Origin of the sequence: Devosia sp. LC5 (assembly GCF_000735585.1) — a bacterium.
In the GTDB taxonomy this organism is placed as follows: Bacteria; Pseudomonadota; Alphaproteobacteria; order Rhizobiales; family Devosiaceae; genus Devosia.
The window spans coordinates 1-57,350 of record NZ_JNNO01000003.1; the positions used below are offsets into that span (position 1 = coordinate 1).

Here is a 57,350-nt window from a genome sequence, read left to right on the forward strand (position 1 = left end):
CCTGGCCGGGGCGGCCGTGGCCGACGGGGCAGGCGAATCTCTTGGTGGGCGGTTGGAGGGGGGGAGGTTCGCGGCGGGAGGCCCCCGATCCATCCCCCTCCCCCTGGAGGGGGGGGCTAGGGTGGGGGTGCTGCGGCTACCTCCCGTTCGATATCTGCGGAGGCTTCAGCACCCCCACCCTCAATCCCTCCCCTCAAGGGGGAGGGAGGCGGATCGTGGCTCTCCGTTCTCAAAACAAATAATGGATATGCAGCTTGCCGCTATGCGGCGAGGTTTCGATGTGACAGCGGATGCCGAAAACCTCACGCAGCAGGTCTTGGGTCAGCACCTCTTCGGGCGTGCCGAGGGCGACGAGCTTGCCCTTGTTCATCACCGCCAGCCGGTCGCAGAACATGGCGGCGTGGTTGAGATCGTGCAGGGCCACGATGCTGGTGACGGGCAGGCCCGCAACGAGTTTGAGGATTTCGATCTGGTGCTGGATATCGAGGTGATTGGTCGGCTCGTCGAGGATGATCTCGGTGGGCGCCTGGGCCAGGGCACGGGCGATATGCACGCGCTGGCGCTCGCCGCCCGATAGCGTCTGCCAGAACTGGCCGCGTCGCTCGGTGAGACCGACACGGCCCAAGGCGGTCTCGACCGCCGTGTCATCGGCCATGGTCCAGGGCGACAGCGCCGAGCGATGCGGTGTGCGGCCCAGCCGGACCACATCGAGCACGGTGACATTGGCGTCGGTATTGGCATGCTGCTCGACCAGGGCAACGCGGCGGGCCAGCGTGCGCCTTCCGATCCGGCCCAAATCCATGCCGTCCAGCGTGACTTGCCCGCCATGGGCGCGCCGCAGCCCGGCCAAAAGCCGCAGCAGCGAGGATTTTCCCGAGCCGTTCGGGCCAAGCAGGCCCAGCATCTTGCCGGGCTCCGCGGCCAGCGAGACATCGTCCACGATAATGGTCTTGCCCGCCTTCCAGCTGAGATTTTCTGCCCTGATCGTCATACTGCCCGCCGTGCCCGATAGAGAATGACCGAAAAGAACGGCACCCCGATCAGCGCCGTGACCACCCCGATGGGCAGAATCTGCTGGGGCAGGATGACCCGCGAGACGATGTCGGCCAGGACCATGAAAATGGCCCCGGCGGCGACACAGGCTGGTAAGAGCCGCAAATGCAACGGCCCGACAATGAAGCGCGCGGCATGGGGCACGACGAGGCCCACAAAGCCGATGGAGCCCACCATGCTGACAATGGTGGCGGTCATCATGGCGGTGACGGCGAACATGATGACCCGCACCCGGCCCACCGAAATGCCGAGCGAGGAGGCTGCATCATCGCCGAAGGCGAAGGCGTCGAGCGCGCGGGCATAATACATGCAGACGCCAAAGCCGATCAGCACCACGACCAGCACGAGCTGGAATTCGGGCCAGCGCACGCCGCCGAAACTGCCCAATAGCCAGAACATCACATCGCGCGCCTGCTGCGCATTGGCCGAGGTGCTGACAATGTAGGAGGTGAGCGCGTTGAACAATTGCGAGGCGGCCACGCCGGCCAGGATGGTGCGATCGGCCCCGCCGCGCGAACCGCTGGCCAGTAGCACCACGAAGAGAAAGGCGGCGAGCGAGCCGGCAAAGGCTCCTGCCGAGATGCTGACCGTGCCAGCGCCAAAGCCCAGTACGATGATCGCGACCGCGCCGGTGGAGGCACCAGCCGACACGCCCAGCACATAGGGTTCGGCCAGCGGATTGCGCAGCAGCGATTGGAGGATCGCGCCGCACAGCGCCAGCCCGGCGCCGCAGCAGGCCGCGACCAGGGCGCGGCTCAGCCGATAATCCCAGATCACGCTTTCATGGATGCGATCGAGCGGCACCGCGGTCCAGCCCAGGCGATTGGTGATGGCCAGATAGGTGGTATTGAGCGGGATCGGCAATTCGCCAATGCCCACGCCCGCGCCAATGGCCAGGGCCAGCAGCACCAGGGCGAGCAGAGCGAGCAGGCCCAGACCGGCCTGCCCGCCAAAATTGCGGCTGATAAAGCTCACTTGATCAGACCAAAGGCCTCAAGCTGACCGGCCAGCTCCTCGGCGCCGTAAATGGTGCGGATGGTCGGGTTCATGGCCGCGCCGTTCATCACCGCGATACGGCCCTCGCGCACGGCTTGCAGCTGGCTGACCACCGGGTCGGTGGTGACGAAGGCGCGCTTGGTCTCGGCATTGTCGAGTTCCCAGCGGTTGCGATCAAGGCTGGCTATGACCAGCACGGTGGGATTGGCCGCCATGATGCCTTCCCAGCTCACCGTCGGCCATTCGGCCTCGGTGGTGATGGCATTGTGGCCACCCAAAAGGTCCGCGATATAGCCCGAAGCGCCATTCTTGCCGCCCAGATAAGCATCGTCGGACGGGGAGGGGCTGGAGAACCAGAACACGAAGGACGGGTCGGCATCGCCGCCGGCGACGCGGGCGCGCAGGGCCGCTTCGCGGGCCTTGAACTGGGCAATCACCGCCTGGCCGCGATCGGCGACGTCGAAGATCTGGGAAAGCTCGTCGATCTCCTGATAGAGCAGATCCATGTTCCACAGCGCGTCGCGGCTGCCATAGGCGTCGCCGGTATCCTGGCGGGTATTGCAGATGCCGGGGGCCAGGTAATTGCCGATGCCCAGATTGTTCAGGTCGTCGCGCTTGGCGACCTTGCTGTCGGGGCCGAGCAGGATGGGCAATTGCGCGGCCACGAAATCGGGCTGTTCGGCCAGGATCGCTTCAAGGCTGGGCGATTCCACGGTCAGCAGCTTGACCTTTTCATTGGCCTCGGCCAGTTCGGGCAGCACCTTGGTCGGCCAGAAGGCGGTGCCAACCATGCGGTCTTCCAGACCCAGCATCAGCATGATCTCGGCGCTGTTCTGCCCCAGGGCCACAGCCCGCTCCGGCGCCTTGTCGAAGGTGACCTCGACCCCGCAATTCTCCAACGTCAGCGGATAGCTGGTCGGCGCGGCAAAGGCCGGGGCCGATAGAGCAAGCGAGAGCAGAATGCTGGAGGCGAGGTAGTTTCGCGCCTGGCCGGCGAACATGGAAGCAAGCATGAAAGATCCTATTGGCAGCAAGCCGCGCGCAGGAGGCAGCCGGCTCGCGCGCCATGTATCAAGTCATGCGGGAGAAAAACAAGAGTGTGATGATCATAATTTTTGGGTGTTGCGTGCGTCCACACAACGCGCCCACGGTGGAGGGGACGGTGCCGGCTGGATATTTCCAGATCGGCGCTAGCCTTGGCGCGCGAGCATGTTCTTGAAGGCGTAATAGGTGTCTTTCGGCAGGCGGTCGCGCGTCACCGGGTCCATGCCGACAATGCCGAATTTGGGATTATACCCTTCGGCCCATTCGAAATTGTCGATCAGGGTCCAGGCGATGTAGCCGCGCAGGTCGACGCCTTGTTTTTGGGCCTCGATCATGGCGGCGAAGTGCTTGTCGAAGAAGGCGGTGCGCCTGGTTTCGTCAGTTTCCGAAATGCCGTTTTCGGTGACATAGATGGGCAGGCCCGGATAACGCTTTGACGCGCGGACGAGGAATTCGGTCAGCGCCTCGGGGATGATTTCCCAGCCCAGATCGGATTTTTCCAGCGGCCCGCGCGATTGGGTGAAGGGGAAGACCGGCACGCTCGGATCGGCCTTGTAGAGCGAGCGCGTATAGTAATTGATGCCGATCCAGTCGAGTTTCTGGTTGAGGGTCGTCATGTCATCCCGCCAGTTTTTCGGCAGATGCGGCTCAAGGATATTGGTGACCTTTTCGGGATAGCTGCCCTTGAGTACGCCATCGAGGAAGAACTGGTTGAAGATGGCGTCGCCCAATGCGGCCGCTTCGATGTCCTCGGGTGTATCGCTGGCCGGATCGCATTTTTCCATGTTCACCACGATGCCCAGCTTGTCCTTGAAGCCGGCCTCGCGCATCGCCTTGATGCCCATGCCATGGGCCAGCAGCACATGATGCATGGCGCGGGCGGCGGCGCGCACATCGCGATAACCGGGCGCATGAATGCCCAGGAAATGGCTGAGCACGGTGATGCACCACGGCTCGTTGAAGGTGGCAATGCTGGTCAGCCGGTCGCCAAATTTCTGCGCTGCGATGGCTGCGTAATCGGCGAAGGCCTTGGCGGTGTCGCGGTTCATCCAGCCGCCGCGATCCTGCAAGGCGCTGGGCAGATCCCAGTGATAAAGGGTGGCGAGCGGCTTGATGCCGCGCTCCAGCATGCCATCGATCAGCCGGTCGTAGAAGTCGAAGCCCGCCGGATTGAGCGCGCCCGTCCCCTCGGGGATCAGCCGAGGCCAGGAAAAGGAAAAGCGATAGGCGCCAAAGCCGCCGTCGCGGATCAGGTCGAGGTCTTCCGGCCAGCGATTGTAATGATCGCAGGCGATCATGCCGTTATCGGCATTTTTGATATTGCCCGGGGTGGCGGCAAAGGTGTCCCAGATGGAGGGGCCGCGGCCATCCTGCTGCCCGCCCTCGATCTGGTGGGCGGCCATGGCGACGCCGAACAGGAAATCGGGGCCGAAATCGGCGCGCTTGTGTGAAAACATGGTCTTTTCGTCCTTATCCGGCCGGCGGCTTTCAAGGTGATCTGCCCGCTGCAGCAGGGATCACATCTAGAAGTATGACATACTATGAATTTACGATCTGTCCAGCGATCTCAACGCTTGAGGCGGCGATAACGCTTCTGGCTGCCGAGCAAATGATCCCGCATCGCAGCGCGCGCCGCTTCGGGTTCCTGGTCGGCGATGGCCTCAAGGATTCGCTCATGCTCGGCCAAAACACCCTGCAGATAGCTCTCGTCATTGGCGCTGGGCAGGGTGGGGAATTGCCCGCGCGGAATCGCGCGCTTGCCGAAGCGGGTGAGCGTATCGGCGAAGTAGAAATTATTGGTGGCCTGGGCAATGGCCAGATGAAAGGCGAAGTCGGCGTCGATCGTGTCGCTGCCGGCCTCGATCTGGTTGGCCATGTCCTGATTGGCGGTGCGGATGGCTTCTTCCTGTTGCGCGGAGCGGCGATGGGCGGCAATGGCCGCCGCTTCGGTCTCGACGGCAATGCGAAACTCCAGCATTTCCAGCGTTTGCGGGATGCTCTGGATTTCGCGCGGGGTCAGCACAATGGCCGGGGTCTGGGAACTGTCGGTGACGAACATGCCCTTGCCCTGAATGGGCGTGACGAGCCCCGCCGCCCGCAATTCGGTGATCGCCTCGCGCACCACAGTGCGGCTCACCGAGAATTGCGCTTCCAATTGCGGCTCGGTGGGTAATTGTGCGCCCACGGGCAATGCCCCCGCCTCGATCTGCTGGCGCAGTGTATCGACCAGCGTCTGCGCCATGCGTGGCCGCCGCCTTGTTGCCGTTCTGTCCATCTCGACCCTCCCCGTCGCTCGGAGGACCTTTTAGCACAGCACTCTTGCCATTTCCTGCAAAAGCCGTAATCATAATACGAGATACAACCGACATATTATGTTGGTGTGGTATTCACGGAGGAAATCAATGAAGCATTTTTGTTCCCGCCTGGCGGCGGGCGTGGCGCTTGCCGCCATGATCGCCACGGCGCCGGCGGCCTTCGCCGCGACGCCCAATGACCAATTGGTCATCGGCACCTCGCTGGCCCAGGTCCTGTCGCTCGACCCCCAGCAAGGCACCGAGGTCAAGACCCAGGAAATCCTGGCCAATACCTATGACCGGCTGGTGTTTTCCGACCAGGCCGACGGCAACACCATCAAACCGCAGCTGGCCGAAAGCTGGGATATCGACGAGACCGGCATCACCTTCCATCTGCGCGAGGCCAAATTCGCCTCGGGCAATCCGGTGACCGCCAATGACGTGGTATTCTCGCTGGTGCGGCTGATGAAGCTGGACCAATCCTCGGCCACCAATTTCAAGACGGCTGGTTATTCCGCCGACAACATCGAGTCCATGGTTTCGGCCATAGACGAGAAGACCTTCCGCATCGAATTCACCGATCAGGTCATCCCCGAGGCGCTGCTGTACCGGCTGGCCATGGGCGTTTCCAGCGTCGTCGACAGCGTCGAAGTGCAAAAGCACGTCAGCAATGACGATTATGGCAATGAATGGCTGCGCACCAATACGGCCGGTTCGGGCCCCTATGTGCTGCGCCGCTGGACGCCCAATGACATCGTCATGCTGGAAGCCAATGAGCAATTCTGGGGCGAAGCGCCGGCCATCCGCCGCGTGCTGATGCGCCACGTGCCCGAAAGCCAGGCCGCCCGCCTGATGCTCGAGCGCGGCGATATCGATATCGCCAATGCCCTGACCGCTTCGGATGTGCGTACCTTTGAAAACCAGGACGGCTTCGTCATCGATCAGGTCAAGACCGGCGGCTATTACGTGCTGGCGATGAATGCCGGCAAAGAGCCGCTGAGCAATCCGCTGGTGCGCGAAGCCATTGCCTATGGCATCGACTACAAGGGCATTGCCGACACCATTCTGGGTTCCTATGGCCGCGTACGCAACGTGCCGGTGCCGGAAGACTGGCTGGGTGCTATCCCAAACCCCGATTGGTCGCTGCAACCCGAAAAGGCCAAGGCATTGCTGGCCGAGGCTGGCTATCCCAATGGTTTCGAGCTGACGCTCAAGACCATTGCGCAGACGCCGCGCGTGGATATGGCCACCGCCATCCAGGCCAGCCTTGCCGAAATCGGCATCACCGTGAGCATCCAGCAGGGCAATGGCGCCGATATCGTTGCTTCGCACCGGGCGCGTGATTTCGACCTGCTGATCCCCCAGACCGGCTCGTTCATGCCGACGGCTCTGGGTTCGCTGGACAATTTTGCCTCCAACCCGGACAATTCGCTGGAAGCCAATAATGCCGGCAATTTCGTGTGGCGCTCGGCCTGGGACATTCCCGAGCTCAACGCCCTGCGGGTGGAAGCCAATAGCGAACGCGACGACGACAAGCGCCTCGCCTTGATCCAGCAGATCCAGGAATTGTTCATCGAGCAGAAGCCGGCCGTGCTGCCTATGTTCGAGCGCTTCGAGCCCATCGTGGTCAATGCCCGTGTGGAGGGCTATGTCGGCCATCCCTGGTCGCTGACCCGCGTCGAAGGCGTCAGCAAGACCGACGCGCAGTAAGCCGGACGGGCCGCCCCAAGAGAGGCGGCCCATTTGGCCCAGAGCGCTGGCCGGTGCTCCCGACCGGCCGGCGCCAGTTCCCCGATCTACCGCCCGACCTGGCCCACGGAATTGCGCACGATCAACTCGCTGCGCAGCAGCACCTGTTTGCGCTCGACGCTTTTGCCCTGCAGCAGCGCCAGCAGCAGGTCCATGGCTTCCTCGCCGATCTTGAGGCGGGGTTGCTTCATCGTGGTCAGCGAAGGGGAGACGAAGCTGGCAAAGGTGATGTCGTCAAAGCCCATCACCGAAAACTGGCGCGGCAGTTCATAGCGCCGGGCGGTCAGTGCGATGATGACGCCCAGCGCAGTGACGTCATTGACGCATAAAAACGCGGTGGGCAGCACGTCGCGCACGAACATATGCTCGGTGGCGGCGCGGCCGCTTTCGGTGGTGCCGTCGCCATCGAGGATCAGCCGAGGATCGATGGCGATGCCATGGCCCTCGAGTGCGGCGCGGTAGCCCTTTTCACGCAGGATATTGACCGCCTTGCTCGTCGATCGCCCGATAAAGGCGATGCGGCGATGGCCCTGGGAAATCAGATGCTCGGCGGCGATGCGCGAACCCTCGAAATTGTCGACGCCGACAAAGGGCACGTCGCTATTGGAGACCGGCTCATTGACCGCCACCATGGGCGGCAGGCGGGATTCCCCGGCATCATTGCCATAGCCATAGGGCAGGTGGCCGGTGAACAGGATCAGCCCATCGGCCTGGTTGGAGCTGATGAAACGCAGGTAATCGGCCTCGCGCGCCGGATCGTTCTGGGTATTGCCGATCAGCACGCCATAACCGCGCTTGCTGGCCTCGGTTTCGAGCCCCACCAGGATATTGGAGAAGTTCGGGTCGCCCACATCGGGCGCCAGAATCAGGATCATGTTGGAGCGGCGCATGCGCAACGAGCGCGCCATGGCATTGGTGGTGTAGCCGGTCTGGGCGATGGCCTCGGTGACGCGGCGGCGCGTTTCGTCGGCCACCTTGGTGGGCTCGTTGATGGCGCGGCTGACCGTGGCGATCGACACGCCGGCAATCGCCGCAACGTCTTCTATCGTGGCCAGCTTCTGGTGCTGCAATTGGCGCTCCGCCCCGCGCGATCCGGCTTGGGCGTCCCGCTTTGCTGCCTTTAGCAGAAGGCGCGGGTTCCGCCATATCCGTCGGCAAGGCTTATACACTTTTCTGCCTGTGTAAACCTTTACATCAATCATGAAAACCTTTACATCACTGTTCACGGAACGAAGAGCGGGGGCAACCTGCCGCGTTTTCATGGGGGAGATGCCACGATGAACAGTGCCGCAGGCACGCCAATGCAGGCCATTCTGTCAGCGCACAGGATTTCCAAGTCGTTCGGCGAAATCCCGGTGCTGTTCAGTGTCGATTTCGACATCAAGCCGGGCGAAGTGCACGCCATTATCGGCGAGAACGGCGCGGGCAAATCCACCCTGATCAAGATTTTGTCGGGCATCGAACAGCCCACCTCCGGCACGATCAGCTATGACGGCCAGACCGTGACGCTGCCGCCCAATGGCGAGGCTGAGGCGCTGGGCATCGTGCTGATCCACCAGGAACTCAATCTGGCCGAGCACCTGACCGTGGCGGATTCGATCTTTCTCGGCCGCGAACTGAAGAAATTCGGCTTTCTCGACCTGGGCGAAATGCGCAAGCGCGCCGTCGCCGTGATGGAGCGGCTGCATGTGCATGTCGATCCCGATGCGCGCATCAATACGCTGTCGGTGGCCGACAAGCAGATGGTTGAAATCGCCAAGGCCATCAGCCGCGATGCGCGCGTGCTGATCATGGACGAGCCGACCGCCGTGCTGTCGGTGGGGGAAACAGAGACCCTGTTCGAGCAAATCCGGCGGCTGACAGCGCGCGGCGTGGCGGTGATTTTCATCTCGCACAAGCTCGACGAGATCATGGAGCTGGCCCAGCGCGTCACCGTGCTGCGCGACGGGCAATTGATCGCAACGGTCGGCACCGAAGCGCTGACGCCCGATTCCATTGCCCAGATGATGGTGGGGCGCGAATTGTCCAACCTGTTCCCGCCCAAGCACGAGCCCGATGTCGATGCGCCGGTGGTGCTGTCGGTGCGCGGGCTCAAGGCGCCGGGCGTCAAGGACATTTCCTTCGATCTGCGCAAGGGCGAAATCCTGGGCTTTGCCGGGCTGATCGGCTCGGGCCGCACCGCGGTGGCCGAGGCCATTGTCGGGCTGACGCATAAAAGCGAGGGCGAGGTTTCCGTTGCCGGCAAAGGCGCCAATTTCGCCCATGTGGGGCAATCGGTCGGCGCGGGGCTCGCCTATATGACCAAGGACCGCAAGGGCCGGGGGCTGTTGCTCAATGTGGGCCTGCAGCCGAACCTGACGCTGCTGACGCTCAAAAAGCACCTCAAAGGCATATTCCTCGACAGCAATAGCGAGGCCAAGGCGCTGGAGCGCGCCGTGCGCCGCTTCGATATTCGGGCCCGCGACGCCTCGGTGCGGGTGGGTCAGCTGTCGGGCGGCAATCAGCAGAAGCTGATGCTGGGCAAGATGATGGAAAGCGAGCCGGACATCATCATCATGGATGAGCCGACCCGCGGCATCGATGTGGGCACCAAGCAGCAAATCTATCACATCATCGCGGCACTGGCCGCCGAGGGCAAATCCATCATCGTTATCTCTTCGGAGATGCAGGAGGTGATCGGGCTGAGCCATCGCGTGCTGGTGATGCGGGAGGGGCGCCTGGCGGGCAGGCTCGAAGGCGCCGAAATCGTGGAAGCAGAAATCATGCGGTACGCCGCAGGCATCAAGCAGGGTGGGGATGATGAGCGTATCAACGCATGAGGCAGCCAAGCCGGTCAAAGGCTTGCGCATCGACTTCAAGACATTGGGGCCGCTGCTGGCGCTCGTCCTGCTGGTGATCCTGGGCTATTCGCTCAATCCCGCCTTTCTCAACGAAGGCAATGTCACCAATATCCTGACCCGCTCGGCCTTTATCGGCATTATCGCGGTGGGGGCCACTTTCGTCATCACCGCCGGCGGCATCGATCTGTCGGTGGGCTCGATGGCGGCGTTCATCGCCGGCGTCATGATCATCGTCATGAACTGGGCCGTGGGCTCGATGGGCGCCTCGATCTGGACCGTGCTGATCGGCGTCGGCTGTTCGCTGATCCTGGGCGTGGGGGCGGGGTTCATCAATGGCTTTTTGACCACCAAGGCCAAGATCGAGGCCTTTATCGTGACGCTGGGCACCATGGGCATCTACCGCTCTCTGGTGACCTATTTCGCCGATGGCGGCACGCTGTCGCTGGCCTCGGGCGCCCGCGATATCTATCGCCCGGTCTATTATGACAGCTTCCTGCGCATCCCCATTCCGGTCTGGGTGTTCATCTTCGTGGCTATTATCGGCTGGGTGCTGATGAATCGCACTGCCTTTGGCCGCTATTGCATGGCTATCGGCTCCAACGAGCATGTGGCGCGCTATTCGGCCATCAAGGTCGATCGCGTCCGCACCGCGACTTTCGTGCTGCAGGGGCTGTGCGTGTCGCTGGCCACCATCATCTATGTGCCGCGTCTGGGCTCGGCTTCGTCGGCGACGGGCGTGCTGTGGGAACTGGAGGCCATTGCCGCGGTGATCATCGGCGGCACCATGCTCAAGGGCGGCTTCGGGCGTATCGGGGGCACCGTCATCGGCGCGCTGATCCTCACCGCCATCGGCAATATTCTCAATCTCACCGAGATCATCTCCAACTACCTCAATGGGGCAGTGCAGGGCGTGATCATCGTGGCGGCGGTCTATCTGCAGCGCGGCTCGCTCCGCACCAGGCGGAAGAAGGCTGAATAAGCAATTCACGCCTTTGCAAGGGGCGGGATCACCGGCGCCATTTTGCGGCGCCAAACATTGGTAGGGAGGACTTTTAGATATGTCTTTGAAGGCAATCGCACTGGGCTTATTGGCCACCAGCGCGCTGGTCGGAGCGGCCGTCGCGCAGGACCAGATCAAGATCGGCGTTTCCATTCCAGCTGCCACCCATGGCTTCATGGGCGGGCTGAACTGGCACGCCGCCGAAGCGGAAAAGCGCCTTGAGGCCGCTAATCCCAATATCGACATCATCATCGTGACGGCCGACGGCCCGGCCGATCAGGCCAGCGACCTGGAAGACCTGGTTTCGGTGCACCAGATCCAGGCGCTGGTGGTGTTGCCGTTTGAATCCGAACCGCTGACCGAGCCGGTCCGCGCTGTCGCCGATACCGGTGCCTTCATCACCGTGGTCGACCGTGGCCTGACCGACCCGTCCATCCAGGACGTCTATGTTTCGGGCAACAACACCGAAATGGGCGTGAACTCCGCCGAATACATGAAGACCCGTCTGGGTGAGGGCGACAACATCGTCATCCTGCGCGGTATTCCCACCGTGCTCGACACCGAACGCTTCGACGCTTTCATGGGCGCCATCGAAGGTTCGGGCATCAACGTGCTCGACAACAAGTTCGCCAACTGGAACCGCGACGACGGCTTCGAAGTGATGCAGGACTTCCTGGCTCGCTTCCCCGATATCGACGGCGTCTGGGCACAGGATGACGACATCACCCTGGGCGTGGTCGAGGCCATCAAGCAGGCCGGGCGCGAAAGCGAAATGTTCGTGGTCGGCGGCGCCGGCATGAAGGAAATCGTCAAGGGCGTGATGGATGGCGACGCATTGGTCCCCGTCGATGTGCTCTATCCGCCGGCCCAGATCGCCACGGCCATGGACGTGACGGTCAACCACTTCATCTCCAATGGCCCGGTCACTGGCAGCTATATCCTGGGTTCGCCACTGATCACCCAGGAAAACGCCGAGCAGTTCTACTTCCCGGACAGCCCGTTCTAAGTTTTTTGCAATACGCAAAGGGGCGCTCAGGCGCCCCTTTTTTGTGCCTATGGCAGGGTGGGCGAAGAGCCCTTGTTTTTCGTGGTGGTCGCCGGGCGCGTCGCAACCACGGTTCTCCCTCGGGCTTGACCCGAGGGCCTTTTTCAACCCGGCGCGAACGGCGAGTGGCCCTCGGGTCAGGCCCGAGGGAGATGCGGTGGTTGGGAGGCGTTGGTGCCTCGATCTGCTGGCGATAATCAGATGTGGTGGTTAGGAGGGCTGTGCCTTACTCCGGCAAGTACGCGTTGCTGTAGTACGGCCCAAAATCGGGCCGTTCCGCCACGACAGCGCCATCGGCGTCGCGCAGGATCCCGGCCTTGAACAGATAGTCCCCGGTGGCTTCCATTTTGGCCGGGTCGATCGTGCCGATTACCCCATCGGCGGTTTGCAGGTAATGGCCGTCAATCAGCGCCTGCAACGACGCGCGGATCAGGGGGCGGTCGAGCATGCCTTCATTGGCCGCCAGCAGGATGTCGGTTGCTTCATCGGGATGCTCGACGGCAAAGGCGAAGCCGCGCTGGGTCGCCGCCATGAAAGCCGCGGCGGTTTGGGGATTGGCGTCGAGATAGGCCTGGCTCGAGCCGATAAAGGTGGTGTGCTGGTCCGGCACGCCGAAGTCGGCATAGCGGAAGGCGCGTTGTGCCACGTTTTCGAGCTCAGCCTTGACCCCTTCCCAGGTATAGACTTCGAGCGTGAAATCGACCGCGCCATTGGCCAGCGCCTCATAGGCCGAAGTGCCCAAGGTCACGGTTTCGAACTCGCCCTTGCCGCCATCGTGGCGGATGATGTTGCCGATCAGCGCATTTTCCCAGTCGCTGCCAAAGCCGCCATAGGTGAGGCCGTCTAGGTCTTTGGGGGTCTGGATATCGGTGCGATCATCATAGAACACCAGCCGGCCGGTCTCGGTTTGCACCACAGCATAAGTGGCCACCAGATCGGCGCCCGCAGTGCGCTGCGTCATCAGCGATATGGTGCCGAAAATACCGAAATCGGCGACGTGATTGGCCACCAGCGCACCGGCCGAGGTGTCGCTATAGGGCAGGATATCCACGTCCAGCCCGGCCTCGGCGTAGAAGCCCTTGGCTTGAGCCACATAGAGGCCGATGTGATTGGTATTGGGCGTCCAGTCGAGCGCCATGGTGACCTTTCGCGTCTGGGCCAAAGCGGGTGTGGCGATCAGGCTTGTTGCAAGCATGGCGGCGAAAAAACTGCGGCGGGAAAGCATGGTCACGTCTCCGATGGGGGATTGAGCAGGGTTTCTAGAATGTCGGCCTCGATGGCGCTGGCCTCGGGCGAGGCCAGGTCGCGGCGCGGGCGGGAGAGGGGCACGATGATTTCGCGCAGCACCCGGGCCGGGCGCTCGGTCAGCACATAGATGCGATCGGACAGGAAAACCGCCTCGCGCACATCATGGGTGATCAGCAGGGCGGTCCAATTGTGGTGCTCCCACATGGTTTCCAGCCACCGCTGCATGCCACTGCGGGTGAGAGCATCGAGCGCGCCGAACGGCTCGTCGAGCAGCAGCATGGCGCGATCCTGTACCACGGTGCGCAGCAAGGCCGCGCGCTGGCGCATGCCGCCGGACAATTGCGCCGGATAATGCTGCTCGAAGCCATCCAGTCCGAATTCGGCGAACAGGGGCGCAACGCGTTGGCGGGCAGAATCGCGGGCCATGCCCTGCACTTCAAGACCCAGCGTCGTATTGTCGATGATCCGCCGCCAGGGCATCAGCGCATCGCGCTGCGGCATGAAGGCGAAGGGCTGCGTCTCCTCGGCCAAGGCCGTTCCGTCGAAGAGGATCTCGCCGCCATCGGGCCGCAATCCGCCGGTCAGCAGCTTGAAAATGGTAGATTTTCCGGCGCCGGAAGGGCCGAGAATGGAGACGAATTCACCGGGCCGCACTGACAGCGAAATATCGGCCAGCACGTCGAGATCGCCAAAGCGCTTGTGCAGATTGCGCAATTCCAGCTTTGCCGCGCTCATGGCTTGCGCTCCGCGGCCAGCTTGTCCCAGGGCATGGCCAGCCGCTGGATCAGGATTGTGATGCCGAACAACACCAGCGTCAGCGTGGCGCTGATCAGCACGGCGGCCAGCACCAGATCGGGGCGGAAATTGTTCTTGGCGTTGAGGATGTAGATGCCCAGCCCCTTCGCCGCCCCGGCATATTCGGCAAAGATCGCGCCGACCACCGCATAGGTGATGGAAATGCGCAGGCCCGCGAAGAAATAGGGCAGGGACGATGGTAGCCGCGCAAGGAGAAATATGCGCATCGGGGAGGCGCCCATCGAGGCCAGCAAGGACTCGATATCCTCCTCGGTCGCCGCATAACCCTGCACCAGCGCCACCAGCATGGGAAAGAAGGTGACCAAAGCCACCAGCATGATCTTGGGCGCCAGCCCGAAGCCGAACCACAGCACGATCAGCGGGGCGATGGCGACCAGCGGCAGCGTCTGGCTGATGATGAAAACCGGAAACAGCGCCCGCCGCAGCGGTTTGAAAAAGTCGATCAGCACCGAGAAGATGAAGGCCGCAGCCAGTGAGCAGGCAAAGCCCAACAGGGTGGCGCTGATGGTGGGCAGCGTGTTCTCGAGCAGCGCGGGCCAGTTTTGTACGGCCTGAGCGATAACGCGAGATGGGGCGGGCAGGGTGGTCGGGGAAATGCCGGAGAGGCGGGCATAGGCTTCCCAGGCGAGGATCAGCGTACCGACCGAGAGCAGGGCCGGGGCGATTCTGCCGAGGCTGGACGCGATTGCGCGCGATGTGGACATGGGGGGATTTTCCGGGTGGGCGCGATATCCCAACAGACCTCATCCTGAGCTTGTCGAAGGACGAGGCCGTGGCACCATGGCGGGCACGACCTCGTGGTTCGACAGGCTCACCATGAGGTCTGCTGGGCGTGAGCTAGCGCGGGGTCGGGCTGTTGGCGGAGACCGTCAGGTCGATGGTGACGTGTCCCTCGGGCGGGCCAAACCGGCAGAGCGCTGCCTGCACCGTGGCGAAGACCGCGCCGGCGTCACCGCCCAGCTTGGTGCAGAAATTCTTGGCCCGATCGAAGGTGCCGGACTGCTTGAGGAAGTCGATGCAACCGTAGATTTCGTCCATGTGATCATTGGTATCCATCACGTAGAGCGAAAATTGCGCCGCGCTCGGCATGTCGGTCACCGGGGCTGATTGCACGGAATCCAGCGCCATTTGCTTGCGCTGCTCGAGCGGCAGCACGGGCCCGCCATATTCGGTTGTGTAGCAGACCGCATCGTCGGGCTCGCCCGGGCAGCCACGCGAAATCGTGGCATGCAGCACGCAATGCTTGCCACTTTTCGCCGCCGCGACGAACAGGTCGCGCATGGCCGGAAACAGCACTTCGGGCGCCCCGACCAACAGGGTGGAAATATCGTCGGTCTGCACCTGCAGCCGATCGCGATAGGGATCGAGCGCGCTCAGCGCGCCCAGGATGACGCCGACGAAATCGTCGGCCATAGGATAGATGGAAATTTGTGCGCCAGAATACATAGCCCCGCCTCGCTCCGCTGGTATTACCCAGATCAGCTACTAGGGTTTGAAGGCTTGCCGCCCGCGTCTCAGCCCCGGCTATACGGAGCACCCCTGTGGATGGGCGCAATCAATCAGCTTGCGGCGGCAATGGCAAGCCGGTTTGTGACGGAATTTTTCTAGCCAATAAAATGCCGCAACAGCCCCGTGGCGGCGACGGCAACCATCACCGTTGGCAGCATGGACAGGCGCGTAGCCGCCAGCAGGGTGATGGCAATGGCGACCAGATCGGCAGGATTGTTGGCGACGAAATGCGGCGCGATCACCGAAATCAGCACGCAGCCGGGCGCGGCTTCCATCAGAGCCGTGGCACGCGGGCTGAGCGTGCGATTGCGCAGCACCAGATAGCCGATGATCCTTGTGCAATAGGTGGCAGAGGCCATCAGCACGATGGTGAGGACGGTCAGGGGATCGATCATGCATCGTCTCCTGCCAGCACATAGGCTGCGATCAGGCCGGACACGGCGCCTGCCGCCACATACCAGGCGCCAGGTACGAAGAGATAGGTGAGCGCCGCGACCACCAGGCTCACCAGCCACGGCCGGGCGGCAGCAAAGCCCTTCCACATGCCGGCCATCAGCACGAGGAACACGGCCGGAAATGCCATGTCGAAGCCATAGGCTTCCACATCGCCCAGCACCGGGCCTAAAGCCGCGCCCAGCGTGGTGAAGCCGACCCAGGCGACATAGAAGACCAGCGCGGTGCCCAGGTAATAGGGCAGGCTGAATGCCGGCTGCATCCCCTGCTCGGTGCGGGCCTTGGCATCGCTGAGGCCCAGCGCCCAGCTTTCGTCGGTCATGGCGAATAGCGCCGGCAATGCCTTGCGCTTGGGCAGGTGCCGCAGGAAGGGCGCAATGGCCGCGCCCATCAGCAGATGCCGGCTATTGACCAGGAAGGTAATGGCCACGATCAGCATGATATGCGGGGGCGAAGTCCAGAGCTGGATGGCGGCAAATTCCGAGCCGCCGGCAAAGTTCAGCCCCGTCATCAACGGCACTTCGATGACGCTCAGACCCTTCTGCGCAGCCTGCGCGCCCAGCACCAGAGCATAGGGAACAATGCCGAGCAGGACCGGAATGCAGCCCTTGATGCCGCGCCAGAGTTCGGACTGAATGGGGGCTTGCTGCATGCTCGCCTCGCCTTCCATCGCGCTCATGATAGTCTCCTGCCCGGCCGGGCGGTTGCCCCAAAGGCGGCTCTTGTAATGCAGTTCGGGCGATTGGGGTGTGAAAAACGAAAAAATCGGAGCCGAAGCCCCGATTTTCCGTGTCGTGCCGATGGAGGTCAATGCACGAGGAGCGGCCGCAATGCAGCGCGGCCGTTATTTTAGAAGCGGTAGTTCACGCCGAGAGTGAAGGCATGGTTGGTCAGATCGTCGGTGCGGCCCACGCCGGCGACGGTGCTGTCCACGTCGAAATAGCGGGTCTGCAGATATTCGGCGCGCACGCTGATATTGTTGCCCAGATCCTGCTCGACGCCTGCGCCGAACACGGCGCCGGCATAGGTGTCGGTGCCCGAAGTGGTGGTGCCCGAGGGCTCCAGCTCAGCCAGCGAAACGCCGGCGGTGCCGTAGATCAGGGTGCTGCCCAGCGCCACACCGGCGCGGCCCTTGGCGGCCAGCGACCAGTTCTGCGTCAGGCCGGCATCGGGGGTGAGTTCGTAGCGCAGCTCATCGCTGAGCGTGCCGGACACTTCGCCGCCGACCACGAACTGGTCGAACTGCTGCAGATAGCCGGCCTGCACGCCGCCCGAGAAGCTGCTGTTGTCGAACTCATCGGCGCTGATCATACCGGCATGGGCACCAGCATAAAAGCCGGTCCAGGTGTCGGTTGCAACGGCCAGGCCCGCATCGGGATAGGCGATCTGGGCGGGCGCCGGGGTATAGAGATCGGCAGCCTGGGTGGCGGAAACCGATGCGACGACGGCAGTGCCGCTCAGCAGGGCGGCGAGGGTAAGGGTGCGAAGGGACACTTGGGTCATACTCCTGAGAAATCGCTGCGCAGCGGCGGTTTGGTTCGCCTCGGCATGAGGCGCTTGTCCGCTGTGCTGATGCCAGATTGACCGCCCAAGATTGCGTGGGCCTTACAGTGCCGGCTCCAATTCCTTTTTTGTTGCAGCGGCTCGCAACAGTGGCAGCGTGACGATGACGCTGGCCCCGCCGGAGGGCGCGTCGGCAATGGTGATATAGCCGTGATGGCGCCGCACAATGGCCTCCACCAGGTTGAGGCCCAATCCCGCGCCGTGTGACGATGGCTTGACGCGATAGAAGGGCTCGAACACCCGGTCGCGCTCGCTGGCGGGAATGCCGGGGCCCTCGTCGCTGACCGCAACCGTGCCGTCGCGCCCGACCTCGACAACGATCTCGCCGTGCTTGCCGCCATAAGCGATGGCGTTCTGGATAATATTGGTCAATGCCCGGCTCAGGCTGCTGCTGTCGCCATGCACCATCACCGGATCGTCAGGCGCATTGAGCGAGAGTTCGTAGCCCGCCGCAATGGCCAGCGGGGCCAGATCGCCCACTACATTGGTCGCCAGATCGCCCAGGTCCATATCCTCGAAATTGGTGCTGCCCAGATCCATGCGCTGCAGATCGAGCAATTGCCCGGCCATGCTGGCCAGCCGCGCCGCATCGACCAGCAATTGACCCTTTTCAGGGAAGGGCTCGGCCATTTCGATGCGCGTCTGCAGGATGGCGATGGGGGTGCGCAATTCATGGGCGGAATCGGCGAGGAAGCGTTCGCGCTTGGCATAGGAATCATCGAGCCGCGCCAGCCCGTCATTGACCGCCTTGACCAGCGGCTGCACTTCGTCGGGCAGGCTTTCGGTGGAAAGCCTGGTGCCCCTTGCATCGATGTCGATCAGCTCGGCCTGGTCGGCGGCGCCCTTGAGGCCGCGCATTTCGCGCCGGACGATGATGGGAATGGTGATGGCGCTGGCCAGGCCCAGCAGAGCCACCATGGCAATCGCCAGCAGTCCCGAAATCCGCTTGATGATACCGGCAACGCCCAGGGTCGGGCCGCCTCCGGTCATGACGCGGACCGTCCCGACCGGGGATTGCTCGGTTCGCACCAGGAGCGAACCATAGCTGGGATCCGTGGTGCGCACCTCGACCGATTCCAGCAGCCAGAGCTGGTCTTCGATGTCCTGGTACATTTGGGGGACGTCCCCGACAGCGGCCCAGGCGCCGGACTGGTTGCGCACGTAAAACCACAGATTGGGATAGTCCCTGCGCAGGGACTCGAGATCGGGCGAGGCCACGTAATTGATCTGGTCGCCCTCCACATCCACCAGGCTATGGGCAAAGGCCATGGTCGCCCGGGGATCGAGGGGCTGTGCATCGCCCAGATAATCGACGACGGGGGCAATGACCGTGGGAAATACCCCCAGACCAAAAAACAGCACAAGCGTCAGCAACTGCACCCGGATCATCTGCTGGGTGAGTTTGCGGGCAAGCGAATTGGGGCTCAGTCGTTTCACGTCAGTTTCAACAAATAGCCGACCCCGCGCACGGGATGGATGATGACCGAGGCACCGGCATCCGCCAGCTTGCGGCGCAGCCGCGAGATGTGAGCCTCGAGGGAATTGGACTGGATTTCATCGTCCGAGCCATAGACTTCTTCTTCGAGCAGGTTGCGCCGCACGGTCCGTCCGGCCCGGCGCATCAGGCTCTCGAGCACCAGATATTCGCGCCGCGGCAGGTCGAGCCGTTCACCAGCAACAAACACCTCGCCCTGGTTCAGGTCAAATGCCAGGTTGCCCAGGCTCAGCGGCTTGGAGGTCACCTGGCTGGGCCGGCGCAGCACGGCGCGCAAACGCGCCACCAACTCGCTGACCACGAAGGGCTTGGGCAGATAATCGTCGGCGCCCAGATTGAGCCCTTCCACCCGGTCATTGGCGGAGCCGCGGGCGGAGAGGATCACGATGGGCACATTGGGGCGTCTCTTGCGCAGATAGGCGATCAGCGAGGCGCCGTCGCCATCACCCAATTGGCGATCCAGCACCACCAGGTCATGGCTGATGGTTTCGATCGCCTCAATGGCGACTTCGATCGAGGGCGCGATATCGGTTACGAAGTCATGTTTTTCCAGCGCGCTGCGCAGTAGAGCCGCCATATCGGGCTCATCTTCCACCAGCAATAGTCGCATGCAGACCTGCCTCCCCGGGCATTATTACTCTGAATTGTCCGCGATAAGCCTTGCCGCAACCTTACAGCGCCAGGCTGCACATTTTGCCGTCCGCTCATGCATTTCACGCTTCCATGGGCCGCGCAATGTTGACGCAAGATTGCCGGCCCACAACCGGCACGTTGCTGTGCCTTGCCACCGGTTTGTGCCGGACATGTTCTGCGTGGGCGGGCCAGCGACACCCTATTTCTTTTGTCCTCGCCAGCCAGTTCGGCAGTTGCCTGCAGCCCATCCCCATCCGCAGGCGCGCCACCGGCCGCCTGCCGGATTCGATTGTGGCAGCAATGTGCAAAGGCTTGCGGGGCGCATTCATTACAATGCGTTCATGCTAGAAATAGCATTTTATAATCAATAACTTGGTGCCGGTGAAAAGATTTCACTTTGCCGCTGGCCGCAAGGTTCGGGCAATCTTGCGGTCCTAGCTTGGCGTCACCTTCGAGAAAGGAAGACCCCAAATGAAAACCATTACTTTTGCCATTCTTGCTACCGCCGCTGCCGCCTTCGCCCTGCCGGGCATGGCCAATGCCGCCAGCCTCACCACCAGTGATGACCTGTTCGGCCATTCCAAGTTCAACATCGAGCGCACCCTTGCCGAACGCGGCATCGAAGCGACCGAGCTTGAAGCCTGGGGCCAGGCGATCCGCGCCACCGTCACTGCCGCCGATGGCACCACGACGACGCAGTTCTTCGACAAGGACACCTTCCAGCCGGTTCGTCCGAACGGCCAGTCGCTGAACAATGGCACCGGCACCGGCGAATCCTATGGCCGCGGCGAATTCGGCACCCCCGAAACGCTGTCGAGCAGCAGCTAAGCCTTGAGGCACTGGGGGCGGCCCGGCGATTGCGCCATCTGCCCCCGAGCCCTCTGCTAGATCGAGCGGATCATTCCGCCATCGATCCTGATGCGTGAGCCGGTTATATAACCGGCCCGCTCGCTGACCAGAAAAACCACCGCATCGGCCAGTTCCTCCGGGCGTCCATAACGGCCCGCTGGAATGGTCGCGATGGAAGCCCGGCGCACCGCGTCGATCTCCATATTCTGCCGTTTTGCCGCAGCCGCGTCGAGTTCATCGACGCGGTCGGTATGGATGCGGCCCTGTACCACCACATTGACAGTGATCCCGGACGCAGCGACCTCGCTCGCCAGCGTCTTGGACCACCCCACCAATGCCTGCCGCAAGGCATTGGAAATCGCCAGCCGGGCGATGGGCGCTTCGACGCCCGACGATGTGAGGGTCACGATGCGCCCCCAGCCGCGCGCGGCCATGGCCGGCAGCAGCGCCTGATTGAGCGCGATGATATTGGCCACCATGGATTCGAACCCGGCATTCCAGGCCGAAAGCGGCACATTGGCGGCTTCGCCCGGCGCCGGTCCGCCCGAATTGTTGATGATGATATCGACGCCGCCCTCGGCGGCCAGCGCCTCGCTGAGCGCTGAAACCGATTGCCCGTCCGCCAGATCGAGCTTGCGGCCGGTGATCGAGCCATTGAGGCTCTTGTCGACCTGACCGTCCAGCGCTGTGACCAGATCCACGCTGCGCGCGGCGCCGATCACCTGCGCGCCTTCATTGGCCAGGCCCAGCGCAATCGCCGCGCCCAGCCCCTTGCTGGCGCCCAATACCAGCGCGCGTTTGCCTTCCAGTCCAAGTTTCATCAGTCAAATCTCCTCGCGGTCAGCGACCGAAAAACAGCGACAAGGGCGTATCGACGAAGACCTGCCGCCGCACTTGCGGGCCAGGGAGCCATGTTTCGTACGCCGAAAGCAAATCGCCGTCCTCGGGCATCTTGTCCCACAATTCAGTATGCGGCCAATCGCTGCCCCAGAGCAGGCGATGGGGATGCGATGCCGCCAATGCGGTGATGGCCGCGCCCGCATCGGCATAATCGGCGCTGGCCGTCAGCCGGTAGGGCGCCGAAATCTTGGTGTAGATATTGGGCCGGTCGAGCAGGCGCCGCAGCGCGTCCAGCCGTGCGCCGGTATCGGATTCGCCAAAGCGGATAAAGGCCAGATGGTCCAGCACCAGCGGCGTCTCGCCATGCTCCAGCGCGGCCACATCGGCCAATTGCTCGGCCCGCAGCTGAAACTGCACCGACCAGCCCAGCGGGGCGACCTTGCCGAGCAACTGGCCCACTGCGTCCAGCGCCACTCCCGCCTTGTTGCGGGTATTGATGCGGATGCCGCGCACGCCGCCCGCATCCAGCTCGTGCAAGGCCCGGGTGGAAATATCCGGTGCCACCACCGCAATGCCGCGCAGGCGCTGCGGATCGCTGGCAATCGCGCGCAGCATGACGCTATTGTCGAACCCATAGACGCTGGGCTGCACCAGCACGCCGCGCGCAATGCCCGCCGCCTCGGCATAGAACTGCCAATCGGCAATGGTCAGAATCTGCGGCGTGTAGCTGCGCGGGAACGCCAGCGGCGCGCCGGCATCGAATACGTGGAAGTGGCTATCGCAGGCGCCCTCGGGCAGGCGGGGCAGGGCACCGAGCGGCCTGGGCGGCAGGCAGAGCGGCGCTTCGGTCTGGCTCACCGCTTGGCCTGCAGGAAATCGAAATCGGCGCCCTCATCGGCCTGCATCACATGCTCATGATAAAGCCGGTCATAGCCGCGCCGTGCCGTCTCCGCCGGTGGCGGTAGCGCCGCCAAGCGCCGCTCGAATTCGGCGGCCGGGATATCGAGATTGAGTGTGCGTGCGGGCACGTCCAGCGTGATGCGGTCCCCGGTCTGCACGATGGCCAGCGGCCCGCCGGCGGCAGCTTCGGGGGAAATATGCAGGATCACCGTGCCAAAGGCCGTGCCGCTCATCCGGGCGTCGGAAATCCGCACCATGTCCTTAACGCCCTGACGCGCCAGCTTGCGCGGAATGGGCAGATAGCCCGCCTCCGGCATGCCCGGCGCCCCTTTGGGCCCGGCATTGCGCAGCACCAGCACATCGTCGGCCGCCACATCGAGGTCGTCGCTGTCGATCCGATTGGACAGGTCCTCGACGCTCTCGAACACCACGGCGCGGCCGGTATGCTGCATCAGTGCCTTGGAGGCGGCCGATTGCTTGATGATCGCCCCGCGCGGCGCCAGATTGCCCTTGAGCACGGCCAGCGTGCCGATCGGCTTGAGCGGGGCGGCGACACTGCGGATAATGGTCTGGCCCGGCTCATCCACCACGGCATCGATCATCTCGCCAATGCTGGCGCCATGGATGGTCGGCGCGCTCAGGTCGAGCTCGCCCCGGATTTCCTTGAGCAGGGCGGGCACGCCACCGGCCTTGTGGAATTGCTCCATATAATGCTGGCCGGAAGGCTGCAAATCGACCAGCAGCGGCACGCGGTGGCCCAATTCGTCCAGCAGCGCGATATCCAGCGGAATGCCCAGCCGGCCGCAAATGGCGGCCAGATGCACCACTGCATTGGTCGAGCCACCCATGGCCTGCAAAGCCACCAGCCCATTGCGGATCGCTGCTGGTGTCAGAAGGTCCTTGACGGTCGGCCCGCCCTCGGTGGCGAGCTTGGCGGCAAGGCTGCCGGTGGCTTCCGACAGGCGCACGCGTTCTGCCTCGGTCGCCGGGGCAGAGCCGGCGCGCGGCAGGCACAGACCCATCACCTCGGTCAGATTGGCCATGGTACTGGCCGTGCCCATCACCGTGCAGGTGCCCACCGAACTCACCAGCCGATTATTGACCTCGCTGATTTCGGCCTCGTCGATCTCCCCGGCCCGGAATCGCCCCCAGAAGCGGCGGCAATCGGTGCAGGCGCCCAGCCGTTCGCCCTTGTGGTGGCCGGTCGCCATCGGGCCGGTCGGCAGGAACACGGCGGGAATTTCGCTGCTGGCGGCAGCCATGATCTGCGCGGGCAGGGTCTTGTCGCAACCCCCGATCAGGATGACGCTATCCATGGGCTGGGCGCGGATCATCTCCTCGGTTTCCATCGCCATCAGATTGCGCAGATACATCGAGGTGGGCGAGGCAAAGCTCTCGTGGATGGAAATGGTGGGAAAGACCATGGGCAGCGCCCCGCCCAGCATGACCCCGCGCTTGGCTGCCTCGATCAATTGCGGCACATTGCCGTGGCACGGATTATAGTCGGAATAGGTATTGGCAATGCCCACAATGGGGCGGTCCAGCGCGTCATCGGAATAGCCCATGGCCTTGATGAAGGCCTTGCGCAGGAACAGGGAAAAGCCCTGGTCGCCATAGCTGGTCAATTTCCGACGAAGGCCGTTTGACACGCGATACTCCCGTTCCGGCTACTGGTTCGCCGCATGCCCGGTAAGCTAGTGGCTCCACGAGGATTGTCAATAAAGAAGCGCTGCGCTAAAACGACAATCACGCTAGATAGCCGAAATTTCTCGCTTCCTTCCGCGGATGCCTTTCATTATTATTGATAAATCAGTATGAGGGTGCAGGTATATGCAGAAGCGACGAGTGGGCGTGATCGGTGCGGGATGGGTCAGCGCCTATCACCTGCCAGCCTGGCAGAAACGCAGCGCGCAGGTCGAAATTGTCGCCATAGCCGATCCGTTCGGAGTTGCTGCACAGGCGCGCGCCGAGGCTTTTGGTATCCCCGCCATCTATGGCGACGCCGCCACCATGCTGGCGCAGGAAGATCTCGACATTGTCGATATCTGTGCGCCGCGCGAGACTCATGCCGAACTGGTGCGCCTTGCTGCGCGGGCGAAGGTGGCCATCATCTGCCAGAAGCCGCTGGCCACCGACTTCGCCTCGGCCAAGGCGCTGGTTGCCGATGTTATCGGCACGACGCTGATGGTGCACGAAAATTGGCGCTTCCGTGCGTGGTATCGCCGCCTGCGGGAATGGCTCGATGCCGGCGTGATCGGTGACATCCGTCAGGCCAGCCTCGAATTCTTGTCCAGCGGCATGATCGCCGGGCCGGATGGCCAGCGGCCGGCACTGGTGCGCCAGCCCTTCTTTCGCACTCAACAGCGGCTGCTGGTCATGGAAGTGCTGATCCATCACCTGGATACGCTGCGTTTCCTGCTCGGCGAAATGGACGTCGTCGCCGCCCGGCTCGAGCGCAGCAATGCCGATATCGTGGCCGAGGATGTCGCCGCGATCACCCTGCGCCGCCGTAGCGATGGTGTGCTGGTTCACATTACCGGAAACCTGGCCGTCCACGGCGCGCCGCCTGCACCGCGCGATCACCTGCGTATTTTCGGCGCAAGCGGCACGATCGAACTTGACGGCAATCAGCTTGCCGCCCGTGGCGCGCAGCCGCAGGTTGAACAGTTCGACGCCGACATGGTCTATCAGGGCTCCTATGACGCTGCGATCGGCCATTTTCTCGATTGCCTCGATAGCGGAAAACCGTTCGAAACTGCCCCGGCCGACAATATGGAAACCCTGCGCCTGGTCGAAGCCATTTATGCGCTGGCACAATTCGACCCGGAGCAAGAACCGCGATAGACTGGTGCCGTAATCCAGGAGCAGCCTTTGGATAGCTTGACCGAAACCGCCACCACCGAGCACGACGACCTCTCCATCGCCCGGGCACTGGAGGAAGACATCATCTTCGGTCGCCTCGCGCCCGGCACGCGGCTCACCGAGGATATGCTGCTGGCGCGTTTCGCCGTCACCCGCCATTTCGCCCGCCAGGCGCTGGTGCAGCTGGAATCCATGGGCATCGTGGTGCGCGAGCGCAACCGCGGCGCTACGGTCCGCTCGCTGACCGCCGGGCAGGTCAAGGAAATCTACGCCGTCCGCGAATTGCTGCAGCGCCAGGCCGCGCTGTGGATTCCCCTGCCGGCCCCCGACAGCCTCATCGCCGAACTCAACGCCATTCACGAAGAACACGGCCGCCATATCGAAGCCGGCTTCCTGCGTGGCGTGCACGAAACCAATGACCGTTTCCACCTGACGCTGTTTGGCGCTTGCGGCAATAGCCATCTGGTGCAATCCATCGAACTCTACATGCGCCTCAGCCTGCCGGTACGGGCCAATTCCATGGCCAATACGGCGTCGCTGCGGGTGTCGCATGAGCATCACCGGTTGATGATCGACATGCTCAAGGGGACGGATAATTGGGTGCTGGCGCAATTGTGCGTGGATCACCTGCAGCCGAGCAAGGCGCGGTATCTGGATCGGGTGGGGTAGGGGGTACTCCGATCCCCGTCTCACCCCCAAAACAAAACGAGCGCGCCCGGGAGGAAGGGCGCGCTCTTTGCCGCATTACCAGTCGAGGCGAAGCAGGGAGACGCCTTGCCGGGGGAGGGTAGTGCGGAGTTCGATTTTGCCGTTCTCGACGGCAACGCTGGCCTGGTCCTCGATCTGGGCCAGCTTGCCGGCCGCTTCGAGCCTGGCGTAATCGGCGCCTTGCGGATTTTCGGGCTTGCCCATCGCCTTCCATACGCCGAAGGCGTTGGAATGGGTCTCGTCCATCCGGAAGTGCTTGAGGCTGGCGGGCTTGCCGCCCCAGCCTTCGATGGCAATCGATACCTCGGCATCCGGCCCGGCCGTATCGTCATCATGATAATGCCAGACCAGCACGCTCACGCCCTTGTCGTCGCGGGTGGCGACGATATTGACGTCGGGCTCGTCGCGCACGCCATGCTGCATGATCTCGGCGATGTCACGGCGGTGCGTGCTGGCGGTTTCCAGCCATTCGCCGCCGAGCATGCCCAGCATGCGGAAGCCGTTGAGCACCGCCTTGTCTACGCCATTGGTGGCCAGGTCCCGGAAGCCGTCGAACCAGGGCTGGTCATCGAACATGAAGGCCCAGGTCACCGCGCCCTCGATCTCGATATTGGCGCGCCGGCTGAGCTCATAGGTGCGCAGCATGCTTTCGACGACATAGACGCCATAGAGCGGGCCATTGCGATAGCCGTTCTGCGGATGCACCCGGGCCGAACAGGCAGCGCATCCTTCGGGATCGGATTCCCCGATGATCACCGGCAAATGCGTCAGCGAAGGGAATTCGTTGATGATGGCCAGGTTCGCTTCGATATCGCGCAGATGCTTGTGCAGCCCCATCCGCACATGATCCTGCCAGATCACGGGATTGCCCTTGGCGTGGAAGGCGATGAAGTCGATGGGGGAATTATTGTCCACCACATGCTTGAGGAAGGCCCGCAAAAAGGTCTGCGCCTTGGGATTGGAAAATGCCCCGCATGTATGCGGTCCACCGACCCGCGCATCGGGCAGCACCTTCTTCACCGCCCGTGCGCTCACATCATACATGGCGCAGAATTCGGGGATGGTGCCGGTCCAGTAATGCCCGTCCGGTTCGTTCCAGACTTCCCACGGCCAGGTGCTGACTTTCTCCTTGCCATAGCGATCGGCCAGATGCTGCGCCCAGGCCTCGATCAGCGCGCCCCATTTTTTCAGATCATTCGGCGGCGCGGCCCAGCCGGTGAGAATGGTGGCATATTTGTTCGCCGGCTCCCAGCTGTGCTGATAGGGGCCGGTATCGTCCGACAGTGCCTCGGGGGTGAACCCGATCTGCACCAGCGGGGTATTGCCCGCCTCGGCATAGGCGTCGAAAATCTGGTCCATGATGGTCCAGTCATAGACCGGGTTGCCATTGGCATCTTCGGTATAGGCATTGGTCGAGCCCCATTTGAGCGCCGGCACGCCATCGCCCGAGGTCAGCAGATTATGCGTGCGGATATGGGGAGAGACCGGGCTGAGCTCGGTCAGCTCGGCCAGCAGCTTCTTGCCGTGCTTGCTATAGGTGTAATTGGGTTCGTCATAGCCGAACCAGGCCCATAGCGGCTTGTATACCCCCGTCGGGCGGTCGGCGCGAACACTCGTCGTGACATCGATATTCTGGCTCATCGGTCTTCCTCAGGAGGCGGGCGCGCAGGGCTGCGCTGGGGGCAGGTTATGGTGCAGGCAAACTAAGTCAGCCAGCCGCTTTGTCAATAATAAGATGCGCGGATTATCGTTAGTCCAGATGCGATCGCGCAAAAATCCGCGCAAAATATCGAATTATTGAAACTAGCGGTTGTGGTGTGCACAAAAATTGTCGATAAAGATGCCGCAACGACGAAATCCGCGAGGAGAGGTTCAGTGTCTTTCGGGGCGCGGCGCGGACGGACGGAGCGATGAGGCTGGGTGCCTCGACGATCACGGGAATTCATCGCGTCAAACGCGCTTAGGGAGGATACCTATGAGCTTGTTCAAGAAAATCGCCATTGCGGCGGTCGCGTCCATGCTGGCGCTGCCGGCATTGGCGCAGGATTTCATTGCCGGCATTCCCCGCAACGAGGCGCTGATCATACAGGGGCCGACGGCGCAGAATGCGGATTGGTTCAATATCTGGGCGCCCGGCGGCGGCTCCAACACCAATGGCCTGCAGCAACTGACCACCGACACTTTGTGGTTCATCAATCCCGAAGGCGGGCCGGACGCCTGGCAGAATGCGCTGGCCGCCGAGCCGCCCATCTATAATGACGACTTCACTGAAATGACGGTGAAGCTGCGCGAGGGCATTTTCTGGAGCGACGGCGTCGAATTCACCGCCGATGACCTGGTCTACACGGTCCAGACCCAGATCGATCATCCCGGCATGGGCTGGAGCGCGCCATTCTCCATCAATGTGGCCAGTATGGAGCAGCCCGACCGCAATACGGTGATCTTCAAGCTCAAGGCGCCGAACTCGCGCTTCCACACGCTCTTTACCGTGCGCTGGAATGCCGCCTGGATCATGCCCAAGCATGTCTTCGAAAAGGTTGAGGACCCGCTGGCCTTCAACAACAATCCACCGATCTCGCTCAGCGCCTATGTGCTGCACAATTACGACAAGGCCGGCAATTGGGCGATCTGGAAACTGCGTGACGACTGGCAACGCACCTCGATCGGCATGGACTGGGGCCAGCCCGAGGTCAAATATGTGGTCTACGCCGCTTCGGGCAATCCCGAAGCCCGTGTGATCGCCCAGCGCAATCACAATCTCGATGTCATCAACGACATCGCCCCCGAAGGCATGTTCTCGATCATGCGCGATGCCCCGAGCACGGCCGCCTGGCTGCCCGGTTTCCCCTTTGCCCACCCCGATCCGACCCTGCCCTCGGTGCTGTTCAACCTGCAGAAGGAGCCCTTCAACAACAAGGACGTGCGCTGGGCGCTGACTCTGCTCATCGACATCCGGGCGGTAGCGCTCGGCTCCTATCGTGGCGCGGCTAATCTTTCGGCGCTCGCCGTGCCGCCGACCGGCTCGGCTCCTGACGACTATTTCGTGCCCATGCAGGATTGGCTGGCCAATTTCGAGCTCGACACCGGCGCGCGTACCATCAAGCCCTATGATCCGGGCCTGGCCGGCCAGCTGGCCAATATGGTGCGCGGCCAATGGCCCGATATTCCGACTGACGAAGCCCAGTTGCAGCGCATGTTCGGCTTCGGCTGGTGGAAGCAGGACGTGCAGGCGGCAACCGAATTGCTGCAGAAGGCCGGCTTTACCAAAAACGGCAACCAATGGCTCAAGCCCGACGGCACCCCGTTCGAAATTCGCGTCCAGGTCGAGGGCGACGCCATCCCCACGCTGGCGCGTGCCGGCACGGTGATTGCCCAGCAATGGAGCCAGGCCGGCATCAAGGCCACGGTCGATGTCGCCGGCCCCACCCATGGCCAGCGCATGGGCACCGGAGACTTTGAAACCGCCATCTTCTGGACAGTCGAAACCTGGGGCGGTCACCCCGATCTCAGCTTCTTCCTCGACAGCTACCGGTCCGATTTCATCAAGCCGCTGGGCGAAATCCAGCCGCCGCGCAATCTGCAGCGCTGGGAGGATCCGCGCCTCGACGAGATCATCGACAAGAACCGTTCGCTGGCCTTCGACTCGCAGGAAGTAACCGCCCTTGGCATCGATTTCCTCAAGCTCGCCGTCGAGGAAATGCCGATGATCCCGCTGATGGCCTACAACAAGTTTGCCCCGTTCGACACGACCTATTGGACCAACTACCCCTCCGCCGCAAATCCCTATGCGGCCTCGGGCCCGTTCTGGTCGAACCTGCGCTACATGGTGGTCAGCCTCAAGGCCAATCCGGATGCGCCCAAGTAAGGGCGGGGGCGGCCATACTTCGAGAGCCCCGATCTGCCTCCCTCCCCCTTGAGGGGAGGGATTGAGGTGGGGGTGCTGAACCCTCCAACGGCATCGAGCATGTTGGGACCGCAGCACCCCACCCTAGCCCTTCCCTCAAGGGGGAGGGGACTGCATCGCGTTTTTGGCGCGCTGGGTGGCAAGCCACAAGGCGCAAGACGATGGAGTACCGCATGTCGAACACTATTGGGCGCAAACGGATATGAACGGCTATCTCACTTACGTCGCCAAGCGTTTCGGACAGTTCATCTTTGTCGTCGTCACCGGCGTCACCCTGGCCTTTCTGATCGCCCATTTCTCGCCGGTCGATCCGATCGAGCAGACCGTATCGCTGTTGACCAATTTCGGCTCGACCGATCCGCGGAGCGTGGAAATCCTGCGCCAGTCCCTGCGCGAGCTGTACGGCACCGATGGCTCGTTGCTGGAGCAATACCTGACTTTCTGGGGCCGCGTGATCCGGGGCGATTTCGGCCCGTCGCTGTCGGCCTTCCCCACCCCGGTCATGACCATTATCAGCCGCGCTCTGCCCTGGACCGTGGGCCTGCTGACACTGGCTACCATCATCTCCTGGGTACTTGGGAACACGCTTGGCGCCATTGCCGGCTATTTCCGCAATAACCGCGCCATGAAAGTGGTGGGCGTGCTGGTCATGGCCATGCAGCCCATCCCCACCTACATCACGGGCCTGACCCTGGTCATCGTCTTCGGCTTCCTCTGGCCCATCCTGCCCATCAGCGGCGGCGCCCAGCTCAATCTCGACCCGGCCATGACCTGGACCTATATCCAGTCCGTCATCACCCACGGCACCCTGCCGGCGCTGACCCTGGTGCTGGTGGGCATGGGCGGCTGGTTTATCGCCATGCGCTCGCTGGTCTCCAACATCGTCACCGATGATTATGTGGTCTATGCCGAATTGGGCGGCGTGCCCTCGCGCACCATCTTTTCCCAATATGTCGCCCGCAACGCCATGCTGCCCCAGATCACGGGCCTCGCGCTCAGCCTGGGCAATGTGTTCGGCGGCGCCGTCATCGTCGAGTTCATCTTCAACTATCCCGGCATCGGCAAACTGATGGTCGCGGGCATTTATGCCGGCGATTACAGCCTGGTGCTGGGGGTGACCACCATTTCCATCATCGCCGTGGCCGCCGCCGTGTTCCTCATCGACATTCTCTACCCCCTGATCGACCCCCGCGTGAAACTGGGATAGCGCTCATGTTCAAAGTCCTGTTCGACCTGCTGCGCTACAATCGCGAGTTCCTCTTGGGAACCCTGCTGATCCTGATCATTCTCGCGCTGATCGCCTGCTCGTTTTTTGCCCCCTATGGCGAAAACGACATCTATGTGGTGATCCCCGACATGCCGCCCTCGGCCGAACATTGGCTGGGCACCAATTCGCGCGGGCAGGAGATTTTCTGGCAACTCTCCATCTCCATGCGCAATACGCTGATGTTCGGCGTCGTCGTGGCTGCCATCAGCCGCGTCATCGCCATCGTCGTGGGCCTCGTCTCGGGCTATATCGGGGGCCGCACCGACCAGATCATCATGGCGGTCAACGACACGCTGGGCGCCTTGCCCAATATCCCCATCCTGCTGCTGCTGGTCTTCGTGCTGCGCGACCAGATGACCTGGCCGGTGCTGGCGCTGACCGCCGCGCTGCTGGGCTGGACCCACGATAGCCGCCTGATCCGCTCGGTGGCGCTTTCCCTGCGCACCCGCGAATTCACCCGCCACGCCGCCTTTTCCGGCATGCGTACCGGCCAGATCCTGTTCCGCGAACACCTGCCCTATGTCATGCCGATCGTGTTCTTCACCACCATGAACAACCTCATCTGGGCCATTGGCCTCGAGGTCACGCTGTCCATCCTGGGCTTTTCCGACATCAACCGCCCCACCATTGGCGGCATGATCTATTGGGCCAATGCCCACTCGGCCATGGTCGCCGGCATCTGGTGGTGGATCGCGGTGCCGATGATCTTCGTGGTCATCCTGTTCCTCGGCCTGTTCCTGCTCGCCATGTCCGTCAACGAATATATCGACCCCCGCAGCCGCCTCGCGCGCATGGGAGCCTGAGATGATGAACGCCACACTCGCCCCCGAACGCCCCGCCACGACCGCGCCCGTCGATGTCCTCACCATCAAGGACCTCAAGGCCTATTATATCAACGAGCATTTCGGCGTGCGCCGCGAGGTCCGCGCCGTCGATGGCATCGATCTCACGGTCCGCCGCAACGAGGTCTATGGCATTGCCGGGGAATCCTCCTCGGGCAAGACCTCGCTGATCAAGACCTTGGCCGGCGCCATCCGCCCGCCCATGCGCGTGGTCGAAGGATCGGTAAAATTCGATTTCGGCGGCAAGCATATCGATGTTTATGGCGAGCCCGCCAAGATGCAGGCCGCGCGCTGGCAGCATCTGAGCTACATCATGCAGGGCTCGATGAGCGTGCTGAACCCGGTGCGCCGCATCAAGCACGCCTTCAACAATTTCGCTTATCGCCATATGGGGCTGGATGCGACTGCGTTCCGCCGGCGCGTCGAAAGCCATCTCGATCGGCTGGGGCTGGACGCCAGCGTGCTCGAAGCCTTTCCGCACCAGCTGTCCGGCGGCATGCGCCAGCGCGTCACCATCGCCCTGGCCACCGTCTGCGAACCCGAATTCATCATTGCCGACGAGCCCACCACCGCGCTGGATGTGCTGGTGCAGCAGGACGTGCTGGGCCTGATCAAGGAAGTGCAGGGGCGGCTGGGCTCATCGGTGGTGTTCGTCACCCACGACATGTCCGTCCACGCCGCTATCACCGATCGCCTCGCCATTATGTATGCCGGGCGCCTGGCGGAGGAGGGGCCCACCCAGGCCCTGTTCGACAGGCCGCAGCATCCCTATACCGCCCATTTGATCGCGAGCCTGCCGCGCATCGGCGATGTCTCGACCCGCAAGAGCCTGGCCGGCAAACCGCCCAGCCTTGCCAACCCACCATCGGGCTGCCGCTTCCATCCGCGCTGTCCCATCGCCATCGAGCGCTGCTCAAAAGAGGTGCCGCAAATGCTGCCTAGCGCCACCGGCGGCCGCGTCGCCTGTTTCCGGGCCGGGGAGGTATCGATGCAATGAGCCAGAATCTGCTCGAACTCGATCACGTCACCAAGCGTTATGGGGTAGGAGGGCTCTTCTCCCACCAGTCCATCACCGCCGTCAACGATGTCAGCTTCTCGCTGGCCAGCGACACGCCGGAAATCTTCGCCATTGTGGGCGAATCCGGCAGCGGCAAATCCACCATGGCCAAGATGATCCTGGGCAATGAAGTGCCCGATGGTGGGCGCCTGGTGTTCGACGGCACCGATATCGGCACCATCCGCACCCGCGCCCAGCGCGAGGCTTTCATGACGCGGGTGCAGCCGGTGTTCCAGAACCCCTTCGAGGCGTTCAATCCGCTCACTCATGTCGATACCTATCTCTACGCCACCGCCCGCCGCTTCACCGGCGCCGATACGCGCATCCAGCAGGAAGCCAAGGCCGACGAAGCCCTGCAACGCGTCGGCCTGTCCCTCGCCGAACTCAAGGGCCGCTTCTCGCACGAACTCTCGGGCGGCCAACTCCAGCGCGTGGCCGTCGCCCGCGCCCTGATCCCGTCTCCCAAGCTGATCGTGGCCGACGAACCCGTCTCGATGGTCGACGCAAGCCTGCGCATGTCCATCGTCAACCTCTTCCGCAGCCTGCGCGACGAGCTCAAAGTCTCGATCATTTACATCACGCACGATCTGGCGACGGCCTATTACATCTCCGACCGCGTCATCATCATGCAGAAAGGCGTGGTCATCGAAAGCGGCGGCGCGAGGGCGGTGCTGGACAATCCCACCCACCCCTATTCCATCGCGCTCAAAAACGCAGTTCTACCACCCGACCCCAAGGCGGCAGCGGCAGCGATCCGGCAGAGAAGGGCATTGGTGGAGGGGGCGTAAGTCCCGATATCCTCCGGTCGAGCGAATGACTGCTCGCATAACCGGGATCACCTCGCCCCTCAGGGGAGAGGTCGACGGCGAAGCCGTCGGGTGAGGGGTGCGATGCTGCAACAGCTCAAATGTCCCAGCATCGCACCCCTCACCCTGGCCCTCTCCCCTGAGGGGCGAGGGGACGATGGAGTACATCGATTAGTGATAGTCGTCGCCAAGGGATAGTGCGACTTCGGCGCAGGCGCCCTCACCCCTGCAACTGATCCACTGCCGCAATAATCCCGCGCAGTTCCGCCAGGCCCTTGAGGCGGCCGATCAGCGAATAGCCAGGATTGGTTTTCTTGTGGATGTCATCGGCCAGCAAATGCCCGTGGTCGGGCCGCATCGGGATGACGCTGTCACTTCGCCCGCTCGCCACACGCCGCCGCTCTTCGGCCCGCAGGATGCTGATCATGTCAACCATGTTGACGTCGCCGCCCAGATGCTCGGCCTCGTTGAACGAGCGGTCCGGCTCGACGCTGACATTGCGCAGATGCACGAAATTGATCCTGTGGGCGAATTCGCGCGCCATGCCCACCACATTATTATCGACCCGCGAACCCAGCGATCCCGCGCAGAATGACAGGCCATTGGCTATGCTGTCCACCGCACCCAGCACCGAGCGCATATCCTGCGCCGTCGAGACCACGCGTGGCAGGCCAAACAGCGAAAACGGCGGATCATCGGGGTGAATGCCCAGCCGCACGCCTTCTTCTTCTGCCACCGGCACGACTTCACGCAGGAATTCCACCAGGTTTGAGCGCATGTCATCGGCGCTGACATCGTCGAACTCGGCGATCCGCCGGCGAATGCCCTCGCGGTCATAGCTGTCCTCGCCGCCCGGCAGGCCGGCAATGATATTGGTCTCGAGCGTCGCGATGGCGCTCTCGCTCATCCCGGCCAGCTTGCTCTGTGCGGCCGCGAGCAGTTCAGGCGCATAATCGCCCTCCGCACCCGCGCGCTTGAGCACGAAGGCATCATAGGCAACGAATTCGACCATGTCGAAGCGCAGCGCCAGCCCCGTCGTCGGCATGGCATAGCGCAGATCGGTACGCGTCCAATCCACCACCGGCATGAAATTGTAGCAAACCACGGGCACCCCGGCGCGGCCCAGATTGGCGAGACTCACCTTCCAATTGTCGATGAATTCCCGGTGCGGCCCCCGGCGCAGCTTGATCGAAGTATGCACCGGGATCGATTCGCAGACCGACCAGATCAGGCCCGCGGCCTCGATCGCCGTCTTGCGTTCGGCAATATCGGCAGGCGTCCAGGCGCGACCGTCATAAATGTGGTGCAGCGCCGTAACGATTCCACTCGCCCCCGCCTGCCGCACCTGATCGAGCGTCACCGGATCATTGGGTCCAAACCACCGCCAAGACTGCAGCACGCATTCCTCCCGTATAAAAATACGCTAACATGTTAGCGGCAGGACCGGGCGCCGCCAAGGATAATCGGGCCCTTTGCCCGCCTATGATCCCGATATTGCTGAATTTTCGAGCGCCGGCCTTGGCCAGCCATTTGCGGACCACCGTCTTGGGCATTCAGATATTTCCTGTCAGCTTGGCGCAAGCTAGACGTGGCAGTTCTGCGTCAGTCCGGGCAAAAGGCAGTGCGCTTTCCCCTTCAAGACTAGCGAAATAGCGGTTTTGCGACATATAATTAGCAAGGCAGCCGTTTCTGGTGCGTCGGTAAAGGCATAATGGAACGGCAGACCAGTATTGAAACCAGCGCTGCAAGTGGATCGCTGATCCGCTGTTCCGGGGACTGGACTTCAGCCACTGCCCAATCATTGGAACGTGAACTGGCCGGCCTGTCGCTGCCCGGTTCCGAGTCCGGTATTCGCGTCGATCTCGACGGCATCAGCCGGCTCGATACGGTCGGTGCCTGGCTGCTGACCGATTTCCGCCAGCGCCTGGGTGATGCCCGCGTCGAACTCGTCGGCGGCACCGAACAGCATCGCCAACTGCTCGAGCGCATCGGCGAAACCCCGCAGGAACAGGTCGAGCCGCCCAAGCATCCCAATTTCCTGGTGCTGCCGTTCGATCAACTCGGCCGCGCCATCGTCGGGGCCGGGCAGGATATTTTCAACGCCAATGTCGTGCAGGGCCGCATCATCACCGCCTTTGCCCGCACCATGACGTTCCAGGCGCCGCTGCGGTTTCCCAGCTTCGTCAACCAGTTCGAACAGATCGTGCTGCGCGCCATTCCCATCGTGGCGCTGATCTCGCTGGTTGTCGGCGCCATCATCACCCAGCAGACCATCCTGCAATTGCGCAATTTCGGCGCGGTGATATTGGTGGTCGATCTGGCCGCCATCCTGATGTTCCGCGAAATCGGTGTATTGCTTGCCGCCATCATGGTGGCGGGCCGCTCAGGCTCGGCCATCACGGCCGAAGTCGGCGCCATGCGCATGCGCGAGGAATTCGACGCCCTCCAGGTCATGGGCGTCGATCCCTATCAGGCCCTCCTGCTGCCGCGTATCGTGGCTTTGGTGGCTGGATTGCCGCTGCTGGCTTTTGTGGGCTCCATGTCGGGCCTGGTCGGGGCGGCCATCGTTGCCAGGGTCTATGGCGATATCCCCTTCGACACCTTTATCGGCCGCCTGCAGGGTGCCATGAGCATCCAGAGCGTGGTCGTGGGCATGATCAAGGCGCCGGTCATGGCGTTCCTGGTGGGCCTGATCGCTTCCATCGAAGGCCTCAAGGTCGAGGGTTCCTCCGAATCCCTGGGGCGCCGTACCACCTCCTCGGTGGTCAAATCGATCTTCATCGTCATCGTCGCCGATGGCCTGTTTGCCGTCTTCTTCGCGGCGATCGGGGTCTAGCGCATGACCGGGACTTCCGAAAATCCGCCCGTACTCAGCGTGCATGATCTCAAGGTCGAGATCGATGGCCGCCAGATCATCAACGGCATGAATTTTGAGGCCCAGCGCGGCGAAATCCTGGGGCTGATCGGGCCGTCCGGTTCGGGCAAGTCCGTCACCATGCGCGCCATTGTGCGGTTGCTCCCCAGCACGGGCGAGATCCGGATTCTGGGCCGCAACTATGCCGAGCTGGACCGCGAGGAACGCGTCGCCACCCAGCGAAAATGGGGCATCCTGTTCCAGCAGGGCGCATTGTTTTCGTCCCTGAGCGTGCTGGAGAACATCGAATTTCCCATGCGCGAGCACTTGCATCTGTCCTCTGGCCTGCGCAGCGACATCGCCCGGCTCAAGCTCGATCTGGTCGGCCTGCCGGCCAAGGCGGCCCAGCTTTACCCGTCCGAATTGTCGGGCGGCATGATCAAGCGCGCCGCTTTGGCGCGCGCCCTGGCGCTCGATCCGCAAATTCTGTTTCTCGACGAGCCCACGGCCGGGCTCGACCCCATCGGGGCGGGCAAGTTCGATGAACTTATTGTCACGCTGCGTGACACGCTCGATCTGACAGTGCTTATGGTAACCCACGATCTGGACAGTCTGGCCACGGCCTGTGACCGGATCGTGGCATTGGCGGATGGCAAATTGCTGCTGGCAGGTACAATGGCCGAAATGCGGGCAAGCACGCATCCCTGGCTTCGCGACTATTTCCACGGGCCGCGCGCCCACGGCCTTGAAGGTTAGCCCTATGGAAAACAACGCAAATTATGCATTGGTCGGGGTGCTGGCAGCCGCAGTTTTCGCCGCGCTCTTTGCCTTCGTCTACTGGTTTGCAGCCCCCGCCGCCAATATCGCGCTCAAACCCTATGATATCGTCTTCACCGGTACCGTCAGCGGCATTGCCCGCGGCACGGACGTGACCTTCAACGGCATCCGCATCGGCCAGGTCAATACGGTCCAGCTCGACCCCCAGGATTCCAACCGCGTCGTCGCCCGGGTCGAGGTGGACGCTACCGTCCCCGTCCACGCCGATACCAAGGTCGTGACCGGCTTTCAGGGGCTGACCGGCGGCGGCTCGGTGCAGCTGAGCGGCGGCACCATTGCGGCAGGCGATCCGCCGATCGGGCCAGGGCACGACGTGCCTACGCTTTACGCCGAGGTCTCCGATTTCCAATCGATCATCGATGGCCTTTCCTCCACGGTCAACGGCGCCTCCACAGCCGTCAGCCGCATCAATTCCCTGCTCGATGCCAATGACGACAAGATCAACACGACCCTCGCCAATATCGAGAGCTTCAGCTCGGCCCTCGCCGTGAATTCCGATGGCGTGCAGAGCGCCCTCGCCAGTATTTCCGAAGCCGGCCAGCAGATCGGCCCGATGGCCGAGCAGATCGGGGAACTTTCGGCCAAGGTGAGTGCCCTGGTCGATGCCGTGCCGCCCGAGGATGTCGCCAAGGTGGTGGCCGACGTCACCATCTTCTCCGATAGCCTGGCGCGCAATTCCGACCAGATCGACAAATTCTTCGCCACCACCGCGGTGCTGTCGGACAATCTCACCCAATTGACCGAGGGCCTGCACAGCGCCGTTGCGGTGATCGATCAGGTTGCCGCCGAAATCGACCCCACCATTGTCGGCCGCGTGATGGACAATGTGGACAAGTTCGCTGCCACGCTCGGCAAGAATACGGACAATGTCGATATCATCGTGGCCAATGTGACGTCGGTGACCGACCAGCTGACGCGCTCGGTCGAAAAAGTGGATTCCATCCTGGCCCAGGTCGATTCTTCGGTATCGAGCGCAGAAGGGCAGGGCCTGTTCAACGATATCGCGGAGGCGGCCCAATCCGTGCGCGCCCTGGCCGACCAGCTCAATGCCAGCACTTCGCGCATCGCCTCGGGATTGAACGATTTCACCTCGCGCGGGTTGTCCGAGTACACAGCGCTTGCCGTGGATGCCCGCGGCACGCTGCAGCGGCTTGACCGGGTGGTGCGGAACCTTGAAAACAATCCGCAGGGACTCATCTTTGGGGGAGAAACAGTTCGTGACTATACCAAGCAATAAGGTCCCCCGATGAGCCTGGCGCGTCGTTCATTCATGGCCGGAGGGGCCTCTATCCTCGCCCTGGGACTGGCCGGCTGCTTTGGCGTACGCGCCCCGATCACCTATGATCTGGGCAGTGTCGACGGGCTTAACACGCGCCGCCGCTCCTCGCGCGTCGTGGTCATCACCCTGCCCAAGACGGTACAGACCTATGATTCCCAGCGCATCGTCATTCGCGACGCGGGCAATGTGCTGAGCTACCTGCCCGAAGCCCAGCTCTCCGATACCTTGCCCCGGCTGGTGCAGACCCGCCTGTTGCAGACCTTCGAAGCCAGCAACTTCCCCAATATCGGCAGGCCCGACGATCAGTTGCGCGTCGACGTGACATTGGCGACCGAATTGCGCGCCTTCGAGATCGATGTCGGCAAAGGAGGCCTCGCCACCGTCACGATCAATGCCAAGCTGGTCGATGAACAGCGCGGCGCCATCTTCGCCAGCCAGGTCTTCACCGCTACCCGCCCCGGCGTGGTCACCCCTGCCGTCGCCGCCATCGCCGCGCTCGATGGCGCGCTGGCCGATGTGATGAGCCAGATATTGGTCTGGACCGCCCGCAACGCGTGAGGTCGCGCTAGCGTCATTTTCTCGCGGCCAGCATAGCCATCGCATGCCACTGCGGGTCCCACTGGAACTCGGCCACACCGGCCCACGTTGTTGCTGCGTGAACAGCGCAAGCAAAACATGGCTGGGTAAGCTCGCTGCAATAAAGGTCCCATCCAGCCGGATGGAAACCATGACTGAACCGGGGGTCAACCTCGAGCAGATCCGCCTCTTTCCGCCCGCCACCGCCCTGTGGTCGCTGGAGCGCGGCACCTCGCCCATTATCGGCACTGCCATTCATAATGGTCACCATATCCGCGCCGAAGCGCTCGATCGCATGGCGCTCGATGATGCCGGTCGCCTGCACGAAGAGGCTCCCTTCACCGCCTATGCCATCCTTGACGTGCCCAATCGCATCGTCGTGCACCGCTCCCGCTTTGAGATCGACCTCAACCGGGCGCGCGACGCCTCGGTCTATCTGAAGCCCGAACAATCCTGGGGCCTGCAGGTGTGGCGGGAGCGGCCATCGCCGGCCATCATCGCGCGCTCGTTGCGCATCCACGACGCCTATTACGCCATGCTGCGGCAGGTCCTGGCGGGCATCGAGGCCGAGCACGGCCAATTCGTCTTGCTCGATATTCATAGCTACAATCACCGCCGCGCCGGCCCCGGCGGGTCGCCGACCGACCCGGAGCAGGCGCCCGATATCAATATCGGCACCTTCTCCATGGATCGTGAGCGCTGGGCGCATATTCTCGACCCATTCATGGAAAACCTTGGCAGCCTGCGCTTCCGCGGCCGCTTCATGGATGTGCGCGAGAATGTGGTGTCCGAGGGCCGGGGCGAGCAGACCCGTTTCGTGCATGAACATTTCCCGCAGACCGGCTGCGCCATTGCGGTCGAATTCAAGAAATTCTTCATGGACGAATGGACAGGCGAGCCCGACCTGGAGGCGCTCGATGCCATGCGCGCCGTCATCGCCTCGGCCATCCCAGTGCTCGAAACTGCATTGCGGGCGGACAGATAGGCACCGCCAGCCTGCCGGGCGGTCTCAACAACCTCTCGGACATGTACGACACCAGTTTCTGCGACAGCCAAGCTGACCACTTGCGATGCCTATGGCCCACCCCTGACCAACTGCGCCCTGGCGACGCTCTAGGACCAGTGCTCGGCCAGCGTTTTGGGCGTGTGCATATTGCCGTAGAGATAGTCCCAGAATTCGGCGCGCCGCTCCTTCGGCACACTCTTCCAGACCTCATGCACGGCGACATCGCCACACCAATAGGCATAGACGAATGGCGCCCGCAGGCTATGCCCGAGAAACGCCAGCCGCGACCGCGCCGTTACTGGATCCTGAAACCCGCCCTCGGCCATCACCGGCACGATTTCGTCCAAGGTCTTGCCCTGGCTATGCATCATCCAGGCCGCATTGCAGCGCAGGGCGCCGCGTAAACGCTGCAACGCCACGCCCAATTCGTCCTCCGGCCCCTCGATCCAGTCGAGGAAGAACATGCCATTGTCCGCAATGCCCTCGAACAGCGCGCTGCTGGCCGAAGAGGTCACCACTTGCGCGCCATCCAGCGGCATCCGGCCCTCGGCCACATAGCGTTCCCGCAGCGCCAGATGCACCAGATGCCCCGGAAAGACCTCGTGTGTTGCCAGATGCTTGAGGGCAAACCGCGTATAGGGAAAGTCCAGATTCATCAGCACCTTGCGGGCCGGATAATCGCAATAGGCCGAGAACGGCACAGCGCTTACGCCGACCGGCTCCATCCATTGATCGGCCATCGGATACATGCGCGCACTGACGCGCCCACGGGCTTCCAGGGTCAGCGCCCGCATGGTTTCCAGTACCGCATCGGCGGGTACGCGAACCTGGTCCTCCCACCGCGCCAGATCATCCGCCAGCGCCCCGCCGGCAAAGCCCATTTCATTGAGTTTTTCGCGGATAATGGCGCGATAACCATCCAGCACATCATCGCCCACCAATTGCGTATCGACCCGGATTTGCCGCCGCACCCGCTCGGCAAAGGAAATCTCCCTCTCCGCAAAGGTCGCCACCAGCGCGAGCAGGGAATCCACCATCTCATCGAGATAATCCCGCCGCAGCGCCGACTCCGCCTCGGCCGCCAGCCGGCCGCGCAAGGCTAGCAATTCCGCCGCCGCCTCATCATAATCCCGCAATTGACGCGGCTCGACTGCCTCCACCGCAACCGGGATCAACCCCTCACGGTCGAGAAATCCATCGCTGCGCGGCGTGCTGCGGTAGAGCTGATCAATGCCGGCGGTGAGTTCGGCCAGTTCCTTGCCAAGTTTCATGGCATGACCCTCACATATGCCCGGCGACGGGCTTGGGATGGTAGGGCGCCTCCATCAAGGCGACGTCCTCATCGCTGAGCTTGACCTCGAGCGCCGCCACCGCATCATCAAACTGATGCAGCTTGGAAATCCCCACGATCGGCGCCGAAATGCCCGGCCGGCTGACAACCCAGGCATAGGCGATCTGCGCCGGCGGCCTGCCATGGCGCTCCGCCACATGCCGCACAGCGGCGACCACCGCGTCGTCCTGCTCCTTGGAGCGGTCATAGAGTGCAGCAGCCGTCTTGTCGGTCTGCGAGCGCGTGGAGGCATCGCCACTGCGGCCCGCCAGCCGCCCGCGCGCCAGGGGGCTCCAGGGGATTACCCCGATCCCCTCGGACCGGCATAGCGGCAGCATTTCGCGCTCTTCCTCGCGATAGATTAGGTTGTAATGCGGCTGCATCGATACGAATGGCGCCCAGCCGTTCGCGCGTTGCAGGCCCAGCGCCTTCATGAATTGCCAGGCATGCATCGAGGAGGCACCCAGATAGCGCACCTTGCCCGCCCGCACCACGTCGTTCAGCGCATCCAGAGTCTCTTCCAGCGGCGTATCATAGTCGAAACGGTGCAACTGATAGAGATCGATATAGTCGGTTCCAAGCCGCTTGAGGCTGCCATCCACCGCCTCGAAAACATGCTTGCGCGATAGTCCGCGATCGTTGGGATCTGCGCTCATCGGATTATAGAGCTTGGTCGCCAGCACCAGTTTGTGGCGCGGCATGGGGGCCAGCACGCGGCCTACCACCTCCTCGCTCGCGCCCAGCGAATACATGTCCGCCAGGTCGAAAAAGTTGATGCCCAGCGCCACGGCCTTTTCGATGATCGGCCGGGAGGTGTCTTCGTTTAACACCCATGGCGCCCAATCGGGTGAGCCGAACGTCATGCAACCCAGCGCCAGTCGCGAAATTTTCAGGCCCGTCCGGCCAAGGTTGATATAGTCCATTAGTACACCTTCTAGAGCTGACCATTCGCCTGCTGGCCGCATTTTCGTATGATTTGCCAGCCACATCAGCGCATTCGTCGATAGTGAAGCGCTTGCAAGGAATATTTCTGCACAGATTTTCGGCGAATGCAAACTGTGTACAAAAAACTCCCAGACCCTATTGCGCTCAGGAAATGCGGTGTTACGCTTGGTGTGTACTGAACTGGTAGAACACATGTTCCCCATAGACGCATCCAGCATTGATAAGTCGCTGCCCGTTCCCGTGGGCACGCAATTACATGGCCTGCTGAGCTACACGCTGGCCTTTGGCGACATGGTCTATGGCACCAGATTGCCCTCGGTGCGCCAGCTCGCCGCCGAACTGGGCATTGCGCCCATGACGGTCAGCCAGGTCTATCAACAGCTGCGCGATGCCGGCCTGATCGAGATGCGCCAGGGCCTGGGCGCCTTCACGGCGCGCGATCCGGGCCAGAGCGTGGATGAGCGGCAGCCAATCAATGCGCTGCGCGGCGATATCGAGGCCATTGTCGGCCGGGCCGAGGCGCTGGGCGTCTCCACCATGGAGCTGGTCTCCATGATCAATGCCCAGGCTCAGTTGCGCCGCCCCTCGGTCGGGCTTTCCATGGTTTTCGTCTGTATCTTCGAGGGGCCGGGCCGCGACTATGTCGAGCAGATCCGCCCTGCGCTCGGCGCCAATGACAGCATGCAACTGGTAACGCTGGATAGCCTGCGCCAGCCCGGCGCCGAACGCGATGCCTGCCGCCGTGCCGATCTGGTGATCACCTTCCTGCACCGCGAGGCCGAAGTGCGCGGCCTGGCCGGGATCGACCATGTGCTCGGCCTGCGTTTCATTCCGTCCCAGCGCACGCGGCAAAACCTGGCCGGGCTCGATCCGCGCACGCGTGTCGCCGCGGTGACGCACTTCCAGGAATACATCGCCATCATGCGCCCCAGTGTGCGCGAATTTGCCCCGCACGTCTCCGATATCCGGGTCACCTGGTCATCGGCGCCCGATCTCAAGGAGATCATCGCCGGGTGCGACGCGGTGATCTACGCCTCGGGCGCCGACCATGTGGCCGATCTGGTGCGCCCCAACGTGCGCTGTTTCGAATATCGCCACGCGCCTGATCCGGGGGCGCTGGAAAATACGCTCGCCCCGCATCTAGCCGAACTCCGGCAGCGGCGGATCGCCCGGGAGCCGGAGAATCAGGCCGCTGCCCTCGAGGGAATGGCGCCAGCCTGACGCTGCTTCCGCACACTTCATGCAAAGGGAAAACAGGGAAATGAAGAGCTTTCTTTTGACCACCAGCGCCATCGTGGCGCTCAGCTTCATGCCGGCGCAAATCGCCATGGCGCAGGATGCCCAGACCGTCGTCGTGGGCACCGATGTCGATGCCGGCACGCTCGACCCGCGCCTCACCCGCGACACCACCGCTTCGCGCACGGCCGACCTGATTTATGCGGGCCTGGTCCACATCACCCCGACGCTGGAGCCGGTGCCGGACCTGGCCGAAAGCTGGGAAAATCCAGATCCGCAGACCTTCATCTTCAAGCTGCGCCCCGACCTCAAGTTCTCCGATGGCAGCCCGCTGACCGCCGATGACGTGGTGTTCACCTATACCAGTCTGATCGATCCCGATTTCAACGCCCCCGCCCGCGCGCTCTATACCCCGATCAGTGCCGTCGAGGCCGTCGATCCGCAGACAGTCAAATTCACCCTCAGCGCCCCCTATGCGCCGCTGCTGAGCTATATGGATGTCGGCATCGTGCCCAAGGCGCTGGTCGAAGGCGGCGCCGATCTGGCGCTCAATCCAGTTGGCGCCGGTCCGATGAAGCTGGTGTCGTGGAACCGCGGCAGCGAAATTGCCCTCGAGGCCAATGCCAATTACTGGCGCGGCGCGCCGGAAATCGAAAACGTCACCATCAAGATCATCGGCGACAATTCGGCCCGCGCCCAGGCCTTCGAAGCCGGCGATCTCGACGTCATCCAGTCCCCGCTCTCTCCGCAGGATATCGAGCGCCTCAAGGCCGATGACCGTTTCGGCAATGTCATCACCGCCGGCCTTGGCGTGAACTATCTCAACTTCAACACCAAGGACCCGCTGCTGTCCGACCCCAAAATGCGCCAGGCCTTCGCCATGCTGGTGGATCAGGACACCATCGTCAACGACATCTACCAGGGCGTCGATCAGGTCGCGCATTCGATCATCCTGCCCTCGTCCTGGGCCTATTCCGACACGATCGCACAGCCGACCTTCAACATCGAAGGCGCCGTCGCCCTGTTCAACGAACTGGGCTGGACCGACAGCAATGGCGATGGCGTGCTCGACAAGGACGGTGCCGATCTCGCCGTGACGCTCGCGACCCACAGCGAAGACCCCAATCGCGTCCAGACCGTGGAATATATGCAGGCCATCTTTGAATCGGCCGGCGTCAAGGCGACCGCGCAGATTTCCGATTGGCCATCCTTCTCGACGAATTACGTGCAGAAGAGCATGCACCAGATCGCGCTGCTCGGCTGGCTCAATATCGTCGATCCCGATCGGCTGATGTTCGCCCAGCTCACCACCGGCGGCTCGACCAATTGGGGCGGCTATTCCAACCCCGAAGTCGATGCCCTCCTGCAGGACGGCCGCTCGACGCTCGACCAGGCCGAACGCGCCACGGATTACCAGGCCGCCGCCACTATCCTGGCGCAGGATCTGCCCTATTACATCGTCTCGGCCCAAGGCTACCAGATGTTCTATTCCAAGGACATTCCGGTGAGCGTGCAGGCTACCCCGCGCGGCAATCTGCGCGGCCTTATCGGTTTCACCGATTGATTCCTGACCACTGCGGCCGGCATCCCCCGCGGTGCCGGCCGGCTTTTTTCCAGGTTTATGAGACGATAGATGGCGTTCCACCAGGTCCTCGGACACGACTATTATGCCAAGGTTCACGCCGATATCCGCAAGCGCATGGCCGCTGCGGGCATCGATCTGCTGCTGCTCGATTCCAATGACGACGTGATCTATACGACCGGCTTTTCGCACTACACCACCGAGCGCCCGGTGGTCTTTGCCATCAGCCATGACGGCGCCTGGCTCCTGCTGCCCAAGCTCGAAGAGAGCCATGCGGCCCACCAGAATATCGCGGCCGAACCCATCGTCTATTTCGAATTCCCCGGCGTGGACCGGCCCTTCGACGTACTCGGGCGCGCCTTCCCCGACATGAGCGGCGTCGTCGCCTATAGCCACGCCATTTCGCTCGCGCGCGTCAGCCAGATCGAGGCTGCTTTCCCCAATGCCAGCCGCGTCGTACCGGCCAATATCGTCCAGCAGATGCGGCTGATCAAATATCCCGAGGAAATCGTGCTGCACCGCGAGGCTGCGCGGATTTCCGACGAGATGGTGGTGGCCGGCGTCGGCCTGATTGCCGATGCCATGGCCTCGGGCGGCACGCTGCCCAGCGAAATCGAAATCGAATCCTTCGTCTCTCGCCACGCCATGAAGATCATGCATGAAGAACACGCCGATCTGATGCTGGTGCAGGGGCTGGCCAGTGGCCTGGTCTATTCCGGCGCCCGCTCGGCCTTCCCCCATGGCATGCCGACCGGCAATCCCGTCAAGCGCGGCGAGAGCATCATTCTCTCGCTCGGTTGCCGCGTTGGTGGCCGCGCCGCCGAAAGCGAACGTACCCTGTTCATCGGCGAACCCAACAAAATCCAGCTCGATCATTACGCGGTCGCCTACGAGGCCCAGCGCATGGCAACCGCGGCGCTGATCGCCGGCCACACCTGCGCCTCCGCCGACAATCTGGCCCTCGCTTTCATCCGCGATAGCGGCATGAGCGATTATCTGCTGCATCGCGTCGGTCATGGCATGGGCGTCATGTTCCACGAGGCGCCATGGGTGGAGGCGGGCGACGAGACCATTCTCGAGCCCGGCATGATCACCTCGAGCGAGCCGGCAATCTTCGTGCCCGGCTTTGCCGGCTACCGCATTGCCGACACCGTGCTGATCACCGCCGAAGGCCCCGACAGCATGACCCATTACCCCCGCAAGATCGACGACGTCGTCATCGGCTCGACCTCATGATCGCCTATATCGTCCGCCGGCTATTGCTGCTCATCCCCATGGCCATTGGCATGGTCGTGGTGACATTCGGCCTGTTGCTGCTCATCCCCGGCGACCCGGCCGCGGTCCTCCTCGGACAGGACGCGACGCCCGAAGCCATCCTCAATCTGCGCAATGCGCTGGGCCTCAACGATCCCTGGTATGTCCGCCTCTGGGACTATTTCGCCGCGCTGCTCCGTGGCGACATGGGTACCTCGATCTTCCAGAACCAGCCCGTCGCCGAAATCATCGCCGGCCGGCTCGGCGCGACCATCGAATTGGCCGTGGTGTCGCTGCTGCTCGCCACGCTGATCGGGCTGACGCTCGGGGTATTGGCCGCCATCCGCCAGGGCTCGTTCATCGATACGGCCACCATGCTCTTCGCCCAGCTCGGCGTCTCCATGCCGGTCTATTGGCTGGGCCTGCTGCTTATGCTGCTCTTTGCCGTGCAACTCGGCTGGCTCCCGGCCATCGGCCGCGGCGTGCCGCTGCATGAAGCCTTGTTCGCCGCGCTCACCGGTCGTCCGCAGGTGCTGTGGGATTCGGTCAGCCATATCGCCCTGCCGGCACTGGCGCTGGCCGCCAATTCGGCCGCCATCATCTCCCGGCTGGTGCGCGCCTCCATGCTCGAAGTGCTGCGCGAGGATTTCGTACGCACCGCCTATGCCAAGGGCTTGCGCAAGGGCAGGGTGGTCGTCCGCCACGCCCTGCGCAATGCCCTGCTGCCCGTGCTCAGCGTCATCGGCCTGCGCTTTGGCGCCCTGCTGGGCGGCGCGGTGCTGACCGAATCCATCTTTGCCTGGCCGGGCCTGGGCCAGCTCACCATCGCGGCCATTTCGCAGCGCGACCTGCCGCTCATTCAGGGCATCGTGCTGACCTTCGCCATCGTCTTCGCGCTGGTCAATCTGGTGGTCGATCTCCTCTATGCCGCGGTCGATCCGCGCATCCGCCTCGGGTGACCTCCATGCGATTGCCAAAAGCCTTCCAGAATACCTCGCTCATGGTCGGGGCCGCGATTTCCCTCGCCATCATCCTCTGCGCCATTTTCGCGCCCTATGTGGCCACCCATGGCGTCGAGCAGATGGACATGCGCAACCGCTTTGCCCTGCCCAATGCCGGGCACCTGTTGGGCACCGATAATTTCGGCCGTGATCTGTGGTCGCGCATGGTGTTCGGGGCCCGCATCTCGCTGACCATCGCCATCATCTCGGTGGTCTGCTCGGCTGTCGTCGGCACCGTTGTTGGCCTCGTCGCCGGCTATTTCGGCGGCTGGGTCGACCAGCTCCTGATGCGCATCACCGACATCTTCCTCGGCTTCCCCGCTATCGTTCTGGCGCTGGCCATCGTCGCGGTACTCGGCCCCGGCGTGCTCAACGTATCCTTCGCCATCATCGTCGTGGCCTGGACCGAATATGCCCGCGTCGTCCGCTCGACGACCCTGGTGCTGCGCGAACAAAACTACGTGCAGGCCGCCCGCGCGCTGGGCGCCAGCCCCATCCGCATCATCTTCAAGGAAATCCTGCCCAACGCCCTGGGCCCGATCATCGTGCTCGCCTCGCTGGGCCTCGGCACCGCCATCATCTCCGAATCCGCGCTGAGCTTTCTCGGCTTCGGCCTGCCGCCGCCTACGCCCACCTGGGGCTGGACGCTCTCCTACGGCACCAAATTCATGCGTGACGCGCCGTGGCTCTCCATCATTTCGGGCGCGACCATCATGGTCACCGTGCTCGGTTTCAACCTCCTGGGCGATGGGCTCAGGGACGTTCTCGATCCTCGCCAGCTGTCGCGTGGCGGGGCCAAGACCAAGTAACTAAAGGAATAATCGAATGGTAAAGTCCATCAACCAGCTTCGTCCCAAGTTCACCACCAATGCCGATGGCAGCGATGCCGTATTGTTCGTGCACGAGCTGGTGGGCGAAGAAGATGGCCCCACCATCGGCATCTCGGCCTCGATCCATGGCAATGAGAATACCGGCTCGCAGGCAATTCTCGAACTCTACCGCATCCTCAAGGACATACCCCTCAAGGGCCGCATCCTGCTGCTGCCGGTCGCCAATCCGTCCGCCTTCGCGGTCAATGAGCGCTTTGCCACCATCGACAAGGTCGATCTCAATCGACAATTCCCCGGCAGCCCCAAGGGCACCTATAGCCAGCAGCTCGCCCATGCGCTGACCGAGCATTATTTCAACGTCATCGACATGCATATCGACCTGCATAGCGGCACCGATCGCCCCACCGTCGACTACGTCTATATCTGGAACGACGAGCAGCTTTCCCGCGCCTTCGGCTCCAAGCTCCTCTACCGCCCGGTCGAGAACAAGCAGGGCACCGTCTTTGGCGGCACCACCAAATCCGTCACCCTCGACAAGCGCAATATCCCGGTCTCGGTCATCGAACTGGGCGGCGGCATTCTGGACCAGACCCCCTATATCAAGCGCACTGTCGATGGCGTGCTCAATATGCTGCGCACTAAGGGCGTCATCCCTGGCACGCCGTGGGACAATCCCAAGCAGATCGTGGTCAACGAACTGGCCGGCATCCGCCCCAGCCAGGGCGGTTGGCTTGAGCCGCTTTGCCCCGCCAATGGCGAGGTCATCAAGGCCGGGCAGCTGCTGGGCCGCGTCGTCAGCCCCTACAATTTCGAGGTGCTCGAAGAGATCGCCACCCCGTTCGCCAATGGCGTGATGATCATGCAGCACCTCACGCGCAACCTCGTTCAGAGTGGTGATTACGGCTTCATGGTGGGCAATCTCGAAGGCGCCACCGACTGATCAGGAGTTAGCATCGCATTCGATTCTGTGATGCTCAAGCCAAGGAAACGACAACGATGAGTGTCCTCCCACACGCTTCCCAGGCGCCTGTGCTCCAAGTCATGGATCTCGACATCGAGATCCGTGGCGCCAATGGATCATTCGCTGTCGTTTCCGACATGAACCTTTCGGTGCGGGCAGGGGAGACCCTCTGCATCGTGGGGGAGAGCGGCTGCGGCAAGTCGATGACTGCCCTCGCTTTGCTGCGCCTCTTGCCGGAGGCGGCCAAGGTCGCCTCCGGCAAGATTCTGATCGATGGCGTGGATTTCCTCGCCATGAACCAGCGCCAGGTCGAGGACTTTCGCGGCGAGCAGATCGCCATGATCTTCCAGGAGCCGCTCACCGCGCTCAATCCGGTACTCAAGATCGGCGAACAGATCGCCGAAGCCGTGCGCCAGCATCGCAAGTGCAACCATAAACAGGCCCGCGCCCGCGCCATCGAAGCCCTGCAACTGGTGCAGATGCCCGATCCCGAACGCCGCGCCGGGCAATATCCGCACGAACTGTCCGGCGGCATGCGCCAGCGCGCCATGATTGCATTGGCTTTGTCCTGCGACCCCAAGATCATCATTGCCGACGAGCCGACCACCGCGCTCGACGTGACCATTCAGGCCCAGATTCTGGGCCTGATCTCGGACCTGCAAAAGCGCCTCGGCACCGCGCAAATCCTCATCACCCACGATCTGGGCGTGGTGTCGGAAGTCGCCGACCGGGTCATCGTCATGTATGCCGGCCGCAAGGTCGAGGAAGCCAGTATCTACGATCTCTTCGACCGTCCCTTCCATCCCTACACAATCGGGCTGATGGGCGCCGTGCCGCGTGCCGGCGCGTCAAGCGAAGCCGGTGATCGGCTGGCCGATATCTCCGGCACGGTGCCGCCCCTTTGGGATCTGCCCAGGGGCTGCGCCTTTGCCCCGCGCTGCCCCAATGCCTCGGCGCGCTGCCTTTCCGAGCGCCCGCCATTCGAAGAAAAACGCCCCGGTCACTGGGCCGCCTGCTGGGAGCACGACGATGCAGCCTGATCAAACGCCCTTGCTCAGCGTCGATAATCTGCAAGTCCATTTCCCCGTAAGGGCCGGCGTCTTGCAGCGCCAGGTCGGTGCGGTCAAAGCCGTCGATGGCGTCAGCTTCACCTTGGCGCGCGGCGAAACGCTCAGCCTTGTGGGCGAAAGCGGCTGCGGCAAATCCACCACCGGCCTTGCGCTGATGGGCCTCGTCAAACCGACCGGCGGGCAGGTCAATTTCGACGGCCAGGAAATCCGCAGCTTCAATCGCGCCGCGCTCAAATCCTATCGCCGCCGCATGCAGATCGTGTTTCAGGACCCGTTCTCGTCCCTCAATCCGCGCCAGCGCGTCCGTGACATCATCCGCGCCCCGCTCGACATCCACAATGTCGGCACCAAGGCCGAACGCACGGAACGCGTTGCCGAATTGATGCAGCGCGTCGGCCTGCGCCCCGATCAGGCCGACAATTTCGCCCACCAATTTTCCGGCGGCCAGCGCCAGCGCATCGGCATCGCCCGGGCTCTCGCGCTCAATCCCGATATCATCGTTTGCGACGAGCCGGTCTCGGCGCTCGACGTGTCCGTGCAGGCGCAAATCCTCAACCTGCTGAGTGATTTGCAGCGCGATCTGGGCGTGTCCTATCTGGCGGTCTCGCATGATCTGGGCGTGGTGGAATATATCTCCCACCGCGTCGCGGTCATGTATCTGGGCCGCATTGTCGAGATCGCCCCCAAGACCAAGATTTTCGCCAATCCGGCCCATCCCTATACCGAGCTATTGATGCGCTCGGCGCCCTCGCACGACCCGCGCAAGCGCCACCAATTCAGCGCCACCAATGACGATATCCCCAGCGCCACCCGCAAACCCTCCGGCTGCGCCTTCCACACCCGCTGCCCGCTGGCGACGGATGTGTGCAAGACAGTGGATCCGCAATTGAGTGCCCGCGACGAAGGCCGTTTCGTCGCCTGCCATCACAGATAGGTCATGCTATGGGCACGCTCAGGGCAGTGCCATCTCATATGAAACCGGCGCGTCGGTTCTATCGTCCCTCACCCGCCGGCTTCGCCGTCGACCTCTCCCCTGAGGGGCGAGGTGAGACCCCCGCCATTTGCGATAGCCCTTTCCTCAGTAGAGGGGGCTTGCCGAGATCAATATTCCGAGGATTGTCATGACCAATAGCTATCTTTTCACCGGCGGCCGCGTCCTCGACGTTGAAGCAGGCACCCTGCGTGACGGCCTCGACGTGCTGGTCACGGGCGACCGCATCGCCGCCGTCGGCACGAGTCTCACCGTCCCCTCCAATACCACCGAAATCCCGCTGGGCGGCCGCACGATCATGCCCGGCCTGATCGATTGCCACGTCCATGTCGTGGCCGAAACGCTCGACCTCTGGGCTAATATGACCGCCCCGTCCTCGCTCGCCGCCCTGCGCGCCGCCGGCGTGATGAACGACGCCCTGCGCCGTGGCTTCACCACCCTGCGTGATCTGGGCGGTGCCGATCACGGCCTGGTGCGCGCGGTCAATGAGGGCCTGATCCCCGGTCCGCGCCTCGTCATCTGCGGCAAGGGTCTGACCACGACCGGCGGCCATGCCGATCTGCGCTCCCGCACCGATAACCGGCCCGGCATATTCTCGGACCGGCTGGGCTCGATGGGCCTCATTGTCGATGGCGTCGACAATGTCCGCGCCGCCTGCCGCACCATGATCAAGGAGGGCGCCAATTTCATCAAGGTCATGGCCAATGGCGGCGTGTCCTCGCCCAATGACCCGATCCATTCCATCCAATATTCGCGCGAGGAAATCCTCGCCATGGTGGAAGAGGCCGACAATGCCGGGCTCTATGTTTCGGCCCATGTCTATACCGACAAAGCCATTCGCCGCTGCGTCGAGCTGGGCGTGCATTCGCTCGAACATTGCAACCTGATCGAACCCGAAACCGCCAGGCTCGCGGCCGAAAAAGGCTGCATCGCCGTGCCCACGCTCGTCGCCTATGACGCGCTGGCGCTCGAAGGCGAAGCGCTCGGTCTCGGCGCCGCCGAATTCGCCAAGATCGAGGTGGTCCGCAGCGGCGGCCTGCGCTCACTGCAAGTCATGCGCGACGCCGGCCTGCCCATGGCCTTCGGCTCCGACCTTTTGGGCCAGCTCCGCAAATATCACTGCATGGAATTCGAAATCCTCGCCAAGGTACTCACCCCAGCCGAAATCATCCGCTCCGCTACCATAATCGGCGCAAAGCTCTGCCGCCTCGAAGGCGAAGCCGGTATCATCGCCCCCGGCGCCTCCGCGGATCTCCTGGTCATCAACGGCAATCCCCTCAGCGACATCGGTCTGCTGCAAGGCGATGGCGCGCATATGTCCGCCATCATGGCGCGTGGCACCTTCGCCAAGAACCACCTGCTATAGGCCAATCCACAGGGCTCACCTCGCCCCTCAGGGGAGAGGTCGACGGCGCAGCCGGCGGGTGAGGGGTGCGATGCTGCAACAAAGTGAAATGTCCCGGCATCGCACCCCTCACCCTGGCCCTCTCCCCTGAGGGGCGAGGGGACGAAAGAGCCTCTGCATCGGTCCATATTCGATTGCCCCGATTGCCCGCCGGGTCATCCCGGCGCAGGCCGGAATCCATGCTGAAGGTCATCCTCACCACCCAGATTGAGGAGCGGTGACAGCAAGCAACCACGCCGTGCTAGCTTTCAGCACCCAATCAGGAGTCGCCCATGCTCTTCGGACTATTCATCCTGCTCGCCTGCCAACTCGCCGGCGAGATCATCGCGCGGAGCCTGGGCCTGCCCATTCCCGGTCCGGTCATCGGCATAGTCCTGCTCTTCGCCCTGCTCGCCCTCCAGGGCTGGCGCCAGGGCGCCGCCTCCGCCGAAACCGGCCCCGTCGCAAAATCCGCTGATGGCCTCCTCGCCAATCTGGGTCTGGTCTTCATTCCCGCCGGCGTCGGCATTTCCCAGAATTACCAATTGGTCTTCGACAATGGCCTGGCCCTCGTCGCCGCGCTGGTCATTTCGACCGTGCTGACGCTGATCGTCACCGTCGCCATCTTCCGCTTCGTCAGCCGCCTGCTTCCCGGCAAGGAGGCACAGCCATGACCACCAATTTCGACCTCTGGGTCTATCTCGCCGCCAGCCCCTTGCTCTGGCTCACGCTCACCATCGGCACCTTCCTCGCCGCCCAATGGATCGCCAAGCGCAGCTTCTACCACCCCGTGGTCAATCCGGTGCTGATCACCATCGTCGTGGTCGTCCTCGTCCTGCGCCTGACCGGCACCAGTTACGACACCTATTTCGACGGCGCCCAGTTCATCCACTTCATCCTTGGCCCGGCAACCGTGGCCCTCGCCATCCCCCTCTACCGCAGCCGCCAATTGGTCAAAGCCAAAGCCCTGCCGATCCTCGCCTCCCTTGCCATCGGCGCCCCCTTCGCCATGCTCTCGGCCACCGGTATCGCCATAGTGCTCGGCGGCGCCCCCGCCATCGTGCTGGCGCTGGTCCCCAAATCGGTCACTGCGGGCATTGCGGTGGGTATTGCCGGCCAGATCGGGGGCGAACCGGCCCTCACCGCGGTCCTCGTCATCGCCACCGGCATATTGGGCGCGGTCGTGGTCACCCCCCTCATGAACGCCCTGAAAATCACCGACTATGCCGCAAGAGGCTTCGCCGCCGGCCTCACCTCGCACGGCATCGGCACCGCCCGCGCCTTCCAGGTCAATTCCGTCGCTGGAACCTTCGCCGGCCTCGCCATGGCCCTGAACGGCCTCGCCACAGCCTTTCTCGCCCCACTGATCTTCGGCTTTTTCAGCTAGGCCAGCGGCCTTGCCAGACCGCCCAATCGACGTATGCTCACGCACCATTTCTGACTGGACATTCCATGACCTACAGCGCCGCTTCCGGCCGTTACGAAACCATGCAATATCGCCATGCCGGCCGCTCGGGGCTCAAGCTCCCCGTCATCAGCCTGGGCCTGTGGCAGAACTTCGGCGGCACGCGCGACTATCCCTCCGCCTTCGAAATCCTGGGCGCCGCCTTCGATGCCGGCATCACCCATTTCGATCTTGCCAACAATTACGGCCCCCCTCCCGGCTCGGCCGAGGAGCTGTTCGGCCTGGTCATGGCCCGCGATTTCCGCCCCTATCGCGATGAAATCATCGTCTCGTCCAAGGCCGGCTACAATATGTGGGAGGGCCCCTATGGCGAATGGGGCAGCCGCAAGAACCTGATCGCCAGCTGCGACCAGAGCCTGAAACGCCTGGGCCTCGACTACCTCGATATCTTTTATTCCCACCGCTTCGATCCCAATACGCCACTGGAAGAAACCATGGGCGCGCTCGCCCATATCGTGGCCCAGGGCAAGGCGCTCTATGTCGGCATTTCCAACTATCCGGTCGAGGAAACCCGCCAGGCCCATGCCATCCTCAAATCCCTGGGCGTCCCCTGCATGCTGCACCAGCCCAGCTATTCCATGCTCAACCGCTGGATCGAGAACGACAGCACCATCGACGCCTGTGGCGAGCTGGGCATCGGCATGATCGCCTTCTCGCCGCTGGCGCAGGGCATTCTCTCGGGCAAATACAATACCGGCGACACCGATGGCGCCCGCGGCACCAGCAATAATCCCTTCCTCAAGGCCGCCAATATACGGCCCGAAACGCTTGAGGCCGTGGGCAAGCTCGCCGCCATCGCCAAGGCCCGCGGCCAGAGCCTGCCCCAACTCGCGCTGGCCTGGGTGCTGCGCCGCAAGGAGATGACCTCGGCATTGATCGGCGTGCGCACATTGGCCCAGCTGCATGACAATCTGGGCGCCCTGCAGCAGCTCGATTTCTCCCCCGAGGAACTGGCCGCCATCGAAGCCGCAACCGCGGGCGGGATGATGGACGGCAAGCCGCGCTGGAGCTGATCGGATACTTATCCTGCCAATAGCTGCAACCAACCCCGATTTCCCGTGGACGTAATCCCCGTGGAATGGCAGAAAACTATTCCCGCCCAGCGCGATCGTCTGCGCTTGCACAGCACCTCAAAAACAATCGGGCACCAATCCGCCCACTGGGAGAAAAGTCTATGACTGGGAACGGTTTTCTTGTCCTTGTCGTCTTGGTCATATTGATCGCCGGCATCGTTTGGTATCTGCGCGGCCGCAACCGCAATGGCGTCAACCTGCCGGCCGCCATGGGCACCAATCCGGCCATTCCCGCTGCCGTGTCGCAGGGCAGCCTGCCGGTCATGAAAACGCCCAAGGCCATGGGCTGGCAGCCCGGCCACAAGCCCTCCGTTGCCAAGGGCCTGGCGGTTACGGCCTTTGCCACCAAGCTGATCCACCCCCGCTGGATTTATGTCCTGCCCAATGGCGATGTGCTGGTCGCCGAATCCGCGTCCTTGCCGCAGCAGGTCAAGGGCGTGGTCGATTGGTTCCGCAATCGCGTCATGCGGCGGGTTGGCGCGCTGGAAATCAACGCCAACCGCATCACGCTGCTGCGCGACACCAATGGCGACGGCGTGCCGGAAATCCGCGAGATTTTTCTTGAGAACCTGAGCCAGCCCTTCGGCATGGCCCTGGTGGGCGACACTTTCTATGTCGGCAACACCGATGGCGTGGTGGCCTTCCCTTATGTGGAGGGCGAAACCCGCATCACCGCGCCGGGCCGCAAGCTGCTCGATCTCAAGCCCGGCGGCCACTGGACGCGCAGCCTGCTCGCCAGCCCCGATGGCACCAAGTTGTTCATCGGCGTCGGCTCGCAGAGCAACATCGCCGAAAACGGCATGGAAGAAGAGGAAAACCGCGCCGCCATCCACGAACTGGACCTGGTGACCGGCCAGAGCCGCATCTTCGCCTCGGGCTTGCGCAACCCCGTCGGCATGGCCTTCGAGCCAACCACCGGCATTCTGCATACCGTGGTCAATGAACGCGACGGCATCGGCGACGAAACCCCGCCCGATTACCTCACCTCCGTCAAGGATGGCGGCTTTTACGGCTGGCCCTATTGCTATTGGGGGCAGACCGTCGACGACCGCGTACCGCAGGACCCGGCCCTCGTTGCCAAGGCCCTTACGCCAGACTATGCGCTGGGCGGCCACACCGCCTCGCTGGGCCTCTGCTGGGTGCCGGCCGGCACGCTGCCGGGCATTCCCGAGGGCATGGCCATCGGCCAGCACGGCTCCTGGAACCGCAGCATCCTCAGCGGCTACAAGGTCATTCTCGTGCCCTTCGTCGATGGCCGCCCGACCGGCAATCCCGTCGAATTGCTCAGCGGCTTCCTCGCGCCAGACGAAAAGACCTCCTATGGCCGCCCGGTCGGTGTCACCCTTGGCGCCGATGGCAGCCTGCTGGTTGCCGACGACGTCGGCGACGTCGTCTGGCGGCTAACCGGCGTCTGAGGGTAGGGGCCTTGCCCCAATAGCCTCCCACCATCTCCCTCGGGCTCGACCCACTGCTGTCCAGAAATCTTAACCGGACAGCAGTGGGTCAAGCCCCAGGAAGCGAGCGTGGTCATGGCTGGCCAGTGCCCACCACTCCCCCACTTCCAAACCCGGCGAATTTGCGGCCGCGTTACGGCGCGGAATTATTTTTTGCTTCCGATAACAAATCAATCGATATGTTTCGCTGTTTGAAAGAACATGGCGTGGCATGTTGTCAGTATCAAATGTGACATCGTTAGTTGATCTATCAAGAAGTGGCGTCGGGTTTCTTCTTTAAACTGGCAAGTATTGGTCGATTTGACAGGGTGTGACTGCATCCCTATGGTTCGTCCATCACATAAATCCAGGAGACGACCTGATGATATTGAAATCCGGTGGCATTGCCGCCGCGATCGCATTTGCCCTTTTGTCTGTCGCTAGTGTACCCGCGATCGCCCAGGACAGCG

The 57,350-nt window shown here is 62.9% G+C and carries 53 protein-coding genes and 1 riboswitch (1 of these 54 running past the window's edge); of the genes, 31 read left to right on the plus strand and 22 right to left on the minus strand.

Annotated features, from left to right (window positions below; all coding sequences use genetic code 11):
- Positions 1–229: 229 nt before the first annotated feature.
- From FF80_RS02320 to FF80_RS02340, 5 genes are all read right to left on the minus strand, one after another.
- Positions 230–991, minus strand: a complete 762-nt coding sequence (locus tag FF80_RS02320; protein ID WP_035097265.1) for an ABC transporter ATP-binding protein — start codon at positions 989–991, stop codon at positions 230–232.
- On the minus strand, positions 988–2,019 hold the full coding sequence (locus tag FF80_RS02325; RefSeq protein WP_244445690.1) for an iron chelate uptake ABC transporter family permease subunit: 1,032 nt from the start codon (positions 2,017–2,019) through the stop codon (positions 988–990). Before FF80_RS02325 ends, FF80_RS02320 begins: the two co-directional genes overlap by 4 nt.
- Before the next feature lie 5 nt (positions 2,020–2,024).
- Positions 2,025–3,062 carry an ABC transporter substrate-binding protein gene (locus FF80_RS02330; RefSeq protein WP_035097267.1) on the minus strand — a complete coding sequence of 346 codons (1,038 nt, stop codon included), beginning with the start codon at positions 3,060–3,062 and terminating at the stop codon, positions 2,025–2,027.
- Between the two features lie 177 nt (positions 3,063–3,239).
- Complete coding sequence (locus FF80_RS02335) at positions 3,240–4,550, minus strand: GH1 family beta-glucosidase (protein ID WP_035097268.1); 1,311 nt, start codon at positions 4,548–4,550, stop codon at positions 3,240–3,242.
- Positions 4,551–4,660: 110 nt separating this feature from the next.
- On the minus strand, positions 4,661–5,368 hold the full coding sequence (locus FF80_RS02340; RefSeq protein ID WP_035097269.1) for a FadR/GntR family transcriptional regulator: 708 nt from the start codon (positions 5,366–5,368) through the stop codon (positions 4,661–4,663).
- Positions 5,369–5,495: 127 nt separating this feature from the next.
- On the opposite strand from FF80_RS02340, the gene FF80_RS02345 reads away from it, so the two are divergent.
- The gene (locus tag FF80_RS02345; protein ID WP_035097270.1) at positions 5,496–7,097 is read left to right on the plus strand and encodes an ABC transporter substrate-binding protein; all 1,602 of its coding nucleotides are present in this window, start codon (positions 5,496–5,498) and stop codon (positions 7,095–7,097) included.
- An 86-nt stretch (positions 7,098–7,183) separates the two neighbouring features.
- Here the strand turns inward: FF80_RS02345 and FF80_RS02350 are convergent, their stop codons facing one another.
- Positions 7,184–8,206 carry a LacI family DNA-binding transcriptional regulator gene (locus FF80_RS02350; RefSeq protein WP_035097272.1) on the minus strand — a complete coding sequence of 341 codons (1,023 nt, stop codon included), beginning with the start codon at positions 8,204–8,206 and terminating at the stop codon, positions 7,184–7,186.
- 207 nt (positions 8,207–8,413) lie between these two features.
- Here FF80_RS02350 and FF80_RS02355 point away from each other — a divergent pair, with 207 nt between their 5' ends.
- The 3 genes from FF80_RS02355 to FF80_RS02365 all read left to right on the plus strand — a co-directional run bounded on the left by FF80_RS02355 (position 8,414) and on the right by FF80_RS02365 (position 11,982).
- Positions 8,414–9,955 carry a sugar ABC transporter ATP-binding protein gene (locus tag FF80_RS02355; RefSeq protein ID WP_035097273.1) on the plus strand — a complete coding sequence of 514 codons (1,542 nt, stop codon included), beginning with the start codon at positions 8,414–8,416 and terminating at the stop codon, positions 9,953–9,955.
- Positions 9,933–10,955 carry an ABC transporter permease gene (locus tag FF80_RS02360; protein ID WP_152558233.1) on the plus strand — a complete coding sequence of 341 codons (1,023 nt, stop codon included), beginning with the start codon at positions 9,933–9,935 and terminating at the stop codon, positions 10,953–10,955. Before FF80_RS02355 ends, FF80_RS02360 begins: the two co-directional genes overlap by 23 nt.
- A gap of 79 nt (positions 10,956–11,034) precedes the next feature.
- Positions 11,035–11,982 (plus strand): substrate-binding domain-containing protein, encoded by a 948-nt coding sequence (locus tag FF80_RS02365; RefSeq protein WP_035097276.1) that lies wholly within the window; start codon positions 11,035–11,037, stop codon positions 11,980–11,982.
- A 265-nt stretch (positions 11,983–12,247) separates the two neighbouring features.
- Here FF80_RS02365 and FF80_RS02370 read toward each other — a convergent pair whose 3' ends face one another.
- The 9 genes from FF80_RS02370 to FF80_RS02410 all read right to left on the minus strand — a co-directional run bounded on the left by FF80_RS02370 (position 12,248) and on the right by FF80_RS02410 (position 19,715).
- Positions 12,248–13,252: an ABC transporter substrate-binding protein gene (locus FF80_RS02370; protein ID WP_035097277.1), complete on the minus strand. Its 1,005-nt coding sequence runs from the start codon at positions 13,250–13,252 to the stop codon at positions 12,248–12,250.
- Positions 13,249–14,004: an ABC transporter ATP-binding protein gene (locus FF80_RS02375; protein ID WP_035097278.1), complete on the minus strand. Its 756-nt coding sequence runs from the start codon at positions 14,002–14,004 to the stop codon at positions 13,249–13,251. Before FF80_RS02375 ends, FF80_RS02370 begins: the two co-directional genes overlap by 4 nt.
- Complete coding sequence (locus tag FF80_RS02380; protein WP_035097279.1) at positions 14,001–14,789, minus strand: ABC transporter permease; 789 nt, start codon at positions 14,787–14,789, stop codon at positions 14,001–14,003. Before FF80_RS02380 ends, FF80_RS02375 begins: the two co-directional genes overlap by 4 nt.
- Before the next feature lie 133 nt (positions 14,790–14,922).
- Entirely contained in the window at positions 14,923–15,531 is a 609-nt protein-coding gene (locus tag FF80_RS02385; RefSeq protein ID WP_035097281.1) for a YkoF family thiamine/hydroxymethylpyrimidine-binding protein, read from the minus strand.
- Positions 15,523–15,636, minus strand: a riboswitch (TPP riboswitch). (Overlaps the previous gene by 9 nt.)
- A gap of 53 nt (positions 15,637–15,689) precedes the next feature.
- Entirely contained in the window at positions 15,690–15,989 is a 300-nt protein-coding gene (locus tag FF80_RS02390) for an AzlD family protein (protein ID WP_035097282.1), read from the minus strand.
- Entirely contained in the window at positions 15,986–16,699 is a 714-nt protein-coding gene (locus FF80_RS02395; RefSeq protein WP_244445691.1) for an AzlC family ABC transporter permease, read from the minus strand. The genes FF80_RS02390 and FF80_RS02395 overlap by 4 nt, the downstream gene beginning before the upstream one ends.
- Positions 16,700–16,896: 197 nt before the next feature.
- Positions 16,897–17,541 carry an outer membrane beta-barrel protein gene (locus FF80_RS02400; RefSeq protein WP_160172779.1) on the minus strand — a complete coding sequence of 215 codons (645 nt, stop codon included), beginning with the start codon at positions 17,539–17,541 and terminating at the stop codon, positions 16,897–16,899.
- Positions 17,542–17,652: 111 nt separating this feature from the next.
- Positions 17,653–19,047, minus strand: a complete 1,395-nt coding sequence (locus FF80_RS02405; protein ID WP_035097285.1) for a HAMP domain-containing sensor histidine kinase — start codon at positions 19,045–19,047, stop codon at positions 17,653–17,655.
- A complete protein-coding gene (locus FF80_RS02410) occupies positions 19,044–19,715 on the minus strand; it encodes a response regulator transcription factor (protein ID WP_035097286.1) in 672 nt (223 codons plus the stop codon). Before FF80_RS02410 ends, FF80_RS02405 begins: the two co-directional genes overlap by 4 nt.
- Positions 19,716–20,209: 494 nt before the next feature.
- Between FF80_RS02410 and FF80_RS02415 the strand changes: the two genes are divergently transcribed.
- Positions 20,210–20,566, plus strand: coding sequence for a hypothetical protein (locus FF80_RS02415; protein WP_035097287.1), 357 nt, complete (start codon positions 20,210–20,212; stop codon positions 20,564–20,566).
- Positions 20,567–20,622: 56 nt separating this feature from the next.
- Here FF80_RS02415 and FF80_RS02420 read toward each other — a convergent pair whose 3' ends face one another.
- Genes FF80_RS02420 through FF80_RS02430 form a run of 3 tightly spaced genes read right to left on the minus strand, consistent with a single transcriptional unit; the run spans position 20,623 to position 23,976 of the window.
- Positions 20,623–21,408 carry an SDR family oxidoreductase gene (locus FF80_RS02420; protein ID WP_035097288.1) on the minus strand — a complete coding sequence of 262 codons (786 nt, stop codon included), beginning with the start codon at positions 21,406–21,408 and terminating at the stop codon, positions 20,623–20,625.
- Positions 21,409–21,427: 19 nt separating this feature from the next.
- Positions 21,428–22,285: an amidohydrolase family protein gene (locus FF80_RS02425; protein ID WP_035097289.1), complete on the minus strand. Its 858-nt coding sequence runs from the start codon at positions 22,283–22,285 to the stop codon at positions 21,428–21,430.
- Positions 22,282–23,976, minus strand: a complete 1,695-nt coding sequence (locus FF80_RS02430) for an IlvD/Edd family dehydratase (protein ID WP_035097290.1) — start codon at positions 23,974–23,976, stop codon at positions 22,282–22,284. Before FF80_RS02430 ends, FF80_RS02425 begins: the two co-directional genes overlap by 4 nt.
- Before the next feature lie 181 nt (positions 23,977–24,157).
- On the opposite strand from FF80_RS02430, the gene FF80_RS02435 reads away from it, so the two are divergent.
- Together FF80_RS02435 and FF80_RS02440 are read left to right on the plus strand one after the other, a co-directional pair.
- Positions 24,158–25,171 (plus strand): Gfo/Idh/MocA family oxidoreductase, encoded by a 1,014-nt coding sequence (locus FF80_RS02435; protein ID WP_035097291.1) that lies wholly within the window; start codon positions 24,158–24,160, stop codon positions 25,169–25,171.
- Positions 25,172–25,198: 27 nt separating this feature from the next.
- Entirely contained in the window at positions 25,199–25,858 is a 660-nt protein-coding gene (locus tag FF80_RS02440; RefSeq protein ID WP_035097292.1) for a GntR family transcriptional regulator, read from the plus strand.
- A 75-nt stretch (positions 25,859–25,933) separates the two neighbouring features.
- On the opposite strand, the gene FF80_RS02445 is transcribed toward FF80_RS02440, so the two are convergent.
- Positions 25,934–27,538, minus strand: coding sequence for a beta-xylosidase (locus tag FF80_RS02445; RefSeq protein WP_035097293.1), 1,605 nt, complete (start codon positions 27,536–27,538; stop codon positions 25,934–25,936).
- A gap of 334 nt (positions 27,539–27,872) precedes the next feature.
- Here FF80_RS02445 and FF80_RS02450 point away from each other — a divergent pair, with 334 nt between their 5' ends.
- The 5 genes from FF80_RS02450 (at position 27,873) to FF80_RS02470 (ending at position 33,755) form a co-directional block, all read left to right on the plus strand.
- On the plus strand, positions 27,873–29,762 hold the full coding sequence (locus tag FF80_RS02450) for an ABC transporter substrate-binding protein (protein WP_035097295.1): 1,890 nt from the start codon (positions 27,873–27,875) through the stop codon (positions 29,760–29,762).
- A gap of 241 nt (positions 29,763–30,003) precedes the next feature.
- Positions 30,004–31,008, plus strand: coding sequence for an ABC transporter permease (locus FF80_RS02455; protein WP_035097296.1), 1,005 nt, complete (start codon positions 30,004–30,006; stop codon positions 31,006–31,008).
- Between the two features lie 5 nt (positions 31,009–31,013).
- Positions 31,014–31,871, plus strand: a complete 858-nt coding sequence (locus FF80_RS02460) for an ABC transporter permease (RefSeq protein WP_035097297.1) — start codon at positions 31,014–31,016, stop codon at positions 31,869–31,871.
- A gap of 1 nt (position 31,872) precedes the next feature.
- Positions 31,873–32,907, plus strand: a complete 1,035-nt coding sequence (locus FF80_RS02465) for an ABC transporter ATP-binding protein (protein WP_052153092.1) — start codon at positions 31,873–31,875, stop codon at positions 32,905–32,907.
- Positions 32,904–33,755 carry an ABC transporter ATP-binding protein gene (locus FF80_RS02470; RefSeq protein ID WP_035097298.1) on the plus strand — a complete coding sequence of 284 codons (852 nt, stop codon included), beginning with the start codon at positions 32,904–32,906 and terminating at the stop codon, positions 33,753–33,755. The genes FF80_RS02465 and FF80_RS02470 overlap by 4 nt, the downstream gene beginning before the upstream one ends.
- Before the next feature lie 238 nt (positions 33,756–33,993).
- Here FF80_RS02470 and uxuA read toward each other — a convergent pair whose 3' ends face one another.
- Positions 33,994–35,172 carry a mannonate dehydratase gene (gene uxuA, locus FF80_RS02475; protein ID WP_035097299.1) on the minus strand — a complete coding sequence of 393 codons (1,179 nt, stop codon included), beginning with the start codon at positions 35,170–35,172 and terminating at the stop codon, positions 33,994–33,996.
- Positions 35,173–35,484: 312 nt separating this feature from the next.
- On the opposite strand from uxuA, the gene FF80_RS02480 reads away from it, so the two are divergent.
- From FF80_RS02480 to FF80_RS02500, 5 genes are all read left to right on the plus strand, one after another.
- Positions 35,485–36,609, plus strand: a complete 1,125-nt coding sequence (locus FF80_RS02480; RefSeq protein WP_035097301.1) for an ABC transporter permease — start codon at positions 35,485–35,487, stop codon at positions 36,607–36,609.
- Between the two features lie 3 nt (positions 36,610–36,612).
- Positions 36,613–37,383, plus strand: coding sequence for an ATP-binding cassette domain-containing protein (locus tag FF80_RS02485; protein WP_035097302.1), 771 nt, complete (start codon positions 36,613–36,615; stop codon positions 37,381–37,383).
- A gap of 4 nt (positions 37,384–37,387) precedes the next feature.
- Complete coding sequence (locus FF80_RS02490) at positions 37,388–38,701, plus strand: MlaD family protein (protein ID WP_035097303.1); 1,314 nt, start codon at positions 37,388–37,390, stop codon at positions 38,699–38,701.
- Between the two features lie 9 nt (positions 38,702–38,710).
- Positions 38,711–39,301 carry an ABC-type transport auxiliary lipoprotein family protein gene (locus tag FF80_RS02495; RefSeq protein WP_081917191.1) on the plus strand — a complete coding sequence of 197 codons (591 nt, stop codon included), beginning with the start codon at positions 38,711–38,713 and terminating at the stop codon, positions 39,299–39,301.
- 169 nt (positions 39,302–39,470) lie between these two features.
- Positions 39,471–40,304: an N-formylglutamate amidohydrolase gene (locus tag FF80_RS02500; RefSeq protein ID WP_052153094.1), complete on the plus strand. Its 834-nt coding sequence runs from the start codon at positions 39,471–39,473 to the stop codon at positions 40,302–40,304.
- A 128-nt stretch (positions 40,305–40,432) separates the two neighbouring features.
- Here the strand turns inward: FF80_RS02500 and FF80_RS02505 are convergent, their stop codons facing one another.
- Together FF80_RS02505 and FF80_RS02510 are read right to left on the minus strand one after the other, a co-directional pair.
- Positions 40,433–41,596, minus strand: coding sequence for a hypothetical protein (locus tag FF80_RS02505; protein ID WP_035097307.1), 1,164 nt, complete (start codon positions 41,594–41,596; stop codon positions 40,433–40,435).
- Between the two features lie 10 nt (positions 41,597–41,606).
- On the minus strand, positions 41,607–42,578 hold the full coding sequence (locus FF80_RS02510) for an aldo/keto reductase (RefSeq protein ID WP_035097309.1): 972 nt from the start codon (positions 42,576–42,578) through the stop codon (positions 41,607–41,609).
- Between the two features lie 214 nt (positions 42,579–42,792).
- On the opposite strand from FF80_RS02510, the gene FF80_RS02515 reads away from it, so the two are divergent.
- The 14 genes from FF80_RS02515 to FF80_RS02580 form a co-directional block, all read left to right on the plus strand.
- Positions 42,793–43,821 carry a GntR family transcriptional regulator gene (locus FF80_RS02515; RefSeq protein WP_052153095.1) on the plus strand — a complete coding sequence of 343 codons (1,029 nt, stop codon included), beginning with the start codon at positions 42,793–42,795 and terminating at the stop codon, positions 43,819–43,821.
- A 40-nt stretch (positions 43,822–43,861) separates the two neighbouring features.
- Positions 43,862–45,400, plus strand: coding sequence for an ABC transporter substrate-binding protein (locus FF80_RS02520; protein ID WP_035097310.1), 1,539 nt, complete (start codon positions 43,862–43,864; stop codon positions 45,398–45,400).
- A gap of 69 nt (positions 45,401–45,469) precedes the next feature.
- The gene (locus tag FF80_RS02525) at positions 45,470–46,654 is read left to right on the plus strand and encodes a Xaa-Pro peptidase family protein (RefSeq protein WP_035097311.1); all 1,185 of its coding nucleotides are present in this window, start codon (positions 45,470–45,472) and stop codon (positions 46,652–46,654) included.
- The gene (locus FF80_RS02530; RefSeq protein ID WP_035097313.1) at positions 46,651–47,631 is read left to right on the plus strand and encodes an ABC transporter permease; all 981 of its coding nucleotides are present in this window, start codon (positions 46,651–46,653) and stop codon (positions 47,629–47,631) included. The genes FF80_RS02525 and FF80_RS02530 overlap by 4 nt, the downstream gene beginning before the upstream one ends.
- A 5-nt stretch (positions 47,632–47,636) precedes the next feature.
- Positions 47,637–48,482: an ABC transporter permease gene (locus FF80_RS02535; protein WP_035097314.1), complete on the plus strand. Its 846-nt coding sequence runs from the start codon at positions 47,637–47,639 to the stop codon at positions 48,480–48,482.
- A 16-nt stretch (positions 48,483–48,498) separates the two neighbouring features.
- Positions 48,499–49,443: a succinylglutamate desuccinylase/aspartoacylase family protein gene (locus tag FF80_RS02540; protein WP_035097316.1), complete on the plus strand. Its 945-nt coding sequence runs from the start codon at positions 48,499–48,501 to the stop codon at positions 49,441–49,443.
- A gap of 56 nt (positions 49,444–49,499) precedes the next feature.
- Positions 49,500–50,504, plus strand: a complete 1,005-nt coding sequence (locus tag FF80_RS02545; protein ID WP_035097317.1) for an ABC transporter ATP-binding protein — start codon at positions 49,500–49,502, stop codon at positions 50,502–50,504.
- The gene (locus tag FF80_RS02550; RefSeq protein ID WP_035097318.1) at positions 50,494–51,468 is read left to right on the plus strand and encodes an oligopeptide/dipeptide ABC transporter ATP-binding protein; all 975 of its coding nucleotides are present in this window, start codon (positions 50,494–50,496) and stop codon (positions 51,466–51,468) included. Before FF80_RS02545 ends, FF80_RS02550 begins: the two co-directional genes overlap by 11 nt.
- A 187-nt stretch (positions 51,469–51,655) precedes the next feature.
- Positions 51,656–52,891, plus strand: a complete 1,236-nt coding sequence (locus FF80_RS02555) for an amidohydrolase family protein (protein WP_035097320.1) — start codon at positions 51,656–51,658, stop codon at positions 52,889–52,891.
- Between the two features lie 311 nt (positions 52,892–53,202).
- Positions 53,203–53,583 (plus strand): CidA/LrgA family protein, encoded by a 381-nt coding sequence (locus FF80_RS02560; RefSeq protein WP_035097321.1) that lies wholly within the window; start codon positions 53,203–53,205, stop codon positions 53,581–53,583.
- Positions 53,580–54,296: an LrgB family protein gene (locus FF80_RS02565; protein ID WP_035097322.1), complete on the plus strand. Its 717-nt coding sequence runs from the start codon at positions 53,580–53,582 to the stop codon at positions 54,294–54,296. Before FF80_RS02560 ends, FF80_RS02565 begins: the two co-directional genes overlap by 4 nt.
- Positions 54,297–54,361: 65 nt before the next feature.
- Positions 54,362–55,387, plus strand: coding sequence for an aldo/keto reductase (locus FF80_RS02570; RefSeq protein WP_035097324.1), 1,026 nt, complete (start codon positions 54,362–54,364; stop codon positions 55,385–55,387).
- Between the two features lie 161 nt (positions 55,388–55,548).
- Complete coding sequence (locus FF80_RS02575; protein WP_035097325.1) at positions 55,549–56,862, plus strand: sorbosone dehydrogenase family protein; 1,314 nt, start codon at positions 55,549–55,551, stop codon at positions 56,860–56,862.
- Between the two features lie 400 nt (positions 56,863–57,262).
- Positions 57,263–57,350, plus strand: the 5' portion of a protein-coding gene (locus tag FF80_RS02580; protein WP_035097326.1) for a glycine betaine ABC transporter substrate-binding protein. Its footprint extends 938 nt past the window's final position; the window shows 88 of its 1,026 coding nt (coding positions 1–88); the start codon lies at positions 57,263–57,265; its stop codon lies off the right edge, out of view.

Excerpts from the sequence above, each read along its gene's own strand:
- FF80_RS02320 (WP_035097265.1), bottom strand. The coding sequence starts at position 991 with ATGACGATCAGGGCAGAAAATCTCAGCTGGAAGGCGGGCAAGACCATT.
- FF80_RS02330 (WP_035097267.1), bottom strand. The coding sequence starts at position 3,062 with ATGCTTGCTTCCATGTTCGCCGGCCAGGCGCGAAACTACCTCGCCTCC.
- FF80_RS02335 (WP_035097268.1), bottom strand. The coding sequence starts at position 4,550 with ATGTTTTCACACAAGCGCGCCGATTTCGGCCCCGATTTCCTGTTCGGC.
- FF80_RS02340 (WP_035097269.1), bottom strand. The coding sequence starts at position 5,368 with ATGGACAGAACGGCAACAAGGCGGCGGCCACGCATGGCGCAGACGCTG.
- FF80_RS02345 (WP_035097270.1), top strand. The coding sequence starts at position 5,496 with ATGAAGCATTTTTGTTCCCGCCTGGCGGCGGGCGTGGCGCTTGCCGCC.
- FF80_RS02355 (WP_035097273.1), top strand. The coding sequence starts at position 8,414 with ATGAACAGTGCCGCAGGCACGCCAATGCAGGCCATTCTGTCAGCGCAC.
- FF80_RS02360 (WP_152558233.1), top strand. The coding sequence starts at position 9,933 with ATGATGAGCGTATCAACGCATGAGGCAGCCAAGCCGGTCAAAGGCTTG.
- FF80_RS02365 (WP_035097276.1), top strand. The coding sequence starts at position 11,035 with ATGTCTTTGAAGGCAATCGCACTGGGCTTATTGGCCACCAGCGCGCTG.
- FF80_RS02375 (WP_035097278.1), bottom strand. The coding sequence starts at position 14,004 with ATGAGCGCGGCAAAGCTGGAATTGCGCAATCTGCACAAGCGCTTTGGC.
- FF80_RS02380 (WP_035097279.1), bottom strand. The coding sequence starts at position 14,789 with ATGTCCACATCGCGCGCAATCGCGTCCAGCCTCGGCAGAATCGCCCCG.
- FF80_RS02385 (WP_035097281.1), bottom strand. The coding sequence starts at position 15,531 with ATGTATTCTGGCGCACAAATTTCCATCTATCCTATGGCCGACGATTTC.
- FF80_RS02390 (WP_035097282.1), bottom strand. The coding sequence starts at position 15,989 with ATGATCGATCCCCTGACCGTCCTCACCATCGTGCTGATGGCCTCTGCC.
- FF80_RS02395 (WP_244445691.1), bottom strand. The coding sequence starts at position 16,699 with ATGCAGCAAGCCCCCATTCAGTCCGAACTCTGGCGCGGCATCAAGGGC.
- FF80_RS02410 (WP_035097286.1), bottom strand. The coding sequence starts at position 19,715 with ATGCGACTATTGCTGGTGGAAGATGAGCCCGATATGGCGGCTCTACTG.
- FF80_RS02415 (WP_035097287.1), top strand. The coding sequence starts at position 20,210 with ATGAAAACCATTACTTTTGCCATTCTTGCTACCGCCGCTGCCGCCTTC.
- FF80_RS02420 (WP_035097288.1), bottom strand. The coding sequence starts at position 21,408 with ATGAAACTTGGACTGGAAGGCAAACGCGCGCTGGTATTGGGCGCCAGC.
- FF80_RS02435 (WP_035097291.1), top strand. The coding sequence starts at position 24,158 with ATGCAGAAGCGACGAGTGGGCGTGATCGGTGCGGGATGGGTCAGCGCC.
- FF80_RS02445 (WP_035097293.1), bottom strand. The coding sequence starts at position 27,538 with ATGAGCCAGAATATCGATGTCACGACGAGTGTTCGCGCCGACCGCCCG.
- FF80_RS02450 (WP_035097295.1), top strand. The coding sequence starts at position 27,873 with ATGAGCTTGTTCAAGAAAATCGCCATTGCGGCGGTCGCGTCCATGCTG.
- FF80_RS02455 (WP_035097296.1), top strand. The coding sequence starts at position 30,004 with ATGAACGGCTATCTCACTTACGTCGCCAAGCGTTTCGGACAGTTCATC.
- FF80_RS02460 (WP_035097297.1), top strand. The coding sequence starts at position 31,014 with ATGTTCAAAGTCCTGTTCGACCTGCTGCGCTACAATCGCGAGTTCCTC.
- FF80_RS02465 (WP_052153092.1), top strand. The coding sequence starts at position 31,873 with ATGATGAACGCCACACTCGCCCCCGAACGCCCCGCCACGACCGCGCCC.
- FF80_RS02470 (WP_035097298.1), top strand. The coding sequence starts at position 32,904 with ATGAGCCAGAATCTGCTCGAACTCGATCACGTCACCAAGCGTTATGGG.
- FF80_RS02480 (WP_035097301.1), top strand. The coding sequence starts at position 35,485 with ATGGAACGGCAGACCAGTATTGAAACCAGCGCTGCAAGTGGATCGCTG.
- FF80_RS02485 (WP_035097302.1), top strand. The coding sequence starts at position 36,613 with ATGACCGGGACTTCCGAAAATCCGCCCGTACTCAGCGTGCATGATCTC.
- FF80_RS02490 (WP_035097303.1), top strand. The coding sequence starts at position 37,388 with ATGGAAAACAACGCAAATTATGCATTGGTCGGGGTGCTGGCAGCCGCA.
- FF80_RS02495 (WP_081917191.1), top strand. The coding sequence starts at position 38,711 with ATGAGCCTGGCGCGTCGTTCATTCATGGCCGGAGGGGCCTCTATCCTC.
- FF80_RS02500 (WP_052153094.1), top strand. The coding sequence starts at position 39,471 with ATGACTGAACCGGGGGTCAACCTCGAGCAGATCCGCCTCTTTCCGCCC.
- FF80_RS02505 (WP_035097307.1), bottom strand. The coding sequence starts at position 41,596 with ATGAAACTTGGCAAGGAACTGGCCGAACTCACCGCCGGCATTGATCAG.
- FF80_RS02510 (WP_035097309.1), bottom strand. The coding sequence starts at position 42,578 with ATGGACTATATCAACCTTGGCCGGACGGGCCTGAAAATTTCGCGACTG.
- FF80_RS02515 (WP_052153095.1), top strand. The coding sequence starts at position 42,793 with ATGTTCCCCATAGACGCATCCAGCATTGATAAGTCGCTGCCCGTTCCC.
- FF80_RS02520 (WP_035097310.1), top strand. The coding sequence starts at position 43,862 with ATGAAGAGCTTTCTTTTGACCACCAGCGCCATCGTGGCGCTCAGCTTC.
- FF80_RS02525 (WP_035097311.1), top strand. The coding sequence starts at position 45,470 with ATGGCGTTCCACCAGGTCCTCGGACACGACTATTATGCCAAGGTTCAC.
- FF80_RS02530 (WP_035097313.1), top strand. The coding sequence starts at position 46,651 with ATGATCGCCTATATCGTCCGCCGGCTATTGCTGCTCATCCCCATGGCC.
- FF80_RS02535 (WP_035097314.1), top strand. The coding sequence starts at position 47,637 with ATGCGATTGCCAAAAGCCTTCCAGAATACCTCGCTCATGGTCGGGGCC.
- FF80_RS02540 (WP_035097316.1), top strand. The coding sequence starts at position 48,499 with ATGGTAAAGTCCATCAACCAGCTTCGTCCCAAGTTCACCACCAATGCC.
- FF80_RS02545 (WP_035097317.1), top strand. The coding sequence starts at position 49,500 with ATGAGTGTCCTCCCACACGCTTCCCAGGCGCCTGTGCTCCAAGTCATG.
- FF80_RS02550 (WP_035097318.1), top strand. The coding sequence starts at position 50,494 with ATGCAGCCTGATCAAACGCCCTTGCTCAGCGTCGATAATCTGCAAGTC.
- FF80_RS02555 (WP_035097320.1), top strand. The coding sequence starts at position 51,656 with ATGACCAATAGCTATCTTTTCACCGGCGGCCGCGTCCTCGACGTTGAA.
- FF80_RS02560 (WP_035097321.1), top strand. The coding sequence starts at position 53,203 with ATGCTCTTCGGACTATTCATCCTGCTCGCCTGCCAACTCGCCGGCGAG.
- FF80_RS02565 (WP_035097322.1), top strand. The coding sequence starts at position 53,580 with ATGACCACCAATTTCGACCTCTGGGTCTATCTCGCCGCCAGCCCCTTG.
- FF80_RS02570 (WP_035097324.1), top strand. The coding sequence starts at position 54,362 with ATGACCTACAGCGCCGCTTCCGGCCGTTACGAAACCATGCAATATCGC.
- FF80_RS02575 (WP_035097325.1), top strand. The coding sequence starts at position 55,549 with ATGACTGGGAACGGTTTTCTTGTCCTTGTCGTCTTGGTCATATTGATC.